This is a genomic window from Serratia sp. CY40230 (genome assembly GCF_052168835.1).
GTDB lineage: Bacteria > Pseudomonadota > Gammaproteobacteria > Enterobacterales > Enterobacteriaceae > Serratia > Serratia nematodiphila.
On record NZ_JBJNLX010000001.1, the window covers coordinates 679,853 to 735,477 of the forward strand.

Genomic DNA, 55,625 nt, shown 5'->3' on the forward strand with positions numbered 1-55,625 from the left:
CGGCGGCGCGCATTCCAGCCCAAAGTAAGCGGCGATTTTCGGCCACATCTCGCTCCAGCGAAACAGATCGCCGTTGTTGATATTAAACGCCTGATTGGCCGCCGCAGGTTCGGTCGCCGCCCACAACGTGGCGCGCGCCAACAGCCCGGCGTCAGTCATTTCCAGCAGGCTGTGATAAGCGCCCGGTTTACCCGGGAAGCGCAACGGCAGCCCGAGCGCTTTGCTGATCGACGCGTAAACCGCGATGCTTAACGCCAGATTCATCGGGTTGCCGAGGGAGAAGCCTCCCACCACGCTTGGACGGATGGCGCTCCAACGCCAGCGTTTGCCGGCCTGCCGCTGCGCCAGATACTGCTGCTGCGCCACGTTAAACTCCGGCGGCATATGCCCGGCATCGCTTTCGCGCGCCGGCGTTTTAAACGGCCCCAAATGCGCGCCATACACCTTATAACCCTGCATCAAACTGATGTGCTCCAACGCCGGCGCGATCGGCTCCAGCCCTTCGACAACGTGTTGCAACATCTGCAGGTTCGGCGCCACCAGCCCCGCCCAGTCCGGCGCATCCTGATAGGCGGCATAGAAAACGTGACTAATCGCGCTCAGCGGCCGCAGCGCGTCGCGCGTCGCCGCCGCATCCAGCAGATCAACCTGAAGGTGGCGCACCCCCGGCGCCGATTGTCCCCCCCGGCGCGAGACGCCCACCACTTGCCAGCCCTGACCGGTCAGCTCCTCAATCAATCGGCGCCCAATCACGCCATTGGCGCCGATCACCAATGCCTGTCGCTTTGTATCCATCTTGCCACTCCTCAGGTTGTCGATACCCTGAGTGTCATTGATTAGTAATACTTGCGGTAGAAGAGACCTTCCACTAATACTTATAAGAAAAATCTATAGGCAAGATCGACATGGATAAGCTGAACGCAATGAAAACCTTTATGCGGGTGGCGGAGCTGGGCAGCCTGTCGGCCGCCGCTCGCGATCTGCGTTTGACGCAGCCGGCGGTCAGTCAGCAAATCGCCGGTCTGGAGCAGCAACTGGGGGCACAACTGCTGTTTCGCAGCACCCGGGCGGTCACCCTGACCGATGCCGGCAGCAGTTATTATCAGCGCCTCAAACCGATTCTGGCGGCGGTCGATGAAGCGGAAGAAGCGCTGCACGGCCAGCACCACCAGTTACAGGGCAATCTGCGCATTCATGCCCCGACCGGGTTCGGGCAGTTGCACGTCACGCCGCTGGCCATCGCTTTCCAGCAGCGTCATCCGAACCTCGCCATCGAGCTGCTGCTGGACGATCGTCGCGCCGACGTGATCGGCGAAGGCATCGACGTGGCGCTGCGTTTCGGTGAACTGCATGCGCCCGGCATGGTGGCTAAACGTTTGGGCGAGCTGCAACGCCTGCTGGTGGCGTCACCGGCCTACCTGGCCAAGTATGGCGCTCCACGTTCGCCGGCGGAGCTGGCTAAACATGCGCACATTCGTTACAGCGGTTTGAACGACGGCGATACGCTTACTCTGTTCGGGCCGCACGGCCCCGAGATGGTCGCTCTGCGGCCCACGTTCCGCGCCAACAATACGCTATCGCTGCTGGCCGCCATTGAGGCTGGAGCCGGTATCGGCGGCGCCCAACGGCCTTTAATCGCCCAGCAGCTGGCGACGGGGGCGCTGGTGCCCGTTTTGCCGGAATACCGCTACCCGCCCATGGCGCTGCACGCGGTCTATCCCGCTTTACGTTTTATTCCGGAGAAAGTGCGCGCCTGGGTGGCGCATCTGCAGCAGGCGTTGACGGCGATCGAGGGAATTAGCGGAGTGAATGCTCCCGGCCAGACGCCGGGAGCCTAATCATTATTTGAACAGTTTACCGACCATATCGCCCAGCTCGTTGCTGTCTTGCTGCACTTCACCGTTTGGTGAGGCGGCATCCGCGACCGTTGGCAAGAACTGTGCAATGGTGCTGGACGCCTGTGCAGGATCGATGCCCAGTTTTTCAGCCAGTTGGTTGATGGCGTCGCTACCCAACGCCTGCTGCACATGGTCGCCGGTAATCGGCTGATTTTCGCCATTGCCGAGCCAGGAACCGACGATATCGCCGAACTGCCCCTGACGGAACTTGTCCAAAATGGCCTGCAGGCCGCCTTGTTGCTCAACCCACTGCATAATGGCGATGTAGTCGATACCTTTACCACCGTTGGCGCCGCCGCCCAGAATGTTACCCAATACGCTATCGAACAGACCCATGATATTCCCCTTTCAGCGGGTACGGCCCGCGCCGCACCGCCGGATTGATTTCACGAAAAAGGGCCGCCGCGGCGACCCTGTTGAGCAACGGCTGCTTAGCCTTTGATCTTCCTGTAGACAAAAAGCACCACCAGGGCACCGATGACCGCCACCACAAAGCTGCCCAGGTTAAAACCGTCAACGCGGCCCATACCGAAGAAGGTGCTGATATAGCCGCCGACGACGGCGCCCACGATCCCCAATATAACGGTCACAATAAAGCCGCCGCCGTCTTTGCCCGGCATAATCCACTTGGCCAGGATACCGGCGATTAAACCAAAAATGATCCAGGAAATGATGCCCATCTTTACTCTCCCTATTACCTTTTGCCTAACAGAAATCCTATTACCAGGCCCACGACGGCGCCGGCGCCTATCCCCGCCCAAGGGTTATCCTTGAGGCAGGCACATGATTGCTCGAGCGCTGCTTTTACACCGCTGCTCACTTCGCAGGCGGTGGTTTTCACGTAGTCGCTCGGTTGCTCAACACCGTTTAGATCGTCATTTTCATATGACATGTCAAATCCTTACAGACCAACCCTCTGAGAATTTCGTCACATGTTTCGCGCCAGGCGCCATCCGCTCCGCGATCTTGCTCTGGGCAATCTGCCCGCTGCCGCTCAATGCGGAGGCTTCCGGCGGCAAACGCACAACTTCACACTATGACTATAGTAAAAAATCAGCGGTTTACCCATTTCCGTCCGTCTGAATTTCACCATACAAAAACGATCTGATTTCATCCCGCTGTCATCTTGCAAGGCTAAACTTTAAACATATCCTCCGGGAGGAAACGCCGATGTTCAATGCACCTTTTGTCCTGATCCTCGCGCTACTGTACGCACTGGCCGCCGCTTGGGACGGTTCCGCAGCGTTACTGTTTCATTAAGGTTACATAGTCGTTGTCACTTTTGCGATGCGCTTAATTGTGTCTTTATTTTTCAATTTCGCCAGCCGATTGAAATAGCGGAAAACATCCCCTCCTCCCTCGGTAAAAATCCTATTTCGCTTCGTTTTTCGCCTGCGTTTAAATAAAGCGTAAAAAAAGCATTAATGGAAAATCCTGTTTAGCACAAAATATTCTATCATCTTCCTCATGACAATTTGGGTTAAGGTCCCATTGGCAAAGAAAAGGAATAACAGGAAAAATGCTTTCTAACCAACGCTTTGAGCGCGAATTCTTGCGCCCTCGTTATTGGTTGTTGTGGATAGGACTGGGAATACTCTATCTCTTGGTATTACTGCCCTACCCGCTCATTTATCGGCTCGGACACGGCCTTGGCAGAATAGCCATGCGCCTAATGAAACGCCGGGTAAAAATAGCGCGCCGCAATTTAGAACTCTGCTTCCCCGCAATGCCCGCCGCCGAGCGCGAGGCGCTGATCGTCAAAAATTTTGAGTCCGTCGGCATGGGCCTGTTCGAAGTCGGCATGGCCTGGTTCTGGCCCGACTGGCGCATTGCCCGCTGGTTCAAGGTGAGCGGCATGGAAAACATGCGGCTGGCGCGTCAGGACGGCAAAGGCGTTCTGCTGATCGGTCTGCATTTCCTGACGCTGGAACTGGGCGCACGCATTTTCGGCATGCAAAACCCCGGCATCGGTGTGCATCGCCCGCACAACAACAAGCTGATGGAATGGGTACAGACCCGCGGCCGGCTGCGCTCGAATAAATTCATGATCGATCGTAAAGATATCAAAGGTATGATCCGCAACCTGAAACAGGGCGAAATCCTGTGGTACGCGCCGGATCACGATTATGGGCCGCAAAGTAGCGTATTCACACCGTTCTTCGCCGTGGAAAATGCCGCCACGACCACCGGCACCTTTATCCTGGCGCGCATGGGGCGGCCGTCGATCGTGCCTTTCGTGCCGCGCCGCCTGCCAAATGCTCAGGGCTATGAGCTGATCGTGCAGCCGCCGTTGACGGACTTCCCGCTGGATGATGAAACGCGCGCGGCGGCCAAGATGAACCGCGTGGTGGAAGAACAGGTGCTGCTGGCCCCCGACCAATACATGTGGCTGCACCGCCGCTTTAAAACCCGCCCACCCGGCGAAGCGTCGCTGTATTGACCCCTTCGCGCCTTTGCCCGTCACACCGCCGGCGAAGGCGCGCTCACCTTGCACAAGCATTCTGCGCCAGGGGAACTACACTAGTAAGTCACCGACGGCAATTATTGCCGCCAGCAATCATTTCGTCCGCCCGAGAGCCGGTCGTTGCCTGTCGGGCCATAATCGAGGTCAATGTCATGCTGGTACAACCCTATCTGTTTTTCAGCGGTAACTGTGAGCAAGCGATTAACTTCTACGTACAGCAGTTGAATGCCAAAGTTGAAATGGTCATGCGCTTTAAAGACATGCCCGAAGAAGCCCGGCAAGGCGGACCGCAGGACGTCAATCCGGAAGCGATCATGCATGCGCGCCTGCTGATCGGCGACGGCGTGCTGATGGCCTCCGACGGCTGTCCGCAGGATGACAGCGGCGGTGCTTCTCACAAAGGTTTCTCGCTGTCGCTGAACCCCAGCGATGCGGAACAAGGACGCAAACTGTTCGACAATCTGGCGCAGGGCGGCCAGGTGACGATGCCTTACCAAGCCACCTTCTGGGCCAAAGGTTTTGGCATGCTGACCGACAAATTCGGCGTCAACTGGATGATCAACGTCGAATAATCCCGCATGGCGCCGCTAGCCATAGCGGTGCCAGTCATACGCCGCCTTGGCGAACAGCACGAACAGCAGCGCCAACAGCGCCAATCCCAACCGCCAATAGGGCGACCGGCGGCGGCGCCAGGCGAAGTACATCATCACCGCCAGCGTTCCCAGCGTAAGGGGGTAATACACCGCCAGCGTCAGTAAAGCGATAATGATGTAATCAGACATGGCTCTTTCACTCCGAGGTGTTCACACCGCCGCTGATGCGGGCTGCGATCGACCTTTCGCCTTATCGCCTCGTTAAAGGCTAGAGGTCTGGCGCATTTATGCATAAAATATAAGATTGCTCTTAACTCAAACTGAATAGTAATCAAACAACAAGGGTGACATGACTCAGCAGCAACCCATACAGGATGCCGTGCCGGCGCGCAGCGTTAAAAGCTCCCCATTATTATTTCAGGCCGGCGTGTTTGTCATCATCGTTGCCGCCACGCTGATCCTCTTTAACAGCTGGCAAATCTGGAACGCACACCAGCGCGATCTGCGCAGCGCCGAGCATGAATCCGCCAACCTCGCCCGCTCGCTGGCACAGCATGCCGACGATACTTTCATGCAGGTGGACGGCAATCTGCTCGATCTGACCGAACGTCTCCAGAACGACGGACTGGGGCCATCGCAATTGACCCGGCTGCAGCGGGTGATGCAAACGCAGGTCGGCAACCTGCCGCAGCTGCATGGGCTGTTTCTCTACGATGCGCGCGGCCGCTGGCTGGCGACCTCCTCGGGCAAATTCATCAAGAACGCCAACAACGCCGATCGCGAGTACTTCATATACCATCAAAACCGCGACGACGGCGGCCTGTACATCGGCAAGGTGATCCGCAGCCGCACCACCGGCGATCTGATCATTCCCGTTTCGCGGCGTTTCAACAACCCGGACGGCAGCTTTGGCGGCGTGGTGCTGGCGACGCTGTACATCGATTATTTCCGCCAGTTTTACGATAGCTTCGCCCTCAACACCGACGCCTCACTGAACCTGCTGCTGGCGGACGGCACCATCCTTTACCGCCGCCCTTACTCGGCGGCGTCGATCGGTAAAAACATCGCCAAGGGTGTGCTGTTCAGCGAAATTTTGCCGCATTCGGAATTCGGTAACGCCACCATCACCTCGCTGTACGACAAAGTAGAGCGCATCTACGGCTATTCGCGGGTCAACCGCTTTCCGCTGGTGATCGCCGCCGGGCTGTCGAAACGCGACGCGTTGGCGGACTGGCGCACCGACGCCGGCCTGTTCGCCGTCGGCGGCCTCTCGCTACTGATGATCCTGTTGGCGATGGGCATGGTGCTGCTGCGGCAAATCAAGCACAGCATGCAAACCGAAGCCGAGCTGATGCGCACCCGCGATCAGCTGACCAGCATCAACCAGATGCTCGAAGAGCTGGCGCTGCTGGACGGCCTGACCGGGCTGGCCAACCGCCGCCAGTTTGATATCGCGCTGAAGAACGAGCTGGCACGGGCTTCGCGCAACTACCGCAGCGTGGCGCTGCTGATGCTGGATATCGACTATTTCAAACAGTACAACGACAGCTATGGCCACGTCGCCGGTGACCAATGCCTGCAGCAGATCGGCCAAACGCTCAAAGGGTTGGCGTGCCGCAGCAACGACGTTCTGGCGCGTTACGGCGGCGAAGAGATGGGGATTATCCTGCCGGATACCGACGTCCAGGGCGCACTGATTTTCGCCGAACGCGTCATCAACGCGGTGCGCGATCTGAAAATTCCGCATCAGGGTAATCCGCACGGCATCGTCACCATCAGCATCGGTATCTGCGCCAAAGTACCGCATATGTATAACGATACGCCGATCAGCTTTATCAATGAGGCGGACAGTGCGTTGTATCAGGCCAAGAAAAAAGGCAAAAACTGCATTTACGGCGCTTAATCATTAATCGGGCCACCAAATTTTGGCGGCCCGATTTATTACCAACCAAAATGAAATAATTCCTCTCCGCAACATTATTTTCCCGGTTTACCCTGCGCTCTGAATAAAATAACGCCAATAATAAGCGCAATATTTATTTCCATTAAAATTCAACAAGATAAAAAAATCGCCATTCCACAGACAATTCGTGCCATTTTTGATTATTCGTGCCTACGCGCAGCCCCGTTTAACCCTCGTTTACTTTTCATTGGTATTGCCGGTGATATCCTTATCAGGACTATTCTCTATATCAGGAAGCCATCGCACGCTTCGGCGCACTGCGCCCTGCTGATACATCCATAATAGAACCCACAAATTTCACGTTGCAATTGAGCGGCCTGTTGACGCCGCTCCAGCCAGCCACTGCGCAAGCCAGTGCAGCCAATCACGCGGCAACCTGAAAGACGGGAATAAAGCGATATAGATTTGCGAGGAGATCTCATGCCTACTGGCGATATTATGCGTGAACAGGCCGTCCTGACGCTGCCGTTGCGACAATGGGCGGCAGCGGAAGCATCCAGCGCGGTCAGCGAACTGGAACAGGGCAAGGTACTGTTTCTGCCCGAACTGGCCTTCACCCTGTCTGAACAGGAAATGCCGCTGCTGGATCCGACGTTGGTCGATCCGAAGCGCAAAAACATCAGCTATCAGCCGCTGTCCGGCAAACTGAGCGGCGTCGCCGTCGCGGATCGCCGGCAACAGGTTCAGCAACTGCTGGAGCGCTATTATCAATCTTGCCGCCAGCTGATCGCCGGACTGTTGCCCGAGTATCAGGAGGCGCTGCACCACCCGACCGGCAGCCTGCGTTTGCACCCGGTTTCCGCCTGGCGGGCGACCAGTTCCTGGCGCAAAGACGACAGCCGCCTGCACGTTGACGCTTTCCCGTCGCGCCCGAACTACGGCGAACGCATTCTGCGCATCTTCACCAACATCAATCCGCACGGCGAGCATCGCCAATGGCGCGTCGGCGAGCCGTTCCCTGAGCTGGCGGCACGCTTTATGCCGCGTCTCGCACGCTACTCCGCCCTCAGCAGCTGGCTGCAGCATCAGGTGCGCATCACCAAGACCCGCCGCAGCCATTATGACCACCTGATGCTGCAGTTGCATGACGCCATGAAGGCCGACGGAGATTATCAGCAACGGGGTCCGCAGCTGGCGCTGGAATTCCCGCCGGGCAGCAGCTGGATTTGCTTCTCGGATCAAACGCCGCACGCCGCAATGGGCGGCCAGTTTATGCTGGAACAGACCTTCCTGTTGCCGGTGAACAAGATGCAGGATCCGCAGCGTTCGCCGCTGAAAGTGCTGGAACAGCTGCGCGGGCAGCCGCTGATCTGAATGGCTCGCCGCCGCCGGCATCCCGGCGGCGGCGAAACGCGCATTATGCCTCGAAGTCCCCTTGCTGGCGCGCCACCAGCGTCAGGATGCTGTACAGCGCCACCGGCTGCTGTTCCTGATTCAGCACCTGCACATCCCACACCACCACGCCGTGCGGCCGATCTTCGGCGGTTTTCTGCGGCTTGCGGATCTTCTTCTTGCAGGTTAACCGCACCTGAATGGTGTCGCCGATCTTCACTGGTTCGATAAAACGCAGATTTTCCATGCCGTAGTTGGCGATCACCGGCCCGACGGCGGCGTCGACAAACAGCCCGGCAGCGGCGGACACCACAAAGTAACCGTGCGCCACCCGCTCGCCGAACAGCGAATCGGCGGCGCCGATCTTGTCCATGTGCGCGTAAAAGTGGTCGCCGCTCAGGCAGGCGAAGTTGACGATATCCGCTTCGGTCACGGTGCGGCGCGCGGTCAACAGGCTGTCGCCCAGCTGCAGCTGCTCGAAGTATTTCCGGAACGGGTGCACCGGATGTTCGGCGACCGGCGCGCCGCGCACCCATTCGCCGCCGATGGCCGCCAGCATCGCCGGGCTGCCCTGGATCGCCGTGCGCTGCATATAGTGCTTCACCGCGCGCAGTCCACCCAGCTCTTCACCGCCGCCGGCGCGCCCCGGGCCGCCGTGCACCAGCATCGGCAGCGGCGAACCGTGGCCGGTGGATTCCGCCGCCGCCTGCTCATCCAAAATCAACATGCGGCCATGGGCGCACGCCGCCGCGCGGATAAAGCGCTTGGCCAGCGCCGGGTCGGCGGTCACCAGCGATCCCGCCAGGCTGCCCTGCCCCAGCAACGCCAACGCGATCGCCTGCTCGGTATCCGCATACGGCATCAGCGTCGCCACCGGGCCAAAGGCCTCAGTGCCGTGCACCGCCTGATGGGTGAACGGATCGGCGCAATACAGCAGGGTCGGCGGATAAAACGCCCCGCCGCGCGCGCCGTCGCCCATCACTTCCAGCTTATCCAACGACGCGCCGCACAGCGGTTCGCAGCCGTTGCGCAGCAGGAACTCCACCTTGCTTTGCACATCATCACGCTGCTCGTGGCTGACCAGCGCCCCCATGCGCACCTGCTCCAACTGCGGGTCGCCCACCGTCACCCCCGCCAGACGCTGCAACAAGGCCTGACGCACCGCCGCCACCTGCGCCGCCGGCACGATGATGCGGCGGATCGCGGTGCACTTCTGCCCCGCCTTGGCGGTCATTTCACGGCACACTTCTTTGATAAACAGCGCAAATTCCGGCATCTCCGGCGTCACGTCCTCCGCCAGCACGCAGCAGTTGAGCGAATCCGCCTCCATGGTGAACGCGATCGATTTTTCCAACAGGCGCGGATGCGCCCGCAGCCGCTGGCCGGTCTGCGCCGAACCGGTGAACGTTACCGCATCCTGATAATCCAGGTGCGCAAACATGTCGCCGACGCCGCCGCATACCAACTGCAGCGCGCCTTCCGGCACCAGCCCGCTGTCGACGATCAGCCTGACCATCGCCTGCGTCAGCTGCGCGGTGGCGGTGGCCGGCTTGATGATGGCCGGCATGCCCGCCAGCCAGGTCGGCGCCAGTTTTTCCAGCATGCCCCAGCAAGGGAAGTTGAAGGCGTTGATATGCAGCGCCACGCCGGGGCGCGAGGTCAATACGTGGCGGGCGGCGAACTGCGCCTGCTTCGACAGCGGGATCAGCTCATCTTCCGGCCACAGCGTATCGTCCGGCAGATCGCGGCCGGCCATGCCGGCATAGGCGAACAGCGTGGCGATGCCGCCTTCGATATCGACCCAGCCGTCGCTGCGCGTCGCCCCGGTTTGATAGGAAATCTGATACAGCGCCTCTTTATGCGCCAGCAGGTGTTTCGCCACCGCTTTCAGCATCTGGGCGCGCTGCTGGAACGTCATGTGCGCCAGCGCCGGGCCGCCGTGGCTGCGGGCATAGCTCAGGCTGGCCGCTAACGGCAGGCCGTCGGAGCAGACCTGGAACAGCGCCTCGCCGGTTACGGCGTGACGGATCTCGCGCGCCTCTCCCTGCCCGTACACCCAGGCGCCAGAAAGATAACTGTGTAACTGCTGCATGTGCCCTCCGGAATTCATAAATTTTCACCATACAGCTTAATTACGTATCACATAAATGCCAGTCGATGCCAAACTCAATTTTAACAAAAAGAGAACAAGAAGCGCTTTCAAGCCGTTTCCCCTGGCATTAATACGGAGTCACTGCTTATTTTTATCAAATAAAATCAAATGATTAACAAAAACACTTGTGAGTGCGCTCGCAAAACCACATAAATCTCGTTTGATCTTTTTGTTATCAGTTTGTAGCCTTATGGTTAGTTAAAGTGATTCACATTTTTATATTTAATGTGAAAAATACGAATCACCAAGAGGCAAGCATGACAACTGACGCACAGTATCAGCAGCATTTCGACGACAAGATCGCGGCGGATATCGCCATTGAGGCTAAAGACTGGATGCCGGACGCCTATCGTCAGAACCTGATTCGGCAGATCGGCCAACACGCCCACTCGGAAGTCATCGGCATGCTGCCGGAAGCCAACTGGCTGACGCGTGCCCCCACGCTGCGCCGCAAGGCGGTGCTGCTGGCCAAAGTGCAGGATGAGGCCGGCCACGGTCTGTACCTCTACAGCGCCGCCGAAACCCTCGGCTGTTCGCGCCAGGACATCTACCAAAAGATGCTCGACGGCAAGATGAAATACTCCTCTATCTTCAATTACCCCACGCTCAACTGGGCGGATATCGGCGTGATCGGCTGGCTGGTCGACGGCGCCGCCATCGTCAACCAGGTGGCGCTGTGCCGCGCGTCCTACGGCCCCTATGCGCGGGCGATGGTGAAGATCTGCAAAGAGGAGAGCTTCCACCAGCGCCAGGGCTACGAGGCGGTAATGGCGATGGCCAACGGCAGCGACACGCAGCGCGCCATGCTGCAGGACGCCATCGATCGCTTCTGGTGGCCGGTGCTGATGATGTTCGGCCCGAGCGACGCCGACTCCCCCCACAGCGCCCAGAGCATGGCATGGAAAATCAAACGTCACAGCAACGATGAGCTGCGGCAGAAGTTCGTCGACAACACCGTACCGCAGCTGGAAGCGCTGGGCATGACGGCGCCGGATCCGGATCTGCACTGGGATGCCGCTGCCGGCCACTATCGCTTCGGCGAGATCGACTGGAGCGAGCTGCATGAGGTGATCAAAGGGCGTGGCCAATGCAACCACGAACGCCTGCAGGCCAAACGCCGCGCCTGGGAAGACGGCGCCTGGGTGCGTGACGGCGCCATGGCCCACGCCGCGAAAAACGCCGCTTCCGCCGCATAGCCAACATAAGGAACCGAGATCATGAGCCACGTTGAATGGCCGCTGTATGAAGTGTTTATCCGCAGCAAACAAGGGCTGGCGCATCGCCACGTTGGCAGCCTGCACGCCGCCGACGACCAAATGGCGCTGGAAAACGCCCGCGACGCCTACACGCGCCGTAATGAAGGCTGCTCGATTTGGGTGGTGCAATCCCGCCATCTGATCGCCTCGCAGCCGGAAGATCGCGGCGCCTTCTTCGATCCTTCCGAAGACAAGATCTACCGTCATCCGACGTTTTACACCATTCCCGACGGCATCAAGAACATGTAGAGGCGACCATGACGGTTAACGATCCGCGCATCAGCTATTTGCTTCGCCAGGGCGACACGCCTCTGATCCTCGCCCAGCGCCTGTGTGCCTGGTGCGGCCACGCGCCCGAGCTGGAGATCGATCTGGCGTTGGCCAACATCGGGCTCGACCTGCTCGGCCAGGCGCGCAACTTCCTGGGCTACGCCGCCGAACTGGCCGGGCCGCCCTGCAGCGAAGACAGCCTGGCCTTCGGGCGCGACGAACGCCAGTTTCATAACCTGCTGCTGGCGGAACAGCCGAACGGCGGTTTCAACGACACGTTGGTGCGCCAGTTCCTGCTCGACGTCTACCACGTGCAGCTGCACCAGGCGTTGAGCCGCAGCAGCGATGCGCAGATCGCCGCCATCGCTGCCAAGTCGTTGAAGGAGGCCGATTACCACCTGCGCTTCAGCCGCGGCTGGATGATCCGCCTCGGCGACGGCAACGACGTCAGCCACCGCAAGATCCAGCAGTCGCTGGATAACCTGTGGCGCTTCACCGCCGAGCTGTTCCACGCCGACGCGCTGGAGCTTGAGCTGGCGGAACAGGGCATCGCCGTCGATCCGCGCGAGCTGCAGGCTCCCTGGCAAGCGCAGGTGGAAGAGACACTGCGCCAGGCGACATTGACGCTGCCCGCCGAGCAGGCGTTCCGTCACGGCGGCAAACAAGGCCGACACAGTGAACACCTCGGCCCGCTGCTGGCGGAGATGCAGTTCCTGCAACGCGCCTATCCAAACGGCCAATGGTAGGAGGCCGCGATGAACGTCACTCGTTTGCAACCCGCTGAAATCCCGCAGATTTGGCACTGTCTGCAACAGATCAGCGATCCCGAGCTGCCGGTGCTGTCGATCACCGATTTGGGCATGGTGCGCGACGTGGCGCGCGACGGCAACGGCTGGCGCGTGACCTTCACCCCCACCTACTCCGGCTGCCCGGCCACCGAATTTCTGCTCAACGCCATCGAGCAGCGGCTGACGGCCGCCGGCTTCAGCCCGGTGCAGGTGGACATTCGCCTCAGCCCGGCCTGGACCACCGATTGGATGAACGCCGACGCCCGCGAACGGCTGCGGCAATACGGCATAGCGCCGCCGCAGGGCCACACCTGCGATCGGCCGCATGCCCACGGCCCGGTAGCCTGCCCGCGCTGCGGCAGCACCCACAGCGAGAAGATCAGCGAGTTCGGCTCCACCGCCTGTAAAGCGCTGTACCGCTGCTGCGACTGCCGGGAACCGTTCGATTATTTCAAATGCATATAGGAGCGCTGACACCATGACGGTCTTTCATCGCCTGAACGTCGCCGCCATCGAGCGCGAAACGCCGGACGCCGTAGCCATCACCCTGCGGGTGCCCGAAGAGCTGCAAAACCAATACCGCTACACCCCCGGCCAGCACCTGACGCTCAAGGCGCTAGTCAACGGCGAAGAGCTGCGGCGTTGCTATTCCATCTGCAGTTCGCCGCAGGAAGGCCTGCTGCAGATCGGCGTAAAAGCGATTGATCAGGGCCGTTTCTCCAGCTTCGTCAACCGCATGCTGAAAGTCGGCGATGCGCTGGAAGTGATGGTGCCGCAGGGGCGCTTCGGCTATCAGCCGCAGGCGGAGCGCCGCGGCAACTATCTGGCGATCGCCGCCGGCTCCGGCATCACGCCGATGCTGTCGATCATCAAGGCGACGCTGCAGCTCGAACCGGGCAGCAGCTTCACCCTGATCTACGGCAACCGCAACAGCCGTTCAATGATGTTCAAAGAGGCGCTGTCGGATCTGAAAAACCGCTATCCGCAGCGTTTTCAGCCGCTGTACCTGTTCAGCCAGGAGAGCCTCGACAGCCCGCTGCTCAGCGGCCGCATCGACCGTGAACGCCTGGCGGCGATCGGCGGCGCGCTGCTGGATTTCCGCGACTATGACCACGCCTTCATCTGCGGGCCGGAATCGATGATGGACGACGCGCAGATCGTGCTGGAACAGGCCGGCGTACCGGCCAATCACATCCACAGCGAACGTTTCAACACCAGCGGCCTGGTCGCCCGCCCGCGCCACAGCGGCGATCGCAATGCCACCCGGGTGGCGATCCTGCTCGACGGCCGCCGGTTGGATATCGAGGTCGGCGAACAGGACGACAGCATTCTCGATGCCGCGCTGCGCCAAGGCGCCGATCTGCCCTACGCCTGCAAAGGCGGCGTGTGCGCCACCTGCAAATGCCGTCTGAAGGCCGGCCAGGTGGAGATGGGCGTCAACTACAGCCTTGAGCCGGATCAGCTGGCGGCGGGCTACGTATTGAGCTGCCAGTCGTGGCCGAAAGGCGACGGCGTGGTGTTGGACTTCGACGTCTAGGAGCCGCGATGGATACCCCGTTTATTTTGCATCAGCAGCAACACCGCGTGGTCACGCTGACGCTGCATCGCCCGGAGGCGCGTAACGCCCTGAGCACGCCGTGCCTGGAACAGCTGGTTGTCCGGCTGGAGCAGGCCGACGCCGACAGCGGCGTGGGCGCCGTGGTGATCGCCGGCGCGGCGCGCTTCTTCGCCGCCGGCGCCGATCTGCGCGAACTGCAACAACAGGATCTGCCGGCCGCGCTGGCGGATCGCCGTCCGCAGCTGTGGCAGCGTCTGGCGCAGTTCAGCAAGCCGCTGCTGGCGGCGGTGAACGGCTATGCCCTGGGCGCCGGCTGCGAGCTGGCGTTGGCCTGCGACATCGTTATCGGCGGCGAAAGCGCCCGCTTCGGCCTGCCGGAGATCACCCTCGGCCTGATGCCGGGCGCCGGCGGCACCCAGCGCCTGATCCGCTGCGTCGGCAAGGCGCGCGCCAGCCAGATGGTACTGACCGGCGAAGCCATCGACGCCCGCACCGCGCTGCAGGCCGGCCTTATCAGTGAAGTATGCGTCGATGCTCTGACGCTGGAGCGCACGCAGCAGATTGCCGATCGCATCAGCCGTCAGGCGCCGCTGGCGCTGCGCGCCGCCAAACAGGCGCTGAAACAGGCCGAGGAAATCGGCCTTAGCCAGGGGCTGGCGATGGAGCGTCAGCAATTTGTCACCCTGGCCGCCACCGACGATCGCCGCGAAGGCATCGCCGCCTTTTTCGAAAAACGTACGCCAAACTATCAGGGGCGCTGATTTATGGATAACGCATTGATTCTCAGCCATCTCGACGCCGGCGTGTTGACGCTGACCCTCAACCGGCCGGATCGGCTCAACAGCTTTAATGACGAGATGCATCGCCAGTTGAGTGAAGCGCTGACGCAGGCCGAGCGCGACGACAGCGTGCGCTGCCTGCTGATCGCCGGCGCCGGGCGCGGTTTCTGCGCCGGGCAGGATCTCAACGATCGCAACGTCAGCGCCGATCAACAGGCGCCGGATCTCGGCCTGTCGGTCGAACGTTTCTACAACCCCCTGATCCGCCGCCTGACCGCCCTGCCGAAACCGGTGGTATGCGCGGTCAACGGCGTGGCGGCCGGCGCCGGCGCCGCGCTGGCTCTGGCGTGCGATATCGTCATCGCCGCCGACAACGCCAGCTTTATTCAGTCGTTCTGCCGTCTGGGATTAGTCCCTGATTCCGGTGGCAGCTGGTTCCTGCCGCGGCTGGCCGGCCACGCCCGCGCCATGGGCATGGCCATGCTGGGCGACAAAATCAGCGCCCAACAGGCGCTGGAGTGGGGCATGATCTGGCAGGTGGTGCCGGCGGATGAATTGGCCGACCGCACGCAAACGCTGGCGCGCCATCTGGCCACCCAGCCGACTTACGGTCTGGGTCTTATCAAAAAAGCCATCTACAGCTCGGCCACCAACAGCCTCGATCAGCAGCTCGATCTGGAGCGCGATCTGCAGCGATTGGGCGGCCGCAGCGACGACTACCGCGAAGGCGTCAGCGCGTTCTTCGCCAAACGCACGCCAAACTTCAGTGGGAAATAGCCATGAACGCGCCCCTTCTTAACGGCCAGGTGGCAGTGATCGGCGCCGGCACCATGGGCATCGGCATCGCCCAGGTGGCCGCCGCCGCCGGCCACCCGGTACGGCTGTTCGACATCGCGCCCGCCGCTGCCCAGCGCGCGATAGACGAACTCGCTCGCCGCCTGCGGCAGCGGGTCGACGGCGGCAAGGCCGACGCCAACGCCACCGAGGCGCTGCTGGCGCGTCTCGAACGCGCCGACTCGCTCGAGCAACTGGCCGACTGCACGCTGGTGATTGAAGCGGTGGCGGAAAATCTGGCGATTAAGCAGAGCCTGTTCCGCGATCTGGAAGCGGTCTGCTCGCCCACGGCGCTGTTCGCCAGCAATACCTCCTCGCTGTCGATCACCGCCATCGCCGGCGCCTTGCAACACCCGGCGCGCATGGCCGGGCTGCACTTCTTCAACCCGGCGCCGCTGATGAAGCTGGTTGAGATCGTCAGCGGTCTGGAGACCGGGGCCGAGACCCTCGCGGCGCTGCAGGCCCTGGCGCAGCGCTGGGATAAGCAAAGCGTCGTGTGCCGTTCAACGCCGGGATTCATCGTCAACCGCGTGGCGCGGCCGTTCTACGCCGAAACCCTGCGCGCGCTGGAAGAACGGGTGGCCGACGCCGCCACCCTGGATGCAGTCATGCGCGACGCCGGCGGCTTCGCCATGGGCCCGCTGCAGTTGACCGATCTGATCGGCCAGGACGTCAATTACGCCGTGACCGACTCGGTGTATCAGGCCTTCTACCAGGATCCGCGCTTCACCCCCTCTCTGGTGCAGCAGGAGTTGGTGGCCGCCAGACATCTCGGCCGCAAATCCGGCCGCGGCTTCTACCGCTACGACGCGCAACGCCCCGCCGCAGAGATGATCGCCTTTGCGCCGCCGGCGCAGGCCGCGCCGCCGCAACGCGTCACGCTGCACGGCGACTGGTCTTCGCTGGCCGATTTAGCGGAACTGTTGATCGAAAATGCGGGGGCGATCAAACAACCTGGCCAGACCAGCCCGTACCTCACGATCGACGACGTTACACTGATGTTAACCAATGGTAAAACCGCCGGCCAACTGGCCGACGAACGTGGAACGCCTGTGGTGCTGTTCGATCTCTGTGCCGACTATGCGCATGCCTCCGCCATCGCCATCAGCTGCGCGGCGCAAAACGGCGCGCAACATAATGCCAACGCGATTCGCCTGCTGCAGTCCCTCGGCAAGCAGGTCATTCAACTGCCGGATTATCCCGGCCTGCTGACGATGCGCACCCTGGCCATGCTGGCCAACGAAGCGCTCGACGTGGTGAACAAAGGCGTCGCCAGCGCCGAAGATACCGATCTGGCGATGCTGCGCGGCGTCAACTATCCGCGCGGCCCGCTGGCCTGGGGCGCCGCACTCGGCTGGCGTCACATTCTGACGACGCTGGAAAACCTGCAACGCTATTACGGCGAAGCGCGCTATCGCCCGATGCCGCTGCTGCGCCGCTACGCTTCCCCCGCCTCTTTCCCAGGAGCCGAACGATGAGCGCCAATACGCCGCGCGCGCTGGCTCAGCGCTGCGCCGAACAGATGTTCCAGCAAGATACCTGCGCTCAGGCGATGGGGATGCACATCGACGCCGTCGACGCCGGATACGCGCAGGTCAGCATGACCGTCGGCCCGCAGATGCTCAACGGCCACCAAACCTGCCACGGCGGCCAACTGTTCAGCCTGGCGGACACCGCCTTCGCCTACGCCTGCAATAGCCAGGGGTTGGCGGCGGTGGCCTCCGGCTGCAGCATCGACTTCGTCCGCCCGGCGCTGGCCGGCGATCGCCTCACCGCCAGCGCCCAGATGCGCCATCAGGGCAAAGCCACCGGGCTGTATGACGTCGAAATCGTCAATCAACAGGGCAAAACCGTCGCCTGGTTTCGCGGCCGCGCGCACCGCCTTGGCCACAGCATTTTAGGAGATCAGGCATGAATCAGGCATTTATCTGCGACGGCGTGCGCACCCCGATCGGCCGCTACGGCGGCGCGCTGGCGCAGGTGCGCGCTGACGACCTCGCCGCCCTGCCGCTGCGCGTGCTGCTGGAGCGCCATCCGCAGGTGGATTGGGCACAGCTGGACGACGTGATCCTCGGCTGCGCCAACCAGGCCGGGGAAGACAACCGCAATCTGGCGCGCATGGCGCTGCTGCTGGCCGGATTACCGGTCGGCGTTTCCGGCACCACGGTGAACCGCCTGTGCGGTTCGGGCCTGGATGCGTTGGCGATGGCGGCGCGCAGCATTAAAGCCGGCGACGCCGGGCTGCTGCTGGCCGGCGGCGCGGAGTCGATGACCCGCGCGCCGCTGGTGATGGGCAAGGCCGACAGCGCCTTCAGCCGCCAAGCGCAGCTGTACGACACCACCCTCGGCTGGCGCTTCGTCAACCCGCGCATGCAGGCCGAGTTCGGCACCGATTCGATGCCGGAGACCGCCGAAAACGTCGCGGCGCAGTTCAATATCAGCCGCGCCGATCAGGACGCCTTTGCGCTGCGCAGCCAGCAGCGCGCCGCCCGGGCGCAGGCGCTGGGCCACCTGGCGCAGGAGATAGCCCCGGTCAGCCTCACCGGTAAAAAAGGCGCGGTCACCCTGTTCAGCCAGGATGAACACCCACGCGCCGACACCACCTTCGAGCAGCTGCAGGCGCTGAAAACCCCGTTCCGTCAGCCCGGCAGCGTCACCGCCGGCAACGCCTCGGGCCTGAACGACGGCGCGGCGGCGCTGATCGTCGCCTCCGAAGCAATGGCGGTACGCCAGGGGCTGACGCCGCGCGCGCGCATCGTTGCCACCGCCACCTGCGGCGTGGAGCCGCGGCTGATGGGCATCGGCCCGCTGCCGGCCACCCGCAAGGTGCTGGAGATCGCCGGGCTGAGCCTGGCGCAGATGGACGTCATCGAACTGAACGAAGCGTTCGCCGCCCAGGCGTTGGCGGTGATGCGCCAGCTTGGCCTGCCGGACGATGCCCCGCAGGTTAACCCCAACGGCGGCGCGATCGCTCTGGGGCATCCGTTGGGCATGAGCGGCGCGCGCCTGGCGCTGGCCGCCCTGTTTGAACTGGAACGGCGAGCCGGCCGCTACGCGCTTTGCACCATGTGCATCGGCGTCGGCCAAGGCATCGCCATGATCATTGAGCGTGTCTGACCCCTGAGGCTAACCATGACAATAAATCCACAGCCCCTCGAAACGATCGAATTCGCCTCGCGCGATGAGATTGAAGCGTTGCAGTTGGCGCGTTTGAAGTGGACGCTGCACCACGCCTACGACAATGTGCCGATGTACAAGCGCAAGTTCGATCAGGCGGGCGTACACCCCGACGATCTTAAGCAGCTGAGCGATCTGGCGCGCTTCCCCTACACCACCAAGCAGGATCTGCGCGACAACTACCCGTTCGACACCTTCGCGGTGCCGATGGAGCAGGTGGTGCGCATCCACGCCTCCTCGGGCACCACCGGCCGCCCGACCGTGGTGGGCTACACCCAGCGCGACATCGATAACTGGGCCGATATCGTCGCCCGCTGTCTGCGCGCCGGCGGCGCCACCGCCAAAGACAAGGTGCACGTCGCCTACGGCTACGGCCTGTTTACCGGCGGCCTGGGGGCGCACTACGGCGCGGAGCGGCTCGGCGCCACGGTGATCCCGATGTCCGGCGGGCAGACGGAACGCCAGGCGCAGCTGATCCTCGACTTCAAACCCGACATCATCATGGTGACACCGTCCTATTGCCTGACGCTGATCGACGAACTGGAGCGCAAGATGGGCGGCGACGCGCGCGGCTGTTCGCTGCGGCTCGGCGTGTTCGGCGCCGAACCCTGGACCGAAGCCCTGCGCCACGAAATCGAATCCCGCATGGGCATCAAGGCGCTGGATATTTATGGCCTGTCGGAGGTGATGGGGCCGGGCGTGGCGATGGAGTGCCTGGAAAGCGGCGGCGGCCCCACCATCTGGGAAGACCACTTCCTGCCGGAGATCATCTGCCCGGAGACCGGCGTCGCCCTGCCGGACGGCGAGCACGGCGAACTGGTGTTTACCACCCTGACCAAAGAGGCGCTGCCGGTGATCCGCTACCGCACTCGCGATCTCACCCGGCTGCTGCCGGGCGACGCGCGCCAGATGCGCCGCATGGGCAAGATCACCGGCCGCTCCGACGACATGCTGATCATCCGCGGCGTCAACGTCTTCCCGTCGCAGGTGGAAGAACAGATCATGCAGTTCGAGCAGCTGTCGCCGCACTATCAGCTGCAGGTCAGCCGCAGCGGGCACCTGGACACGCTGGCGGTGCGCGTCGAGCTGAAAGAATCGGCGCTCAGCCTCAGCCATCAACAGCGTTGCGACATCTGCCACCAGCTGCGCCACCACATCAAATCGATCGTGGGCGTCAGCACCGACGTCAGCATCGCCAACTGCGGCGATATCCCGCGCTCGGAAGGCAAGGCGCAGCGCGTGGTCGATCTGCGGCCGCGCTGAGGCGCACGGCGTCACGGATGACGCCGCCCCAAATTATGTTAATGTTGTGGCTCATCGAAGGCTAACCCATGGAAAAATATGGAACATAAACTGGATGAGTTCATTCGCCACGCCGTCGACGCGCAGCCGATCAGCGGCACCTCGCTGATCATTTCGCTGTACGGCGACTCGCTCAGCCACCGCGGCGGCGAAGTGTGGCTCGGCAGCCTGAGCGCGCTGCTGGAGGCCTTCGGCTTCGGCGATCGTTTCGTGCGCACCTCGGTGTTCCGCCTGCAAAAAGAAGGTTGGCTGGCGGTGGAGAAAATCGGCCGCCGCAGCTTCTACCGCGTGACCGAGCAGGGAATGCGCCAGTTCCGCCACGCCGAATCGAAGATCTATCTGCGCGAGCAGCCCGCCTGGGACGGCAAGTGGGAGCTGCTGCTGCTGGAATGCGCCGAAAAAAACGCGCGCGCGCGGCTGAAAAAAGAGCTGGGCTGGCTCGGGTTCGGGCAGATCGCCAACAACCTGATGGCCGCCCCCACCCATGCGCAGACCGACGTGACGGCGCTGCTCGGCGAACTCAACGCCAGCGAACAGGTGATCTACTTTCGCGCCGATTACCCCTACAACCGCTCCGAGCAAACGCTGCAGAAACTGGTGGCCGAATGCTGGTCGCTCAGCGACGTGGCGGCCGGCTATCACGAGTTTATCGTCTCCTTCCGGCCACTGATGGCGCTGCTGCGCGAAGTCGACCCGGCGGCGCTGACGCCGCTGCGCTGTTTCCAGATTAAGCTATTATTGATTCACTTCTTCCGTCGCGTGGTGTTGAAAGATCCGCTGCTGCCGGACGCGCTGCTGCCCGCGCAGTGGGAGGGCCAAGTCGCCCGCAACCTGTGCATCAATCTCTACCAGCAGGTCGATCGCGCCGCGACGGAGTACGTCAGCTCGCTGGCGGAGACCACCATCGGCGCCCTGCCCGCGCCGGCCGCCGGTTACTATCGGCGCTTCGGCGGCCTGCCGCGCGACCCTACATATTAAGGAACTCACGCTATGCCTGTGTATCAGATTGACGGCCTGACGCCGGTCGTTGACCCCAGCAGTTACGTGCACCCGACGGCGGTGCTGATCGGTGACGTGATCGTCGGCAAACACGTGTATATCGGCCCGAACGCCAGCCTGCGCGGCGATTTTGGCCGCCTGGTGATCTGCGACGGCGCCAACATTCAGGACAACTGCGTAATGCACGGCTTCCCGCAGCAGGACACGGTGGTGGAAGAAGACGGCCATATCGGCCACGGCGCCATCCTGCACGGCTGCCGCATTCGCCGCAACGCGATGGTGGGCATGAACGCGGTGGTGATGGACGGCGCGGAGATCGGCGAGAACACCATCGTCGGCGCGATGGCGTTCGTCAAAGCCGCGGCGACGATCGAAGCCAACAAGCTGGTGGTAGGCAGCCCGGCGCGCGTGCTGCGCGATCTGACCGAACAGGAGCTGGCCTGGAAGATTGCCGGCACCCGCGAGTATCAGGATCTGGTGCAGCGCTGCAAATCCTCGCTGCACGAAGTGGCGCCGCTGACCGAAATCGAACCGGGCCGCCAGCGCCTGAGCTTCGGCGATCACCTGATCCCGAAAAGCCAGCTTTAATCCCCAGGGCTGAGGTGCGCCTCAGCCCCTCCCCCGCATTACTCCACTTCCGGCGCCTTGAGCGGCGACGGCGCAGCCGCGCGGCGGCTCTGGAAGTGATAAGCCACCACCAGCAGCAGGGTGAACGGAATACCGAACCACAGCGTCATGCGGAAAAATTCGGTAAACGCGGTCGAGATCATCAGCGCCGCCATCAGCCCGCCACCCAGTAAGGTGGTATAGGGGAATCCCCACATGCGGAACTTCAGATGGGTCTGCCGGTGCCGGCGGCGGAAGAACAGATGGGTGACGAAGATCATCAGCCAGGTAAAACAGGCGCCATACACCGAAATGGACATCATGGCGGCGAACGACGTTTCCGGCGCCACCAAGCTCAGGACGATGGACACCACGATGCCGATGCACGACATCGCCAGCGCATTGACCGGAATGCCGCGCCGGCTGACGCGCCCCAGCGCCGCCGGCGCTTGCCCGGCGCGCGACAGCGAGAACATCATGCGGGTGGTGATGTACAGCTGGCTGTTCATCGCCGACAGCGCCGCCACCAGCACGATAAAGTTGAAAATACCGGCGGCGGCGGGCAGATGGATCACGTTCATCGCCATCAGGAACGGGCTTTCGCCGGTGCCGGACTGGCGCCAGGGCACGATGGCCAGCATCAGGGCGATCGACAGCATGTAGAAGATGAACAGCCGCACGATGGTGCCCTTGAACGCCGCCTTCACCGCAATCACCGGATTTTTCGCCTCGCCGGCGGCCACCGCGATCATTTCAATGCTCAGGTAGCTGAAGATGGACACGATCACCGCGAACCACATGCCCTTGACGCCAAACGGCATGAAGCCGCCGGCGGTCAGGTTGCGCAGGCCGTAGGCCGGGTTGCCCGAGAACGCCAGAATGCCGATGCCGATCAGAATAAACGCCACGATCGCCGTTACTTTGACGGTGGACAGCGCGTATTCCACCTGGCCGAACGATTTCACGCCGATCACGTTAACGACGATCACCGCCGCCGAGAACAGCAGCACCCACGGCCAGGTCGGCGTCGCCGGGAACCAGAACTGCATGTACATGCCGATGGCGGTGACTTCGGTGCCCACCGCCAACACCACGCAGGACCAGTAAGAATAACGCACCAGAAAACCGAACAGCGGGCCGAGATAGAATTCGGCGTAGTCGCCGAACGAGCCGGGCGTCGGGTGTTCGGAGGTCATTTCCGCCAGGCTGCCCATCAGCAGCAGCGCAATGACGCCGCCGATCAGGTAGCTCAGCAATACCGACGGCCCCGCCATCTGAATGGCGTAGGCGCTGCCGAGAAACAGCCCGGTGCCGATGGCGCCGCCGATCGCCAGCATCGACATCTGTCCGGCGGTAAGATGCTTGTTCAACCCGCCCTGACGGCGGGCGATATGCTCAAAATCATTCATCTGTGGCATGGCTGTGCTCCCGGGCGGAGTTAGGCGGTACGGGTGACGTCGAGAATGGCGGCGGTCACGTAGTCAATGTTGCCGGGATTGAGCCCCGGTAGGCACATGCGGCCGGGCGAGACCAGATAGATGGCGTAGCGCAGCCGCAGGGTCTGCAGCTGCGCTTCGTTCAGGCCGGTATAGCTGAACATGCCGCGCTGCTCGCGAATGCGCCGGTGATCCAGCGAAGAGCCGCCCTGCGCCAGTCCCGCGGCCAGCTGTTCACGCATTTGCTTGATGCGCGAGCGCATTTCCGCCAGCTCATTGCGCCAAAGCTCGCCGAGTTCGGCGTCGCCGAGCAGGGTTTCCACAATCTGGCTGCCGTGCGTCGGCGGGCAGGAGTAGCTGCGGCGGATCAGCGTTTTTAACGCCCCTTTGACGTTGGCGGCATTTTCCGCATCAGCACAGCGCACCGACAGCGCGCCCAGACGCTGGCCGTACAGCGCGACGTTTTTGGAAAACGAGTTGCAGACCAAAAACGGCAGATCGGTTTTCAGCGCTTCGCGCAATGCAAAGCAGTCCTCCTCCAGCCCGTCGCCGAAGCCCTGATAGGCGATGTCGAACAGCGGCAGCAGGTTACGCCGCTGCAGCACGGCGAGCGTGGCGCGCCACTGCTCCGCCGTCAGATCGGTGCCGGTCGGGTTATGGCAGCAAGGATGCAGCAGGACTACGCTGCCGGGAGGCAGGCTGTCCAACGCATCGAGCATGGCGGCGAAACGCAGGCCGCCCGCCGCTTCATCAAAGTAGGGATAGGTATTCACCCGCAGCCCGGCGCCTTCGAAAATCGCCCAGTGATTGGCCCAGGTGGGATCGGACACCCAAATTTCACCGCGCGCCAGAAAGTGGCGCAAAAAATCCGCCGCCAGCTTCAACGCGCCGGAGCCGCCGACGGTCTGCACCGTGGCGATCTCGGCCGCCTGTTGTTCACCGAACAGCAGCGTCTGCACCTGGCGAGCGAACTGCGGCGAACCTTCGATCGGCGGATAACCGTGCGGGCGACGCAGCGCCAGCAACCGCTGCTCGGCGGCCTCAACCGCCTGCATCAGCGGAATATTCCCCTGCCGATCGTAATACAGCCCAATGCCTAAATTCACTTTTTTCGGATTGGGATCCTGCAAATAGGCTTCCATCAGCGACATAATAGGATCGGCGGCGGAAGGTGCAATCTGTTTAAACATGACGCATCCTTAACTCGTTATTGAATTAATATTAAGACTGACTTAAGAAGAAATTAAATCAGGCGATGGCGCTGACGGTAATTTCTATTTTCATTCCGGGCACCACCAATTTTTCGACAATGACCGTGGAGCGATTGGGATAAGGATAATTAAAGTATTTCCGGTAAATATCATCGAGACATTTAACGTCGTTGACGTCGGTGAGATACACGATCACCTGCAGCACCTTATCGCTGTGGCTGCCCGCCGCCTCCAGCGTCTGCGCCAGATTATCGAAGGTCAGCGTAATCTGTCGCTCCGGCGCGCCGGTGTCGATGCTGCCGTCCGCCCGCACCGGGCCGTGAGCGGTAAACAGCATGCCGCCGCCCCGGGTGGCCCAGGAAAAAGGCTGGCCGATCTCCGGCAGCCCGGTCTCTACGATCTCGCGCATGTCAGTGGTTCCCGTGGTGGTTAAGTTGGTGAAGCAGCGCGCCGTCGGCGGCGAACAACGCATCCAGAATGGTAAAATGATTGGCGCCGGGCACCGCGACCAGATCGGCCGGTAGCCCGCGTTGGCGCAGCGCCGCATGATAGTGTTGCGACTGACCTCTCAGTTCCGGCAGTTCCAATGCGCCGTAATACAGCGTAAGCGGTTTGCCGCGCGTCGGCAGGCGGCGTGCCGGGCTGAGCGTTTCAATTTGCCGCGCGCTCAGCTGCAGCGCCCGATTAACATAGCTTTGTTGCAACGGCGCCAGCTCGAACAGGCCGCTGATGGGAAAGACAGCATCCACCAATGCATGCTGCTGCCAGAACGCCGCCAGCTGCCCGCCGGCGGAATGGCCGCACAGATAAACCGGATGGGCATAGTGCGGCGGCAGGCGGCGCTGAATGGCATCCAGCGCCATCCCGACCTGTCGGCATATTTCGTCGAGATCCACCGCCGGCGCCAGCGCATATTCCACCAACACCACGTCAAAACCCAACGCCAGCGGCTCGGCGGCGATAAAGGCGAAATCCGCCTTATCGCAGAATTGCCAATAGCCGCCGTGAATAAAAATTAACGTCCCCTGATGCTGCTTGGCAGAATAGAGCCAATCAAATGTTTCGCGTTCGCCGTTGCCATAAGCAATATTATTTTCATGGCGCGTCTGTTTATAAACAGCCGCGCTGCGAGTTTGAAATGAAGTCAAAATAGCCGCTTCATTATCCACCGTGGCGCCGTTATCATAACTCCCCGCAAGTGGTTTCATATATTAAACTTCGTTTATTATTTAAAATGTAAATTAACTATTAGCACCGGCAACATTATTGTCAAGACGGGCGCATCAGCAATGCGCGCCCGGTAAAATAAAACCTGATGAATAATGAAAAAGTTTAACCCATGAAACTTTTTGCGCTTATTTCCCCCGCCCGTCCGGCTGAATTTGCGGCAAGGCGCTGAGCCGTTCAAATGCATAATCCCAAAAGGCGCGCACCTTCAGCGGCATGTGCTGCGCCTGCTGCGCCACCAGCTGTACCGGCATCGGCAACGGCTCATGATCCGTCAACAGCCGCACCAGCGTACCGGCGGCCAAATCGTCCGCCACCTGATACGAGAGCAACCGGGCGACGCCCTTGCCGGCGCGCACCGCCAGCAGTTGCGCTTCCACGTCGTTGAGCAACAGCCGGGGAGTCAATCGCACGCGCTCGCCGTTTTCCTGCGGGCCGAAGCGCCATTCGCGCAGCGATGGCCGCTGGGTGCCGACGATGGTGGCATGCTCCGCCAGCTGCGCCGGCGATCGCGGTTCACCGCAGCGCGCCAGGTAATCCGGGCTGGCGACCGTCACCCGGCTGACCTGCCCCAGCCGCCGCGCCACGCGGGAAGAGTCCTGCAGATGACCGATGCGCACCGCGATATCCAACCCTTCGTCAATCAGATCGAGATTGCGATCGTTCAATACCATTTCGATCTGCATCTGCGGGTAGTCATCGAGAAACGCCATCACCACCGGCGCCACGTAGCGGCGGCCGAACTGCACCGGCGAAGTAACGCGCAGCAAGCCGCTCAGCTGTGCTTCGGCGGTATCCTGCACCACCGCCTGATAATCCTGCAGCAGCTGTTGCGCGCGCTCCAACAGCCGCGCGCCCGCTTCGGTAGGCGCCAGCCGCCGGGTCGTGCGCTCCACCAATCGGGTGCCGAAACGCTGTTCCAATGCGGCGATCGCCCGGGTGATCGCCGGCGCCGAACGCCGCAGTTTGCGCCCGGCCGCCGCCAGGCTGCCCTGCTGCACCACCGCCACGAAGATGGCCAACTCGTCTAGCCGATCCATAGATTCTTCCGAAAAGTGAAATTATCAATTTCCACATTGCCGGATTTCGCTCGTTCAACGCAAGAGTATGCTGACAAAAAGCACTGAGGAGAAACGCCATGTCCACCATCACACTCTACGGCACCCCGCTTTCCGGCCACGTTCATCGCGTGGCGTTGCTGCTGCGCATGCTGGCGCTGCCCTATGCATGGGTCGAAGCCTCGGCGGAGGTGCGGCAGAGCGCAGCCTTCCGCCAGCTCAACCCGTTCGGCCAGATCCCGGTCTTGCAGGATGGCGATCTGACGCTGGCCGACAGCAACGCCATTCTGGTCTATCTGGTGAAGCGCTATGCGCCGGACAGCCACTGGCTGCCGGAACAGCCGGCGGCGGCGGCGCGAGTGCAGGCCTGGCTTTCCAAAGCCGCCGGTGAAGTCCGCTACGGCCCGGCGGCCTGCCGACTGATCGCCCAATTCGCCGTGCCGGAGGACTATCAGGCGGCGCGAGCAATCAGCGATCGTTTTCTGCCGCAGATGGAACAGCACCTGAGCGAGCGCGACTACCTGGCCACCGAACACCCGACCATCGCCGATCTGGCCTGCCACAGCTACGTGGCGGTCGCGGCCGAAGGCGGCATTTCGCTGTCGCCTTACCCGGCGATACGTCGCTGGGCGGCGCGCATCGCTGCACTGCCCGGCTTCTTTGCCATGCCGGCCCTGCCGGAACCGGCGGGGAGTTGACGCCATGATCCCGCAACTGTTCCATCCCGATGAGCTGCGCGCACAGACGCTGGCCGGGTTTGGCGGTGTAGGCGGTGGCATCTACCCTGCAATGCCGGATCAGCACCGCGCGTTTTTCGCCGCGTTGCCCTACCTGTTCGTCGCCACGCTGGATGAACAAGGCTGGCCCATCGCCACCCTGTTCACCGGCCCGCCCGGATTTTTACGCACGCCGGACGACACGCACCTGCGTATCAGCGCACCGCGTCGCAGCGACGATCCCGCCCAGGCGCTGTTGCTGCCCGGCAAACCGGTCGGCGCGCTCGGGCTGGATTTCAGCAACCGGCGGCGCAACCGCGCCAACGGCACCGTCGGCCGCACCGACAAAAACCGGGTGGAGATCGTCGTTCAGCAAAGCTTCGGTAACTGCCCGCAGTACATTCAGCGCCGCGAACTCTACCCGGTGGACAGCCGGCCGCAGCCGGTTGAGCATTTAGTCTCGCTGGATGCGGCGGCGCAGGCACTGATCCGCACCGCGGATACCAGCTTCGTTGCCAGCTGCGCGCACCTGGCACTGGCGCAGGGCGGCGTCGATATTTCCCATCGCGGCGGCCGCCCCGGCTTTATCCACCTGGAAGGTGACACGTTGTGGATGCCGGACTTTCGCGGTAACCGCTATATGAACACGCTGGGCAATCTGCTGGCCGAACCGCGGGCGGCGCTGCTGTTCATCGATTTTGAACGCGGTGACGTGCTGCATCTGCAGGGGGAAACGCAGATCCTCTGGCAAGCGGAGGGGCATCCCGGCGTTGAAGGCGCAGAACGCTATTGGCGGTTTGACGTTCGCCGCGCCTGGCGTTTTACGGCGGCGTTGTCGTGGCGGGGGCGTAATCTGGAGTATTCGCCGGCGACGCTGGCGACCGGGGTGTGGCAGCGCTGAAATGAAAAGCCCCGCTGCGGCGGGGCTGGTTCGGAAATTACAGGCTGTGTTCGGCCGCCGATGCGGCCTGATAAAGCTGACGAAAATAATTCAACCGCGCAAAGAACAGGCGGCTTTGCTGCTCCGACATATTGCCGGCCACCTGCCCGGCGTCAATCTGCCGCCCTTGCCATTCCATCAGAGCGATGCTCGACGCCAAAAAATCCATTTCGCTGCCGTAGGCCGCGAGATGTCTGTCCACTGATTTCATCATTCGCACACTCCTTTTAATTACATCGAAAAGGGTCATATGCCTGCTCTTTCAGTATCGGCCCGGCGAAGGATATTTTTTGTACAGAAGGTGCGCATAAAGAAAACCACCATCTTGTTGCCGCGTGGGCAAACGGCGGCGGCAAAATTTGCTAGGGTAAAGGGTAGCCGTATGGGATAGACCACTCTGTTGAACTCAGCAAAGGAAGAGACTCATGAGCACCAGTATCTGCGCTACCCTCAAGGATCCCACGCTGTTCCGCGAGGCCAACTACATCGACGGGCAATGGTTGCCGGCCCAGGAAGGCCGTTCGATCGCCATTCATAATCCCGCCAACGGCGAACGGATCGGCCACGTACCGGCCTTCGGCGCCGAAGAAACCGCACGCGCCATCGCCGCCGCCAAAAAAGCGCTGCCCGCCTGGCGCGCGTTAACCGCCAAAGAGCGCGCCGGCAAGCTGCGCCGGCTGTTTGAATTGATGATGGAAAATCAGGAAGATCTGGCGCGCATCATGACGGCGGAACAGGGCAAACCGCTGGCCGAAAGCCGCGGTGAAATCGCCTATGCCGCCTCCTTTATCGAATGGTTCGCCGAGGAAGGCAAGCGGGTGTATGGCGACACCATTCCACAGCCCCAGGCCGGTCGCCGCATCATCGTGCAAAAAGAGCCGATCGGCGTGTTCGCCGCCATCACCCCGTGGAACTTCCCGGCGGCGATGATCACCCGCAAAGCCGGCCCCGGCTGGGCCGCAGGCTGCACCGGGGTGATCCGCCCCGCCAGCCAGACCCCGTTCTCGGCGCTGGCGATCGCCGTGCTGGCGGAGCGTGCCGGGCTGCCCGCCGGGGTGTGCAACGTGATAACAGGCCCCAGCAAAGGCATCGGCGGCGAACTCACCGCCAACCCGGACGTGCGCAAACTCTCCTTCACCGGCAGCACCGAAGTCGGTGCGCAGCTGCTGGCCCAGTGTGCGCCCACCATCAAGAAAACCAGCATGGAGCTGGGCGGCAACGCGCCGTTTATCGTGTTTGACGACGCCGATCTGGACGCCGCCGTGGCCGGCGCGGTCGCTTCGAAATACCGCAACGCTGGCCAGACCTGCGTCTGCACCAACCGTTTTCTGGTGCAAGACGGCGTATACGATGCCTTCGCTGCCAAACTGAAAGCCGCCGTCGCCCAGCTGAAAGTCGGCAACGGCCTGGATGACGGCGTCACCATCGGCCCGTTGATTAACCCGGACGCGGTGGAGAAAGTGCGCGAGCATATCGCCGACGCCGTCGAGCACGGCGCCTCGGTGCTGCTGGGCGGCAAGCCTGACTCGCTGGGCGGCAATTTCTTCAGCCCGACTATCCTGACCGACGTGCCGCGCACGGCGAAAATCTTCCGCGAGGAGACGTTCGGCCCGGTGGCGCCCCTGATCCGCTTCAGCCAGGAGGCCGACGCCGTCGAACTGGCCAACGACACGCCGTTCGGCCTGGCCGCTTACTTCTACAGCCGCGATATCGGCCGAGTGATGCGCGTGGCCGAAGCGCTGGAGTACGGCATTGTCGGCATCAACGAAGGGTTGATTTCCACCGAGGTGGCGCCGTTCGGCGGCATGAAACACTCCGGTTTGGGCCGCGAAGGATCGAAGTACGGCATCGAGGACTATCTCGAAATCAAATACCTATGCCTTGGCGGCGTGGATGCCTGATATGGGGGGCCCCGGGCATAAGGCAGACATTCATCCACGTGAAATGACACTCTTCGCTGCATAAAGTTAAAAACGTTATCCAACACCCTCGACGTCAATAGCCCCGTATTCTCTACGGGGCTATAAGCTTATTTCATCGTCAAACGTATTTTTGCAACGTTAAAAATCCGATGTCCAGACCATTGAGCGCAACATGCATACGAGTTCCATCCCAGGCCATCGCCAACTCAGCAGGAGCAGCCAGCTCCGTCCCTTCGCGCAACGAAAATCCGCCCTGAGCCACCGCATTGGCAGCCCTATCATAGCTACCGCCAACAGGTTTTCCGATATATAAGGCTGAAGAGTCGGGTGTATCGATATACCAAGGTAAACCGCTATACTGGCCAAGGGTCAATTGTATCCCGGCACCACGCAAAGCCGGCCGCACGCTATTCTTTCCTGTAATGCGCCAATGCTCCGCCACGCTTCGACCACTCCCTAATAGTTTCACTGGTGAATCAATGGCGTCTTCGCTTTGTTCAATGGTCAAATTGCGAGGAACATTGATCGTCGTCGCCGTCGTCGTTAAGCAAACAGCTTTAGTCCCTTTGACAATCAATTCGTCGATATCACAATCGGCAGCCAACAGCACAATGGGGAGCGTCCCTTCAGGCAATCCTCGATTAAAACTCAAGCGACGAATAACGCAATTGGCCAAGATACGGCACATGGCCGTGTTCGCAGCGTATGCAGCCGAAAATTCGCCTACATTGATCTCGTCAATCATCAGTTGCGGCATTTTGATAAAAAAGCTGTCTGCACTATCGACTTTTCCAATGTCGATGCGGCCAATGCGACAGCGGCTTTGCTGACCGGCGGCGGACAGCGCGAAACTGTGATAACAGGAACGCAGCGAAATATCATCGATTACCGTATCTTCAGAGCCATCGTGTAATTCAATCCCGCTTAAACACGCCCCAATAGAAACAGAGCGTATAGAATGCCTTGTCCCCGAAGAATAGACTGCACATGCGCGATTTTTGATTGCTGTACTGGTCGGATTGTTTAGAAAATAACAGTCACCAGCATTGATATTGACGCAGCTATTATTCTCTCCGGAGCAGATAACCACCCCACTGCCCCATCCACCACACTGCACGTTCGAAATAAAATTATTTTTCCCAAGGTCTCCATCTTGAGCAATACTTAAAACCGCACCAGCAAGGTAACCAGCCTCTGGTTTATCAGAGGGGACACCTGCGCCCAACATACGGATATTTGTTACATTATTATTATTACCTTTGATCAGCACCCCGTCACCAAGGCAATAACCACATGTAATATCCGATATCACGTTACCGTCATTGTAGGTGGCAAAAAAGTCATCACGGCACTCATCGATGATAATATCATGCGCCAGCGATCGCCCCTGCAGGCTGAATCCATCACAGAACCCACTTAATTGCATATGGTGAAAATAACTTCCTTCTCCACCGGAATAACCCACATGACTTTTCACCACGTCATAAACGCTATTGCGAGTAGCATTGCCAAGCAATTTACCGCCAAACATCTCTACGCCATGAAGATAATCGTAGGCTCCAGCCAGTGACGTTTCATTGGCAAACATCGGTTTTACGTGCCCCGCCTTGGCTCTGATCGTAGCACCGTTTAAATTGATAGTTTTGCGCGCCGTTCTACCGTCTTTCACATTTACCGTATTCGAAGTTAAATACACGGCGCCCGCTCGACAAATGACACTATAGGGAGAGACGAAGCAACGCGTTAACGACTCCGTATCATCCGTCACATTGTCGCCTCGTGCTCCATACATCGCGGGTGTAATAAGGCCAGACACTTCAAGCACTCTTACCCATGTCCAGTCTTCTGCCGATTTGATATAAATGCCTCCATCGTCATTAAATACGGCAGATTGCACAGCGGCAAATACGCCACCGCCTTCAGGAGTTCCGGTAGTCGTATACCAATCGGAATAATAAGAAGTAACCTCAATCAACTCGCCCGCTATAGCAGGCACAGTTTTTCGCAACGTAGCAATATCGGAACAAGTATTCATCATTCCACCCTTGAGTATTTTTAGGAGCCGTTATCGGCATACTCAATACTAATGGCTGTGAACTTGCTCTGCTCTTTCTATTCGTTGTGCCATCGTGGAATAAGCCAAGGCAGAGATTTCACTCTGCCGATAAATAAACCGAACTCACTCCAGGTACTCCGCTTCGCTGACCGGCTCCAGCCAGGTCACCGGACTGCCGTCCAGCGCTTCGGCGATGGCGATGTGAGTCATGGCGCAGTCCGGCGTCGCACCGTGCCAGTGTTTGACGCCAGCCGGGATCCAGACGATATCGCCGGGATGCATTTCCTGCGTGGCCTCGCCCCACATCTGGATCCAACCGCGCCCCTGAGTGACGATCAGCGTCTGGCCGAGCGGATGCGTATGCCAGGCCGTGCGGGCGCCGGGCTCAAAGGTGACGGTTGCGCCGCCCACTCTGGCCGGCGCTTCGCCGGCGAACGGCGCGTCGATGCGCACCTGCCCGGTAAAATAATCCGCCGAACCGCGCTGTGATGGGATAGAACCGCTGCGTTGTATTTTCATCTGTTTTATCCTCCGCGCCGGCTCTCACAACCGGCGCTGATAGTCATAAGTGAGTGATGCCAAGATAACGCCATGCTTTTCCGCCGACTAGCGGGTAAAATGCGCAAGGAGCTATGAGCTGAATTCATAAATCTACGCGCGGCCGCGCCCTAACCTTGCTCTTCGGTGCCGATATGTTGAAAGAAAACGTTAACGACCTGATCGCTTTCCTGATGGTGGCCAGAGAACGCAGCTTCACCAAAGCGGCGGCGCAGCTTGGCGTTTCCCAATCGGCGCTCAGCCACGCTATACGCGGGCTGGAAGAGCGCCTGGCGCTGCGCTTGCTCACGCGCACCACCCGCAGTGTCGCCCCTACCGAGGCCGGTGAGCGGCTGCTCAACAGCATCGGCCCGCGCTTTGCGGAGATAGAAAACGCGCTGAACGCGCTGGGTGAAATGCGCGATCGCCCGGCCGGCAACATCCGCCTCACCGCCGGCGAACACGCGGTGGATGCGGTGCTGTGGCCGGTGCTGCGCACTTTTCTCGTCGATTACCCGGACATCAACGTGGAAATCACCGTCGACAATAGTCTGGCCGACATCGTCGCCGGGCGTTTCGACGCCGGCATCCGGCTGGGGGAACAGGTGGCGAAGGATATGGTCGCGGTGCGCATCGGCCCGGACATGCGCATGGTGCCCGTCGCCTCCCCGGCCTATTTCGCCCGTTACGGCCGCCCCGCTACGCCGCAAGCGCTGCAAAACCATCGCTGCATCAACATGCGCCTGCCCACCCTCGGCGGGCTGTACGCCTGGGAATTTGCCCGCGATGGCCGTGAGATCAAAGTGCGGGTGGAGGGGCAACTGACCTTCAACAGCCTGCGCCAACGGATCGACGCTGCGCAGCTCGGCCTCGGTATCGCCTTTGTGCCGGAAGATACCGTCGCCGAGCCGTTGGCCGACGGGCGGTTGCAGATGGCGCTGGACGACTGGTGCCCGCCGTTTCCCGGTTATTACCTCTATTATCCAAGCCGCAGGCAACACACCACCGCCTTTGCGCTGCTGATTGAGGCGTTGCGGCGCGGGGCTTAACGCCCGACGTTTTTCTGCAGATGCGCCGGGTAACGATCGCCGATCACGTCGATAGCGGAGAGCGCACTTTCAATCTCGCCCAGTTCGTCCACCGCCAACACCACCGACGCCGCCGCGAGGTTCTCTTGCAGCCGATGACGCTTGGTGGTTCCCGGAATTGGCACGATCCACGGCTGTTGCGCCAGCAGCCAGGCCAAGGCGATCTGCGCCGACGTCACGCCCTTGCGCTGCGCTATCTGCCCCAGCACGCTCACCAGCGCCTGATTGGCCCGGCGCGCCTCGGCGCTGAAGCGCGGCACCACGTTGCGAAAATCGCCGCTGTCAAAGGCGGTGTCCTCGGTAATGGCGCCGGTGAGAAAGCCCTTGCCGAGCGGGCTGAACGGCACCAGACCGATGCCCAGTTCCACCAGCGTCGGCAAGATTTCACGCTCCGGCTCGCGCCACCACAGCGAATATTCGCTTTGCAGCGCCGTAACCGGCTGCACTGCGTGGGCACGCCGGATGGTTTGCGCGCCGGCTTCCGACAAGCCGAAGTACTTCACTTTCCCTTCGCGAATCAGTTGCTGCACCGTACCGGCCACCTCCTCGATAGGCACTTCGGGATCGACGCGATGTTGATACAGCAAATCGATAGTCTCTACCCGCAGGCGCTGCAGCGAACCTTCCACCGCCCGGCGAATATGCTCCGGACGGCTGTTCAACACCTGTTGCCCCGCCGGCTGCAGCAGATCGAAACCGAACTTGGTGGCGATGACGACCCGATCGCGCACCGGCGCCAGCGCTTCGCCCAACAATTCCTCGTTGGTGAACGGACCATAAATCTCCGCGGTATCGAAAAACATCACGCCCTCGTCAACCGCGGCACGGATCAGATCGATCGCCTGCCGTTTGTCGGTAGCCGGGCCGTAGCCAAAACTCAGCCCCATGCAGCCCAGACCCAACGCCGAGACTTCCAGCCCTTCGCGCCCTAACTTGCGTGTTTGCATCTTCACTCTCCCACTGAATGATACCGGCTCCGCCTGACGCGGCGCCGCTCCGGTGTGGTGACTGTAAAAGGCGGCTGCCGCCATGACTATGAGGCAAAATACGCTTGAGCTTATGAACCAGGCTCATGAATCCGTTAACCGTTGCTGGGACCAGCGTTTTTGCGGGAACGTTCCTGCCCGAGATACTCTATACTGATGTCAGGATGCCTTACCCTTTTCGTTTAGCGTCATGTAGATGGAGCGACAGATGGCTAACTCTGAATCGACCTGCGATTCCCTTTCAATACCAGTGGCAGATTTATTCCATGACCAATAAGAAAAGCGCCGTGCTTACCCCGGCTGCAATGCTATTGCTACAACCCATGTTTGCCAGCCAGGCGCTGGCGGCAGAAAATAATGAAGAAAAAAGCGACACCCTGGTGGTGATGGCGCAACCCACCGGATTGACCGAACTGGGATCGCCGGTGTCCGTCAGCGTGATCGACGGACAAGACCTGCGCAACGCCGCCCCGCAGATTAATCTGTCGGAAAACCTCGGCAGCGTGCCGGGCCTGCAGCTTCAAAACCGGCAAAACTATGCGCAGGATCTGCAGCTGTCAATACGCGGGTTCGGCAGCCGCTCGATGTTCGGCGTGCGCGGGGTGCGCATGTACGTCGACGGCATTCCCGCCACCATGCCCGACGGCCAGGGGCAAACCTCCAATATCGACATCAATTCCGTCGAACGCATCGAGGTGCTGCGCGGCCCCTATTCCGCGCTGTACGGCAACGCCTCGGGCGGGGTGATCAATGTTGATACGATTACCGGCACCCAGCCGCCGACGCTGGAGGCCGGCGGCTATTTCGGCAGCGACAACACCTGGCGCTACGGGGTGAAAGCGACCGGCGCCACCGGCGACGGCACCCAGGCCGGCGACGTCAACTACGCCATCTCGGGAACCCGCTTTACCACCCAAGGCTACCGCGATCACAGCGCCGCGCGCAAAAACCTCGGCAACGGCAAGCTCGGCGTGCGGCTTGACGACGTCAGCACTCTGACGCTGATGTTCAACAGCGTCTCGATTGACGCCGGCGATCCGGGCGGCCTGACCGAAGCGGAATGGAAGGAAAACCCGCGCCAGGCACCGCGCGCGGATCAATACAACACCCGCAAATCGCTCGATCAGACCCAGGCCGGCCTGCGCTATCAGCGCCAGATGAGCGAGCGCGACGAACTGACGCTGACCGCCTACCACGGCGAGCGCCACACCACGCAGTACCAATCTATTCCACGCGGGCCGCAGCTCAACCCCACCCACGCCGGCGGGGTGATCGTGCTGGAAAGAAAATATCAGGGCATTGACACTCGCTGGAAGCATGAGGATACTCTCGCCTCGTTACCGGTAACACTGATCGGCGGTCTGGATTATGAAACCATGACCGAACGCCGGCAGGGGTTCGAAAACTTTATTCTGCGAGACGGCACAGTGGACTACGGCGAGAAAGGCGACCAGCGGCGCAACGAGAAGAACCGCATCTGGAACCTGGATCCTTACCTGCAAACCTCCTGGCAACTGACGCCGCACTGGACGCTGGACGCCGGCCTGCGCTACAGCACGGTCAGCTTCGACTCGACCGACTATTACATCACGCCGCGCAACGGCGATGACAGCGGCAGCAAACGTTACCACCAGTGGCTGCCGATGGGCTCGCTCAACTATAAAATCAACCCGGTGTGGAACGTTTATCTCTCCGCCGGCCGCGGCTTTGAAACCCCGACCATCAACGAACTCTCCTACCGCCCCGACGGCCAGACGGGCCTTAATATTGGCCTGCAGCCATCCACCAGCGACACCGTCGAACTGGGCAGCAAACTGCGCCTCGGCAACGGCCTGGTGAGCGCCGCCCTGTTCCAGACCGATACCGACAACGAGCTGGTGGTGGCGGAAAGCAGCGGCGGACGCACCAGCTACGCCAACGCCGGCAAAACCCGGCGGCGCGGCCTGGAGCTGGCGCTGGATCAAGAGTTTGCGCTGGACTGGCGCCTGCATATGGCCTGGACGCTGCTGGACGCCACCTACCGCAGCGATATGTGCGGCAAAGCCGTTTGTACCCCCGCCGGCAATCGCCTGCCGGGCATCGCCCGCAACATGGGCTACGCCTCGCTGGCCTATGCCCCGCCGGAAGGCTGGCACGCCGGCGCGGAGCTGCGCTACATGAGCGACATTCAGGCCAATGACGCCAACAGCGCGCAGGCTCCCGCTTACACCGTGGCCGGCGTAAACGCCGGTTATCGCTTTACCTGGAACCGCTGGGCGCTGGACGTGTTCAGCCGGGTGGACAATGTTTTCGATCGCCGATACGTCGGTTCGGTGATCGTCAACGAAGGCAACGGCCGCTACTTCGAGCCGGCGCCGGGGCGCAACTGGGGTGGCGGCGCCACCTTGTCTTATCGCTTTGAATAAGGCAAAGCACCTTAAGGTTAAAAAACGGGATGGGTTTTACGTCACCCTAGCGGCTTCTCGCTGAAATAGTAGGGAGAAACCGCGTGTTTTTTCCGATTTGGCTTAATCTCTAAATCGGGGACTTTCATTTTTGGTAAGGGTATTGCTATGCAAAATAAAGCGTCACTATCGCCGCTTATCGTCATAACGGCGCTGTTTGCCGCGCTGAGCGGGCTTTATCTGCTCGGCGGCGGCATCTGGCTGGCCAAGTTGGGCGGTTCGCTGTATTACATCATCGCCGGGCTGGTGCTGCTGGCGACCTCCTGGCTGCTGTTCCGCCGCCGCGCCACCGCGCTGCTGCTGTACGCGGTATTCCTGTTGGGCACCACCATTTGGGCCCTGTGGGAAGTGGGCCCGGACTTCTGGGCGCTGACGCCGCGCCTGGACGTCACCTTCTTCTTCGGCCTGTGGCTGGTGCTGCCGTTTATCTACCGCAAGCTGGTGGCCAACGGCAAATTCGCCTACGGCGCGCTGAGCGCGGCGCTGGCGATCACCGTCATCGCGTTGGCCTATGCCGTGTTCAACGATCCGCAAGAGATCAACGGCACGCTCGACGCCGCGCAGGTACAGCCGAAAGACGCCACCGGCGCCGACTGGCCGGCCTATGGCCGCACCCAGGAAGGCACCCGTTACTCGCCGCTGAGCCAGATCAACGACAAAAACGTTGGCCAGCTGCAAGAAGCCTGGCGTTTCCAGACCGGCGATCTGAAGACCGCCAACGATCCGGGTGAGATCACCAACGAAGTCACGCCGATCAAAATCCGCGATACCCTTTACATGTGTACGCCGCACCAGAAGCTGTTTGCGCTGGATGCCGCCACCGGTAAAGAAAAGTGGAAGTTTGATCCGCAGCTGAAGTACAACCCAACCTTCCAGCACATCACCTGCCGCGGCGTGTCTTACCACGAAACCGCCGCAGCCGCAGGCGCCACAGGCGATGCCGCACCGGCGATGTGCGCACGCCGCATCATTCTGCCGGTCAACGACGGCCGTCTGTTCGCGCTGGACGCCGAAACCGGCAAACCCTGCCCGGACTTCGCCAACAACGGTGAGCTGAACCTGCAGAGCAATATGCCGTATGCGACGCCGGGCCACTACGAGCCGACCTCGCCGCCGGTGATCACCGATAAAGTGATCGTCATCGCCGGCGCCGTGACCGACAACTACTCCAACCGCGAGCCTTCCGGCGTGATCCGCGGCTTCGACATCAACAGCGGCAAGCTGCTGTGGGCCTTCGATCCAGGCGCGAAGGATCCGAACTCCATCCCGGCGGACGAGCACCACTTCGTGCCGAACTCGCCGAACTCCTGGGCGCCTGCCGCCTATGACGCCAAGCTGGATATCGTTTACCTGCCGATGGGCGTTTCCACTCCGGACATCTGGGGCGGCGATCGCACCCCGGAAATGGAACGCTACGCCAGCGGCCTGCTGGCGCTGAACGCCTCCACCGGCAAACTGGCCTGGTTCTATCAGACGGTCCACCATGACCTGTGGGATATGGACGTGCCGGCGCAGCCGACCCTGGCGGACATTACCGACAAGAGCGGTAAAAAAGTGCCGGTGATCTATGTGCCGACCAAAACCGGCAACATCTTCGTGCTGAACCGCACCAACGGCGAACTGGTGGTGCCGGCGCCGGAGAAACCGGTACCGCAGGGCCCGGCCAAAGGCGATCGCCTGTCGCCGACCCAGCCGTTCTCCGAGTTGACCTTCCGTCCTGAGAAGAAACTGACCGGCGCCGACATGTGGGGCGCGACCATCTATGATCAGCTGGTCTGCCGCGTGATGTTCCACAGCCTGCGTTATGAAGGCACCTTCACCCCGCCTTCCGAGCAGGGCACGCTGGTGTTCCCGGGTAACCTGGGCATGTTCGAATGGGGCGGCCTGGCCGTCGATACCGATCGCGAAATCGCCATCGCCAACCCGATCGCGCTGCCGTTCGTCTCCAAACTGATCCCGCGCGGCCCAGGCAACCCGATTGAGCCGCCGGAAGGCGACAAAGGCGGCAGCGGCACCGAGTCCGGCGTACAGCCACAGTATGGCGTGCCGTTCGGCGTTACCCTGAACCCGTTCCTGTCGCCGTTCGGCCTGCCGTGCAAACAGCCGGCCTGGGGTTACATTTCCGCCGTGGATCTGAAAACCAACGACATCGTGTGGAAAAAACGCATCGGCACCGTGCGCGACAGCTCACCGCTGCCGCTGCCGTTCAAAATGGGCATGCCAATGCTGGGCGGCCCGGTGACCACCGCCGGTAACGTGTTCTTCATCGGCGCCACCGCAGACAACTACCTGCGCGCCTTCAGCGTGACCAACGGTGAAAAACTGTGGGAAGCGCGCTTGCCGGCTGGCGGCCAGGCGACGCCGATGACCTATGAGGTCAACGGCAAGCAGTACGTACTGATCTACGCCGGCGGCCACGGTTCCTTCGGCACCAAGCTGGGCGACTACGTGGTCGCTTACGCTCTGCCCGATCAGAAGTAACCACCGCCGTTAGTACCCCGCAAAGCACGCCGCAAGGCGTGCTTTTTCTTTTTCCGCCCCGCCGGCTGTCCCCTCGCAATACCCTTAATTTTTTCACTCTCATTATTGATAATGGTTATCATTCGCAATATTATACCTCTGCGGCCCCGGCAGCGGCTGCGATCCTCTCCAGCTTAATGGGCAATACAACGATCGGCCGCCTTCGGGCGGCCCTATTCGGAGGCGCATGGTCGACCATACTCGGAAGCATCGAAAGAAAATTCTGCAAGCGGCGGTGAAAACGCGACGCGCCGGCCTGACGTTCGCGCCGGCGTCGCCAGCCACGTCGCCCTTTATCGGCCAGCACCGCCAGACGCAAGCCGTACTGATACACCTGATCGGCCATGATGAAGCACAGGAGGAACATGAATGAATCTGCAGCCCTTTACCGCCATGTTGATGTTCGCCTATGTGCTGCTGATGGTGCCGCTGCTCTACGTCATCGACAGCCGCCTGAGCGCCAGCAAGCTGGTGCGCAAAGCCACGCAAAACGTCATCATCATCGCGTTGACGCTGCTGTTCTTCAGCGCGATGACGCTTTTATACTGAGGCCATCTCGCCGGTGCCCCGCGGCCGACGTTACCCGGCCTCCCGGCGTTTGGCCCGTGGATATTTCCACAGCCAGCGCCCGCTGACCATGCGCCAGTAGAACAAGGCGCCGCGCACCGCCCAATCAAGGAACATCCCCAACCAGACACCCACCACGCCCATGCCCAGTTCGATACCCAGCGCGTAGCCCGCCACCACGCGGCAGCCCCACATGCCAAGCATCGTCACCCACATGGCGAAGCGGGCGTCGCGCGCGCCTTTCAGCCCGGCGGGCAACACCCAGGAAGCGGCCCAGATCGGCATAAAGGCGGCGTTGAGCCAAATCAGGGTTTTCACCACCGTTTTCACGTCATCCTGCGAGGTATAAAACGCGGCGAATACCCCGGCCAACGGCGCCGTACCCCAGGCGATAGCGGTCAACCCGAGGGTAGACAGCCAGAAAATATGGCGCAGCTGCCGTTCCGCCTGACCGATCTCGCCTTTGCCGAGCCGCCGGCCGACGATGATGGTCGAAGCCGAGCCCAGCGCGTTGCCCGGCAAATTGATCAACGAAGCGATGGAGAAGGCGATAAAGTTACCGGCGATCACGTTGGTGCCCATGCCGGCGACGAACATCTGCGTCAACAGTTTGCCGCCGTTGAACAGCACCGACTCGACGCTGGCGGGAATGCCGATCCCCAGTACTTCCCACAGGATGCTCATCTTCAGCGGCGTGAAATAGCTTTTCAGCGTGATGTGCAGCGCCGGATTAAAACCGATCGCCAGCACATAGAGGATGGCGATGGCGCCGATATAGCGGGAAATCGTCAGCCCCAGCCCTGCGCCGACGAACCCCAGCCCGTGCCAGCCCAGCATGCCGTAAATCAGGATGCTGCTGATGATGATATTGAGGATATTCATGCCGCCATTGATAAGCAGCGGGATCTTGGTGTTGCCTGCGCCGCGCAGGGCGCCGCTGCCGATCAGCGCAATCGCCGCCGCCGGGTAGCTCCACACCGTGGTTTGCAGGTAAGAGAGCGCCAGCGCTTTCACCTCCGGCGAGGCCGCGCCGGCGATCACATCAATGATCGGTTCGCCCGCCAGGTGAATGCCCGCCGCCAACAGCAGCGCCACGCCGGTCATCAGCACCAGCGACTGACGCGCCGCCGCCCGCGCCCGCCGGCGATCGCGCTTGCCGAGGCTGAAGGCCACCACCACGGTGGTGCCGAGATCCACCGCGGCAAAAAAGGCGATGATCACCATGTTGAAGCTGTCCGCCAGCCCCACCCCGGCCATCGCCTCTTTGCCGAGCCAACTCACCAGAAAGGTGCTCAGCACCCCCATCAACAGAACGCAGGCGTTCTCCAGAAAAATCGGCACCGCCAGCGGCGTGATTTCGCGCCAGAACAGCACGCGGTAGCTTTTCCGTTTGGCGTACCAGGGCGTATTTTCCACGCGCTGACGCAGTGCGGCATACAGGTTCAAGGTGGGCTCGATGGATAAAAGTGAAACATCATTTCAAATGATGAGCGATAAATCGTTATCCTGCAAAGAATTTTTGGGCGCCCGTGGCGAGCGCCCGACAGGCACACCGTAGCGCTACTCCATGTAGTCTTCCTGATCGGCCTGCGCCGCCGCGATAAAGCGCGCGGTGCTGCGGCTGAGCGTGGCGCATTTGTCCGTCAGCAGCTGATTGTCCTGTTGCAGAGTCAGGTAACGCGCCTGGGTGAGCGCCGGCAACTGCCGATACCCTGCCGCCTGCGTATCCCAGCCGCGGTGCTGCGCTGCACGCATCGCGGTGCGTTGCAATTTCACGTCGTCCGGCACGTCGCTGCGCCCACAGTCCACGCGCAGGAAATGCCCACCGGCCAACATCAAAGCGATGTGATCCAATTGCGCCTGCAGCGGCGGCGCCGGTTGATGCGCCGTCTGCTGACAACCGACGAGCAGCAACAACGCCGCTACGCCGCAAAGAGACGTGCGAAACAGAGTAGACATGGACGCTCCCGGAAACCTGTGGGTGATGAGATGATCTTAGGTGAGCGGATGCCGGGCGGCAAGGCGGGCAGCACGCTTAGCGCCGGCCGCTGCTGACCTTGGTGGCGCGGGCGGGGTTGCCGGCGACGAATTCCAGCGTGGGGGAATAGTAAAACGGCAACCAGGCGTTATAGCCGCTCTCCCACTCCCATTTAACCGGGCAAGGCCACAGCATGTCTTCATGCAGGATGTAATAGATCCACCGCCCGGGCGGGCGGCGCGGTTTGCGCGTTTTCATAGCGGGTTCGACGGCCTGATGGAATGCGATAGGGTCAACTGCTGCATTTTACCGCGATTTGGGTCGCGGGGACAGCCTGCGTTGCCGGCTTCGCCCCCGGCGCCGGCAAGCGCCCTTTATTCACCGCCGCCTGCCGGCGCGCCGCTCTCGGCCCCCAGCACCACCACCCTGTCGGCCGAGTCGATGGTCGACTTTCTGTGGGCGACGATCACGCGCGTAATATTCAGCGAAGATATCGCCCGGTTGATCGCCGACTCATTCTCAACGTCCAGATGGCTGGTCGCTTCATCCATAAACAGCACGCTCGGGCGGCGATAGAGGGCGCGCGCGATAAACAAACGTTGCTTTTGCCCGCCGGAGATGCCGTTGCCCAACTCGCCGATCAGGGTTTCGTAGCCCATCGGCATCTGCATGATTTCATCGTGGATATTGCTGTGTATCGCGCAGGCCATGATCAGCTCTTTATTGGCATTGACCTCAAACCCGCTGATGTTTTCCGCAATGGATCCGGAGAACAGCCGGTCGTCCTGCAGCACGCAGGCGATCGCGTTACGGTAGTTATTCACCCCGACTTTATGGATATCCATCGCGTCGGCCAAAACCTGGCCGGAAGTGGGGCTGAGCAAACCGCACATCACCTTCAGCAAGGTGGTCTTGCCCGCGCCGGAGGCGCCCACGACGGCCACGCTTTCGCCGGCCGCAATGCGCATGTTCAAGTCTTTGAAGATCGGCCGCGACAGCGCGTCATATTGATACGTAAGATTTTTTACCTCAATGGCAATCCCCGTGCCCGAGGGGAAAACCTGTCGCGGCGCGGACTCCGTCTCCGCATCGGTAAAGACGATGTCGGATATCCTCTCATTGTGCAGCGACAGCATGCGCAAGCCGATCGCCAGGTCGATCAGGCTCGAGGCCCGCTGAGAGAACTGGCCGCGATAGGCATTGAACGCCATGAACATGCCGAGCGTCATGGAATTGTCGATGACCATCATGGCGCCAAGCCACAGGATCGCCACCTGATCGAGCGTCGTGATAAAGGTATTGATCCCGCCGAACATCATATTGAATCGAGTGATTTTGATATTGGTATTGGCGGCGTCGACGTTCAGATTGAGCCAATAGCTGGAGCGCGTTTCCTTGATGCCCAGCGCCTTGACGGTCGAGATGCCGTACAGCGTCTCCATGAAATGCGAGTTGGCCTTGGCCGCCTTGACGATCTGCTCCTCCGAGAATTGACGGTAGGTTCTGTAAGTCATCATCCTGATGAGGATGTAGATCAGAGTGAAGCCCGCCACGACCCAGACCAGCCAGCCGCCGTAGACCATCATCATCGCGAACAGCCCGACCGTCATGATGCCGTCGATGATCCCGCTGACGATATTATTGGTAAAGGTGGTTCTGATCGCATCCAGCGAGGAAAAGCGCGATTGAATGTCCCCCAGGTGCCGTTTTTCGAAAAAATCCAGCGGCAGCTTCATCAGGTGTTCAAACAGCGTCGTCTTCCACTGAATGTCGGTCAGCGTCCCGAGCACGATGGAGATCCAGGCCCTGGCGATGCTGACCACCGCGCGGAACAAGGTGAAGAAGATCAGCCCCAAACAGATGACCGTCAGCAGGCTGTAGTCATGCGCCTGAATGACATGGTCGGTCACCAGTTGGGTTCCCACCGGCAGCAGCAGGTTGACCGACTCGATGACTATCGATAACGCAAAGATCTTGAGCAGCGTCCCCGGCAGGCCCTCGATGTTTTTCATCAAATCCAGCAGGCGCAAACGGGTCTTGAGGGTCTCTTTTTGAAAGGCCCTGTCGGGCCACAGCTCCAACGCGATGCCGGTAAAATGATTCGACATCTCCTGCAGCCCGATCACTCGGCGCCCGAAGGCCGGATCGTGAATGACAAAACCGGCGCGCTGCACCTTAACCAACACCACGAAGTGATTCATATTCCAGTGCAATATGCAGGGCGTTTTCAGCTGATTGATTTCGTCGATGTCCAAGGACAAGGCGCGCGTCTTCAGCTGGATTTGCGACGCGATTTGAGAGATCGTCCCCAGGGTCGCGCCCTGGGTGGAAATGCCGAATCGCTGCCGCAGGCTCAGCATATCCACATTAAACCCGTAATAGGAGGCGATCATGGCGAGGCACGCCAGGCCGCATTCCGATGATTCCGACTGCAAGATGCTCGGCACCCGCTTGCGCAGTGAGAAGGTTAACTTCTCGTTGATCCGTTCAAAGAGATTATTGTCCTTCATCGACTCGCCCCACGACGCTGTTTTTTATGTCATACAAAGGCGCGATCGCCCACTGATAAAGCGGTTTCTTATCCAGGAAGACGATGACCCTGGCCTGCAGCCCGCTGCTGATTTCGAGATATTTGCCTTTATCGCTGAATTGCGTGTCGCTGATGGACGCCAGCACTTTGTAGTAGGCGTTCCTTTCCCTTTTATTTCCGCTGCTGTATTCCGACATTTCCTGCGGGGAGGCGGGGACCGACGAGATGGACTCTATTTTTCCCGGAAACTGACCGAATTTATCCGACGGGAAGGCTTCATAGCGAATGTTGATGCCATCGCCGATTTTCACGTAGGGCAAACTGTTATTCGGCAGCCATAAAACCAGATAATATTTGATGTTATCAATCGGTTTGATTTGCGCCAGACTGCTGCCGCTCTCGACCACCTGCCCGGCGGTCACGCTCAGCGACTCGATTTTCCCCTTGAGCGGCGCTTTGATAATGACCTGGCCGCCGGCATTGGACTCCGCCAGCTGGCGTTGTAAATCACTGCGTTGCGATTCGCTTTGCGATATCTGATTGTCATAATCGGCGGCGCGAATCAGCAAATCGCTGCGCAACTGCGACAGTTGAATATTTTGCTGGATCTTTTGGCTGTAGAGCGCCTGATACGAGCTTTGCTGTTGTTGAAAAAGCGAACGCTGATAATTTAACTGATCTTTGGTGATCAGGCCTTTCGTCAAATAGTGTTCGTAATTTTTCAGGCTATCCCGCATTTTATCCATCCCCTCTTTGGCACTGAGGTTCAGTTTCTCGGTTTCTTTATAGGCGTTTTCATAGCTATTGATCTGTTTGCGCAAATTATCCAGCATGGCGGTTTTATTTTTATTCAGCTTGCTGATTATCGAATCCAGATTGCTAATCTGTTTGCTTATTTCGCTGGCCGCGATATGGCTGACATTGCCGGACGTGGTGCTTCTCGAGACATCAATCACATACAGCGGCTCGTCCTTTTCCACGACGTCACCGGCTTTATGGAATGCCTGGCTCACGTAGCCGTATTGGGAGGAAAACACATTGGTGGAATGCGGGATGCTGATCACCTCGCCTTCAACATCGACCCGGCGCGTGTACTCGCAAAAATAGAGTGCGCCCGCCAGGATCAGAATAAAAGTGAAACAGGAGGCGGCAATCACATGGCTCGACGCGCCGGAAATTAACAGCGCCCTGCCGGTCCATCTTTGACGTTGATAATTGACCGCCTCCTGGCGGAAAATATTCCTGCTCTTATTATCACTCATAGGAAGAACCTGCGCTTGCCTGACCGGGAGACAGCCGCAGCGAGAACGCTGCGGCTTTGGACCGCGTATGGATTTAGCTGATGGTGCCGTTAATCAGCCCATCGAGGCCTTTTTTGGAGTATTCCAGCGTGGTGTCCCAGCCAATAACGGCTGCGGCCACGCCGCTGGCTACGCCGCCCAGGATGCCGCCGGCGACCATACCGACGCCCTGGCCAATCGAGCCGACGCCCAGCAGGCCGCCGCCGTCGCCGCCGTGCTTACCGCCGATGACGGCGCCCGCCATGCTGCCCACGGAGGCGCCCAGAGCGATGGATGAAACGGCTTCCGCGGCATTGGAAACGGCGCTGCCAATCAGCCCCGACAGTCCATTGCTCATATCCCAGGAATAAGCGCCTGACACTTCATTCATTTCGATAACAGACAGTTCTTTCATTGGTTAATCTCCATATTTAAACGGACAAACACGGCCATACATGCGTGTTGTCATTGCATTGGCATCGGCCTGCAGCGCCTGATGCCACCAATAATGTCGCGCGAACAGACGACATTATATTTTTAATGGGGGTCTCTTTAATTCTGCGTAATGGTGAATGTCATCACCGCGTCGGCCTGCCCGGGGCTAATGGCTCCCGTTTGCTTATAGCGCGCCATCAAGGGGATCCTGATCTCTTTTTCAGCCGCGGTGTGGTAATTGATCGGTCTGGAAAACGTTAATGGATTACGGTTCTCATCCAACACTTCCACGGCGACGCCCTTCGCCGCATCGGCGCCGTCGGCGATATCAATCATTCCCACGCCTGGCGAATTTCCGGCCGCCTCGAACGTGACCTGAACCGGAATATTGTCCTCCTGACATTGCAGAACCACGGAAAAATTGCGTTCGGAAGACGCCGCCGTGCTGCCGACGCCATTAAACTCGCTGCGTTTAGGGCTGCCCAGATTCACCGTTTGATTTTTATAGTTCAAATCAACCAGGCAACTTTTCTGAATGACCTTCATGCCGGAAATACTGATATCCAAAATGGAGGTCGAATCCAGATAATATCTGGCGATAATTTTCCCGCCCATATCGCCGCCGGTTTTGATCGGGCCGGTTTTAATAAACGTCAGCCGAACATCGTTTCGATTGATCCACGGCGTCAGCAAGTTGGGCGAAATCGCCGTGTTGACGGGCACGTTCTTATTGCTCTGCCATAAGTCTGAAATCGTCACCCCCACGCCCTCGATGCCCGTTTCAAATACGCCGGGCAGCGCGCTCGGCGTCAGCGGCGACATGGAGCGATAGGCGACCGAGCCGGAACAAAGAAAAGAAAACGTCGTGCCGTTCATGCTGTTCTCGGTTCGAACAGCCAGCTGCTCGCCGACTTCGATGCGCGGATCCACGGCCAGCGTCAGCAACCCCATGCGGGCGGTTTTCGCGTTGGTGGTACAGGTGCCGGCATAAACCGCCGTCGTGAGCGTCGCCAGCCACACCAGGGCGCCGTAACCGAATATCCTGAGAAAAACGTTCATTTTCACTCTCACTTAAAAGTCATGATGGAGATAGAGCGAGATCTATTGGCAAACGCCGTTTAGGGTTTGGAGACCCGCTGACGGCGGCTCCGCCGGCAACTGGTAACGGATGCGGCATTGGTTCTCGCCATTCCTGCCCCACTGCGCGATGAGCAGGCCCTTTTCCGCCATGCCGGTCAGATAGACCACGCCGTCGCCGCCGACCAGGAACGGCTGAGTCGCCCCCTCGGCAAGACGCAGGCTGGCGCCCAGCGGCAGGGGGGCCCCCTGCGAGTCCGTCACCTTCATCAAAATCCGTCTGCCGACGTTGGCTTTGAAATTCGCCCGGCTCACCGCGCCGCGAGTCGGCGTGACCGACTGGTTCGTCAACTCGAGATCGACATCATCCGGCAAGCTGTCGACATCGAGGCGAATCGAATTGTTGCGATAAGGCGTGGCGTAAGGAACGATCGCGTAGCCGCGCCAGTCGGTTTTCACCCCGACCTGATTGCCGACCGCCACATCGCTCGCGCCGGCTGCCTGCACCAGGGCGACGGTTTCGCCGAACGGTTGACCGAAGGTCACGCCGTCTTCATGGGCGATCACCCCGCCCTTCACCCCGTAGTTGACGCGCTGTTGACTGCGATCGTAGGCGTAGCCCGCCGTGAGTTCGCCGTACGTCGCGCGCCAGTCGGCGTTGGCGTTGCCGCTGTTGCCCTGGCCCTGGCTGCCATACCCTTCCTGTACGCTCCAACTGAGGTTGCCGCCGGCCAGCGCCGTGCCGTTGAGGCCCGCCGTATGGCTGGTATTGCCTTTTTTGCTGGTGTTGAGGTTGTAGGTGGCGTAGGTGTTGCTCAGCCATTTCTCTAATGGCACGCTGATGTTGAAAGCGAAGATCTGATCGCGATCGTAAATGCGCCCGCGGTTCGAATCGCCGTAAATAGCCTGTGAATTCCGGCTGTAGCTGTAGTTAACACCGTAGCTGATGCCATTCCAGCTATTGTTGTAACCCGCGCTCAGCGACTGCATATTGCGCTCGGAGCCCCAATAGTCTTCGGAGACCGCGCTGAGTGAAAGCGACCCCGCCCCTTCCCATAAATTCTGGTTCAGCGTGATTTCGCCGCGATTTTTGCGGCGGTCTATCGGGGCGTAACGGTTGCCGCTGCGATAGGTGTCCAGCACTTCCTGCAGCCCATAGTAGCCGCTGGTCGAATAGCGGTAGCCGGCGATGGCGAAGTTCGTCCCCGTCTCGACGATATTTTTGCTGTAGCGCACGCGCCACGACTGACCATCGCTTTTCGGCTGATGCTCCTGCTTTGCCCACGCCTGGGTGACGTCGGCCGACAGGGCGCCGAACTCGCCCAGGTTCTTGCCCAGACCCAATGCCAGCGATTGATACGGCCCGGCGAATTGGCCGCCGCCATACAGGGTGAAACCGGCGGGCAAGCCATAAATCAGGCTGGCCTGCGAGAAGATCTTTTTATCCACGCTGTGATCGTAAGTGCGGTATTGCCCCGAGGTCAGCGCATATTTCAGCCGCCCTTCGCGTTGCAGCACCGGCAGGCTGGCGAAGGGAACGGTCAGGTGCTGTTCGCTGCCGTCCGCCTCCTTGATAGTCACCTCCAAATCGCCGCTGCCGCCGGTCGGGTACATGTCCGAAATTTCAAACGCGCCCGGCGCAACGTAACTCTGGTAGATGACATAGCCGTTTTGGCGAATGACCACTTGCGCATTGCTGCGCGCGATGCCGCGCACCACCGGCGCATAACCACGCAGGCTTTCCGGCAACATGTCGTCATCGGAAGCCAGCTGCGCGCCGCGAAACGACACGCTGTCAAACACATCGGACGGGCTGCTGCTTTCGCCGAGCGTCAGTAAGCTTTTCAGGCGGATGATATTGCGCTGGGCGTAGGTATAGACGGAGTCCCAACGATCCTCCGACACTCGCCCGCCGCCGGCGCTGTTGTAGCTCCAGGTGGTGTAGTTCCGCACTCGCCAGGCGCCCAGGTTGAAACCCGGCCGCAGGTTGAGGTAATAACTGCTTGCGCTCTGGGTGAATCGATCGCGTCCCTTGCTGTTGCTGCCGGTGAAGCCGTAGTTCAGCAGCATCGCCGGCAGGCCTTCATCCCATTGTTCCGGCGGAACGTATCCGCGCACCTTATTTTCCAACGCCGCCTGGGGGATACTCAGCATCAGGCGTTGGCGGTTAAATTGAAATTGCGCCGAGGCCTGTGGGATCGCGGCCAAATTCGCGCAGCGATCGGCGCCGGCCAAACCGGGAAACAGCTCAACTTTCACCCCAAGCCGTTTCAGATCTTCCCGCGTCAGACAAGGCTGCAGATCGGCCTTCTCGTCGCTGCCGGCCCGCAGAACGAACGACACCTCGCGCGTTTCCAGCAGCATGTCGTTCACCCAAATATCGACCCGATACGTGCCGGGAACCTGCTGGCCATTTTCAAAAATCGACAGATCGACGTGCTGCTGGCCTGAGCGCCCGGTTTCCAGCAACGCCGGATTAAAATAGTCACGAGAGAAGGCGGGTTTAGCCATATTGCCGCATACCGCCGTTGTTACCGTGAATAAGGCTATGCGTTTCAGCCAAGCATCCCGCTTCGCTAATATACGCTTTTGAGTTATCATTCATTAGCTCCATTATTGAAATGTTTTATCCCTTTTTCTGCCTTCCCTTACAGATTAAATACCTGACTGATGTTCTTTACCTGTGCCGCCATAATCATTAATTAATTTCCAGCTTACCGACGTTGCGCCCGCCACGGGCAATGCAAACATTTCGCTGCTCATCGGCGCGATATACGCCACCTCTTTCATTTCCCGCCCCCCGATACGGACATAATGGAAGTTCATATAATAAGGCGTTGGGTTGGTGAGTTTTAATTCTGAACCGACACGCTGCCATTTCAGCTGCTGCGTCACCTCTTCGGGTACCTGGCGGAGCAGCGGCGCCGGCCGATAAATCAATTTAATGCGGGTCTTGACCGCTATTTGCAGCGTATTCGATTTACCCGTCTGGGTTGTTGAAGGAATGGATTTAATATTCATCCAATACAAGCTTTCTTTATCTTTCGGTAAGTCATCGCCCACTTTCACGATGCGCAGCATATTTTCCTGGTTGCCGTCCAGCCGAAATAAAGGCGGCGTAACGATAAACGCGATTTTATCCACCCCGCTTTGTTGATTCTCCAGCCAGGACTGAATCAAATACGGTTCTTTATCCGGATTCTCCACGCTGATTGACGCTTCTTTTTTTTCGCCGTTGAATATCACCCGCGTCCCGCCAATCACCACGCCGGCGTGAACCGTAGACGCAAACAATAAAATAATGAAAGCCGCTAAGGCGCCGTAGCGATTAAAACGCATAATATTATCTCCGAGGCAATACAGCCCGCTGTGAACCAGCGGGCAAGAAAATATTATCAGTTATAATTCAGCGTAAAGGTGGCGACGCTATTGGCTTTACCGGCGGTCACATCTGCCTGCGTGGAAATATAGCGGGCGGTAAAATCGAGGTTATTTTTCACGCCGCTGCCGGAAGCCAACGGATAAGCCGTCGACGCCGTGTAAAGCGGCAGAACACTGTTAGAAATATCAGACAGTTGGATACCGACGCCGGTAGCGACATCCGTTTCCTGAGTCAGCTGTAATACGTTGCTGTCGCCGTTATCGGCCGCGCCGTCAAACTTAACGGTGGCGCTTTTTACCGTATCCGGACAATCGGTGACTTCCAGCGTGAATTTTGTCGCGCTGGACGTTGATCCCTTGCCACCCGCAAATGCCGTTCGGGCCACATCACCCAAAACAACATTTAATGGATTACTCAAGTCATTCGTGACCTTGCACGCAGCATCGACAATATTCCCGGTAAAATTAACCTGACCATCTGCTGCCAGAGCAGGTAAAGCGCTTGAACACGCTGCCGCGACAAATGCCAACATAATCACTTTTTTTTCCATCATGGGTACTTCTCCTTTTGATTAGACAGACTTCAAAATATCCCCGCCACGGAGAACCCGGACAGGGAGAATAGGAGCCCCGCTCCTTTCACAGTTAATTATGCTTAGCTTTCCCCCTTTAGCAATACATAAAATCAATGTAAAGATGAGAAAAGATAATTACCCCAAATAGAATTAGCATCATTCTTAATTTTATTTTGAAAAAACCGCCAAATCGGCGTTTCTTGATTCATTCATCTGGCCGCAAGGGAATTTATTATCGCGCTATTCGAAGGCGCTTTCGCCAGATCCTCCTCATTTCCCCCTCAGCCGGAAAATCGGGCGGCATCGCCGTAAAATGAAAGCCGGGCGAAAAAAATCGCACTGAAATAAATGACATTTATATTACGAAAGACATCACGACGCGGCGGCAGCGAGAGGGGCGGCAGAATAGCAAAAGCATGGCGATAACGGTTTATCAAACAGGAGGGAAAATAAGGCGTTCGCCGTTCGTGAAACCGGCGCGGTCATGTGACAACGAGAAAATGGCGTTACGCAGAAATATTCTGTCTGGCACCGTTCACTATTTCGAAAATAAGGCGGCAATGCGCTCTGTCGCGCAGAATAACGCATTGCCGCCTTAATGTTTTTCGGCGCCGCTAATTAATCGTCATGGCGATAATCTTCACCCAACCCTCTGCCGGGTAGGGTTTCACACGCCAGGCCATCGCCCGCGGGAACGGCGGACGGATAGTTATCGTCCGGCGTGATAAAGACCGGTGTGGTCGCGATAAACCCATCGTTGAACACCGCCTCGATAAAGGTGGCCTCCCAGCCTTGCGCCGGGGCGGCCAGACGAAACTCGCCGCGATCGGCCTCCGCTGCGGCCAACGGCTCCGGGGTGAAGCGTACGCCGCACGAATAACGAAAATCTCGCGCCGTGCGGTTGTGCGCGCTCCAGCGCCGCACGGTGGCCGGCGGTTCGGAAAAACGCAGCGTGCGCACCGCAGCATCCGCGGCGCTGCCTTGCACCTCGATCGTCGGCAACGCGATATCGCGCTGGCGGCGCTTGATCATCGCCAGTATGGCGCGTTCGGCGGCCGGCCGACTTGCCGCGCGATCCCCGTCGGCAATCGCGCGCAGCGAAGCCTCTCCCGGTGAGGCGCTGAAATAGAATCGCGTGCTGTCCGGCGGATAACGTTCGTCGCCGCTGGCGATGATGACATATTTCGGTACCGCTGGCCGCGCTCCCGCCGTCGGCGGCGGATAAGCGGTGGGATCCGCTATTTGCATCAGTTTGTCGAACGCCGGCGTCTCTATGCGCCGATCGATGCCGAGTTGGTAATAAGGATGAAACGCCAACGGCCAACGGCCGCCATACGTACGATAGGTATGCTTCAAGACCTGCCGCGCCGCGACCCCATCCGGGAACATGGCGACGACGGCATCGATGCGCTCATCCGACAATGACGCCAGCCACGCCGCGGTTGCGCCGCTCGCCGCGCCCGCCACGACGAATTTATCTATCCCCCACCGGCTCAATTCGCGCTGCGCCAGCGTCATGGTTTGCGACAAGGCCGCCGTCATGGGGATCGCCAGCGGCATCATCAAGTATTCATCCGCATCGTCCAGGAACAATCGCCAGCCTCTGGCCTGGCTGTCCTCCCCCGCACGACGCCGCCCCTCATTTTGATATTCCAGGTACGGATAAGGCAGCCGGTTGACGACAATCACGACGGTGTGACTTTCCGCCGCCAAGGCCGCCGGCGTAGCGACGGAAAACGCCGCATTTTGCTTGCCTGCCCCGCTCGCCCCTGCGGCGGCGCAAGCGCAGTCATCGCTCATCAGCACCAACGCTTTACGGGCAAGCGCCCCGTTGGGGATATAAATATCCACATCGTGCCACCATTGCGTCGGCCGGATGGCGTCTTGCGGCGACCAGGATTGCGACATCAACCGATAATGACGTATCGACACGTCATGGCCGTTATCCACGCCCTTTAACGAATATGACAGAGGCAATATCGCCAACTGATTGTTATAACAAGGAATAACGGTGTGCAAGGCGGAATGTTCGTCCGCAAAGCAGCGATCTTCCTCTGCCGCCATAGCCTGCCGGCCGCCGATTAAGGCCAAGCAAATCAGCGCGGTGTATCCGATGCGTTTTAGCATTTTTCCTCCCCCCCTTTGTCCGTGGCAAATCCCTTTTACGCCGCCTGGCGGCAGGAAACCCTCCGCGCGCCTAGAGCACCTGATGAAAGCGTATCGGATAGCCAAAGCTGTCCTTTTCGAACGCCACGTCCCTGTCGTTCTCGCCCAGCAATAGGCTGTAAACGCCGTTTTCCTCATAACGGCTCATGGCGATATACAGCACGACCTCCCGATGGTCAGCGATCGTAAACTGTTTGCGCCTGGCGTTGATTTCCAACGTAAACGCCACCACAGGATTGTTGTTCAGAAATACCGAGGTCTGCTGCATGGAGACGATCCTGCCCTGCGCTTTCTCGGTCACCTGAAAGGGCGTGGCGTCATTGGGGGCGCGTATATCCACCTTCTTTTGGATATAGATAAAGTTAAACACCGCCAACGCCACCGCCACGAACAGATTGATGGCCATGATCAAGATGATTTTATTCGCCATGAACTCTCCCTTTGCCGTTCTTGCGGCTCCCGACATGTGCGAGGTAAAAGTGCCCTTGCGGGCACTTTTCATTAAGGGCCGGGCTTATGACGATTTACGGCCAAACAGCTGCGAGAAGGCGCTAATACCGGCATCGATGACGGCGCCAATGCCCTCACCGAGTTTGGCGCCGGCGCCCGCCGCATCCGCGTGGATCCCGAATAGACCGGTACCGGCATCTACGATGGCGCCAATGCCATTGCCCAGGATTTTGCCGGCATCGGAAGCGATGCCTGCGCCGGAAACCGCCATGACTTCTGCTTCAGTCAGTTCTTTCATACTGTCTCCTTTGTATTTATCGACATGTTTAGTAATGAAAAAATGAAACCCTCACTGTTTGTTCACCTCCTTGTTATCTGCCCACGAAAGACCCTGTTGCCAATGCGTTCACCCGCGCGGCGGTGACAATGTCAGAACAGGCCGAACTCACGGCAGAGATAATCGGCAACGCCATTGCGGCTGTTGGGCAACGCAATCGGGTTAAACGGCAGCGCGCGCTTCAATTCGCCCATCGCATTGCCCATCACCACCCCCGTTCCGGCCCAGCGCAGCATGTCCAAATCGTTCATCGCATCGCCGAAAGAGAGACAATCGCGCATCGCTATCTGTTTGGCGCTCAGATAGTCGGCCACGCTTCTGGCCTTGGAAATATGCTTATCCATGATGTCTATCGTTTCCGCAGAGGACTTACAGATGGACAGCGTTTTTCCGAAAGCCTGACTGACCTCGTCGTAAAACCGCTCGATCAGCGCCGCTTCCCCCTGCAGCAGCACTTTCAGGATCGGTTGCCGTTTCATCGCCTCCGGTTCGACATAGCGGCAAGCGACGCCCGAGGTTTTGATATAGTCGGCAAAATGCGGATTCTCTTCGGCCATCATCCATCCTTCCTGGGTGAACAACGTCACGTGGAGCGGACAGGCGAAGAGGTAATCCATCAACATCATTTGGCTGTCGCGAGGCAGGAAATAGCTTTTATCCGCCACCGGCCGCCCCTCGATATTGACCATCGCGCCATTGCAGGAGACGATCGCCGGCGAGAACCCCAGGCCATCCAC

55 protein-coding genes (2 of these 55 running past the window's edge) are annotated in these 55,625 nt (G+C 60.1%); 26 read left to right on the forward strand and 29 right to left on the reverse strand.

Going from position 1 to position 55,625, the window contains the following annotated elements; all coding sequences use genetic code 11:
• Positions 1-795: the 5' portion of an SDR family oxidoreductase gene (locus ACJ8IJ_RS03245; protein WP_442518253.1), read on the reverse strand. It extends 258 nt beyond the left edge of the window; 795 of the gene's 1,053 nt are visible here — the first part of the coding sequence; its start codon is at positions 793-795; its stop codon lies beyond the left edge, outside the window.
• Between the two features lie 110 nt (positions 796-905).
• Here ACJ8IJ_RS03245 and ACJ8IJ_RS03250 point away from each other — a divergent pair, with 110 nt between their 5' ends.
• Positions 906-1,838, forward strand: coding sequence for a LysR family transcriptional regulator (locus ACJ8IJ_RS03250; RefSeq protein WP_164122534.1), 933 nt, complete (start codon positions 906-908; stop codon positions 1,836-1,838).
• 3 nt (positions 1,839-1,841) lie between these two features.
• Here the strand turns inward: ACJ8IJ_RS03250 and ACJ8IJ_RS03255 are convergent, their stop codons facing one another.
• The 3 genes from ACJ8IJ_RS03255 to ACJ8IJ_RS03265 all read right to left on the reverse strand — a co-directional run bounded on the left by ACJ8IJ_RS03255 (position 1,842) and on the right by ACJ8IJ_RS03265 (position 2,790).
• Complete coding sequence (locus ACJ8IJ_RS03255) at positions 1,842-2,234, reverse strand: YidB family protein (RefSeq protein WP_004935144.1); 393 nt, start codon at positions 2,232-2,234, stop codon at positions 1,842-1,844.
• Positions 2,235-2,329: 95 nt separating this feature from the next.
• Positions 2,330-2,578, reverse strand: a complete 249-nt coding sequence (locus ACJ8IJ_RS03260) for a GlsB/YeaQ/YmgE family stress response membrane protein (RefSeq protein ID WP_004935146.1) — start codon at positions 2,576-2,578, stop codon at positions 2,330-2,332.
• Between the two features lie 14 nt (positions 2,579-2,592).
• Positions 2,593-2,790, reverse strand: coding sequence for a glycine zipper domain-containing protein (locus tag ACJ8IJ_RS03265; protein WP_004935148.1), 198 nt, complete (start codon positions 2,788-2,790; stop codon positions 2,593-2,595).
• 627 nt (positions 2,791-3,417) lie between these two features.
• Between ACJ8IJ_RS03265 and ACJ8IJ_RS03270 the strand changes: the two genes are divergently transcribed.
• Together ACJ8IJ_RS03270 and yjdN are read left to right on the forward strand one after the other, a co-directional pair.
• Complete coding sequence (locus tag ACJ8IJ_RS03270) at positions 3,418-4,338, forward strand: Kdo(2)-lipid IV(A) acyltransferase (RefSeq protein WP_004935151.1); 921 nt, start codon at positions 3,418-3,420, stop codon at positions 4,336-4,338.
• Positions 4,339-4,514: 176 nt separating this feature from the next.
• Positions 4,515-4,934, forward strand: coding sequence for a VOC family metalloprotein YjdN (gene yjdN, locus ACJ8IJ_RS03275; RefSeq protein ID WP_004935154.1), 420 nt, complete (start codon positions 4,515-4,517; stop codon positions 4,932-4,934).
• 15 nt (positions 4,935-4,949) lie between these two features.
• Here yjdN and ACJ8IJ_RS03280 read toward each other — a convergent pair whose 3' ends face one another.
• On the reverse strand, positions 4,950-5,144 hold the full coding sequence (locus ACJ8IJ_RS03280) for a hypothetical protein (protein WP_004935157.1): 195 nt from the start codon (positions 5,142-5,144) through the stop codon (positions 4,950-4,952).
• 160 nt (positions 5,145-5,304) lie between these two features.
• On the opposite strand from ACJ8IJ_RS03280, the gene ACJ8IJ_RS03285 reads away from it, so the two are divergent.
• Both ACJ8IJ_RS03285 and ACJ8IJ_RS03290 read left to right on the forward strand, forming a co-directional pair.
• Positions 5,305-6,858: a sensor domain-containing diguanylate cyclase gene (locus ACJ8IJ_RS03285; protein ID WP_015378345.1), complete on the forward strand. Its 1,554-nt coding sequence runs from the start codon at positions 5,305-5,307 to the stop codon at positions 6,856-6,858.
• Between the two features lie 480 nt (positions 6,859-7,338).
• Positions 7,339-8,232 carry a Kdo hydroxylase family protein gene (locus ACJ8IJ_RS03290; RefSeq protein WP_004935163.1) on the forward strand — a complete coding sequence of 298 codons (894 nt, stop codon included), beginning with the start codon at positions 7,339-7,341 and terminating at the stop codon, positions 8,230-8,232.
• 43 nt (positions 8,233-8,275) lie between these two features.
• Here ACJ8IJ_RS03290 and paaZ read toward each other — a convergent pair whose 3' ends face one another.
• A complete protein-coding gene (gene paaZ, locus ACJ8IJ_RS03295; protein WP_442518254.1) occupies positions 8,276-10,342 on the reverse strand; it encodes a phenylacetic acid degradation bifunctional protein PaaZ in 2,067 nt (688 codons plus the stop codon).
• 317 nt (positions 10,343-10,659) lie between these two features.
• Here paaZ and paaA point away from each other — a divergent pair, with 317 nt between their 5' ends.
• From paaA to paaY, 13 genes are all read left to right on the forward strand, one after another.
• Positions 10,660-11,598 (forward strand): 1,2-phenylacetyl-CoA epoxidase subunit PaaA, encoded by a 939-nt coding sequence (gene paaA / locus ACJ8IJ_RS03300; RefSeq protein ID WP_015378348.1) that lies wholly within the window; start codon positions 10,660-10,662, stop codon positions 11,596-11,598.
• 21 nt (positions 11,599-11,619) lie between these two features.
• Positions 11,620-11,907 carry a 1,2-phenylacetyl-CoA epoxidase subunit PaaB gene (paaB, locus tag ACJ8IJ_RS03305; protein ID WP_004935173.1) on the forward strand — a complete coding sequence of 96 codons (288 nt, stop codon included), beginning with the start codon at positions 11,620-11,622 and terminating at the stop codon, positions 11,905-11,907.
• Between the two features lie 8 nt (positions 11,908-11,915).
• Complete coding sequence (paaC, locus tag ACJ8IJ_RS03310; protein ID WP_442518255.1) at positions 11,916-12,674, forward strand: 1,2-phenylacetyl-CoA epoxidase subunit PaaC; 759 nt, start codon at positions 11,916-11,918, stop codon at positions 12,672-12,674.
• Between the two features lie 9 nt (positions 12,675-12,683).
• Positions 12,684-13,181 carry a 1,2-phenylacetyl-CoA epoxidase subunit PaaD gene (paaD, locus tag ACJ8IJ_RS03315; RefSeq protein WP_280631462.1) on the forward strand — a complete coding sequence of 166 codons (498 nt, stop codon included), beginning with the start codon at positions 12,684-12,686 and terminating at the stop codon, positions 13,179-13,181.
• A 13-nt stretch (positions 13,182-13,194) separates the two neighbouring features.
• The gene (paaE, locus tag ACJ8IJ_RS03320; protein ID WP_004935182.1) at positions 13,195-14,253 is read left to right on the forward strand and encodes a 1,2-phenylacetyl-CoA epoxidase subunit PaaE; all 1,059 of its coding nucleotides are present in this window, start codon (positions 13,195-13,197) and stop codon (positions 14,251-14,253) included.
• A gap of 8 nt (positions 14,254-14,261) precedes the next feature.
• On the forward strand, positions 14,262-15,035 hold the full coding sequence (gene paaF, locus ACJ8IJ_RS03325) for a 2,3-dehydroadipyl-CoA hydratase PaaF (protein ID WP_004935186.1): 774 nt from the start codon (positions 14,262-14,264) through the stop codon (positions 15,033-15,035).
• A 3-nt stretch (positions 15,036-15,038) separates the two neighbouring features.
• Positions 15,039-15,830 (forward strand): 2-(1,2-epoxy-1,2-dihydrophenyl)acetyl-CoA isomerase PaaG, encoded by a 792-nt coding sequence (gene paaG, locus ACJ8IJ_RS03330; RefSeq protein ID WP_004935188.1) that lies wholly within the window; start codon positions 15,039-15,041, stop codon positions 15,828-15,830.
• A 2-nt stretch (positions 15,831-15,832) separates the two neighbouring features.
• Positions 15,833-17,365, forward strand: coding sequence for a 3-hydroxyacyl-CoA dehydrogenase (locus ACJ8IJ_RS03335; protein WP_004935191.1), 1,533 nt, complete (start codon positions 15,833-15,835; stop codon positions 17,363-17,365).
• Entirely contained in the window at positions 17,362-17,802 is a 441-nt protein-coding gene (gene paaI / locus ACJ8IJ_RS03340) for a hydroxyphenylacetyl-CoA thioesterase PaaI (RefSeq protein ID WP_004935193.1), read from the forward strand. Before ACJ8IJ_RS03335 ends, paaI begins: the two co-directional genes overlap by 4 nt.
• Complete coding sequence (gene pcaF / locus ACJ8IJ_RS03345; RefSeq protein ID WP_004935196.1) at positions 17,799-19,004, forward strand: 3-oxoadipyl-CoA thiolase; 1,206 nt, start codon at positions 17,799-17,801, stop codon at positions 19,002-19,004. Before paaI ends, pcaF begins: the two co-directional genes overlap by 4 nt.
• A 15-nt stretch (positions 19,005-19,019) precedes the next feature.
• Entirely contained in the window at positions 19,020-20,327 is a 1,308-nt protein-coding gene (paaK, locus tag ACJ8IJ_RS03350) for a phenylacetate--CoA ligase PaaK (RefSeq protein ID WP_004935199.1), read from the forward strand.
• Positions 20,328-20,405: 78 nt separating this feature from the next.
• A complete protein-coding gene (paaX, locus tag ACJ8IJ_RS03355) occupies positions 20,406-21,344 on the forward strand; it encodes a phenylacetic acid degradation operon negative regulatory protein PaaX (RefSeq protein WP_442518256.1) in 939 nt (312 codons plus the stop codon).
• A gap of 12 nt (positions 21,345-21,356) precedes the next feature.
• Entirely contained in the window at positions 21,357-21,953 is a 597-nt protein-coding gene (gene paaY, locus ACJ8IJ_RS03360; RefSeq protein WP_004935205.1) for a phenylacetic acid degradation protein PaaY, read from the forward strand.
• Positions 21,954-21,991: 38 nt separating this feature from the next.
• Here paaY and ACJ8IJ_RS03365 read toward each other — a convergent pair whose 3' ends face one another.
• From ACJ8IJ_RS03365 to ACJ8IJ_RS03385, 5 genes are all read right to left on the reverse strand, one after another.
• On the reverse strand, positions 21,992-23,389 hold the full coding sequence (locus ACJ8IJ_RS03365; protein ID WP_004935209.1) for an amino acid permease: 1,398 nt from the start codon (positions 23,387-23,389) through the stop codon (positions 21,992-21,994).
• A 20-nt stretch (positions 23,390-23,409) separates the two neighbouring features.
• Positions 23,410-24,597, reverse strand: coding sequence for an amino acid aminotransferase (locus ACJ8IJ_RS03370; RefSeq protein ID WP_442518257.1), 1,188 nt, complete (start codon positions 24,595-24,597; stop codon positions 23,410-23,412).
• Positions 24,598-24,655: 58 nt separating this feature from the next.
• Complete coding sequence (locus ACJ8IJ_RS03375) at positions 24,656-25,027, reverse strand: RidA family protein (RefSeq protein ID WP_015378360.1); 372 nt, start codon at positions 25,025-25,027, stop codon at positions 24,656-24,658.
• A 1-nt stretch (position 25,028) separates the two neighbouring features.
• A complete protein-coding gene (locus ACJ8IJ_RS03380) occupies positions 25,029-25,826 on the reverse strand; it encodes an alpha/beta hydrolase (RefSeq protein ID WP_154871116.1) in 798 nt (265 codons plus the stop codon).
• A gap of 147 nt (positions 25,827-25,973) precedes the next feature.
• The gene (locus tag ACJ8IJ_RS03385; protein WP_004935224.1) at positions 25,974-26,885 is read right to left on the reverse strand and encodes a LysR family transcriptional regulator; all 912 of its coding nucleotides are present in this window, start codon (positions 26,883-26,885) and stop codon (positions 25,974-25,976) included.
• 98 nt (positions 26,886-26,983) lie between these two features.
• Here ACJ8IJ_RS03385 and ACJ8IJ_RS03390 point away from each other — a divergent pair, with 98 nt between their 5' ends.
• Positions 26,984-27,601: a glutathione S-transferase family protein gene (locus tag ACJ8IJ_RS03390; protein ID WP_004935227.1), complete on the forward strand. Its 618-nt coding sequence runs from the start codon at positions 26,984-26,986 to the stop codon at positions 27,599-27,601.
• 4 nt (positions 27,602-27,605) lie between these two features.
• Positions 27,606-28,520, forward strand: coding sequence for a pyridoxamine 5'-phosphate oxidase family protein (locus ACJ8IJ_RS03395; protein WP_407576648.1), 915 nt, complete (start codon positions 27,606-27,608; stop codon positions 28,518-28,520).
• Positions 28,521-28,557: 37 nt separating this feature from the next.
• Here the strand turns inward: ACJ8IJ_RS03395 and ACJ8IJ_RS03400 are convergent, their stop codons facing one another.
• Positions 28,558-28,773 (reverse strand): glycogen synthase, encoded by a 216-nt coding sequence (locus ACJ8IJ_RS03400; protein ID WP_004935234.1) that lies wholly within the window; start codon positions 28,771-28,773, stop codon positions 28,558-28,560.
• A 211-nt stretch (positions 28,774-28,984) separates the two neighbouring features.
• Here ACJ8IJ_RS03400 and gabD point away from each other — a divergent pair, with 211 nt between their 5' ends.
• Positions 28,985-30,460, forward strand: coding sequence for an NADP-dependent succinate-semialdehyde dehydrogenase (gabD, locus tag ACJ8IJ_RS03405; RefSeq protein WP_286093412.1), 1,476 nt, complete (start codon positions 28,985-28,987; stop codon positions 30,458-30,460).
• Positions 30,461-30,599: 139 nt separating this feature from the next.
• On the opposite strand, the gene ACJ8IJ_RS03410 is transcribed toward gabD, so the two are convergent.
• Together ACJ8IJ_RS03410 and ACJ8IJ_RS03415 are read right to left on the reverse strand one after the other, a co-directional pair.
• Positions 30,600-32,516 (reverse strand): hypothetical protein, encoded by a 1,917-nt coding sequence (locus ACJ8IJ_RS03410; RefSeq protein ID WP_033645739.1) that lies wholly within the window; start codon positions 32,514-32,516, stop codon positions 30,600-30,602.
• Positions 32,517-32,660: 144 nt separating this feature from the next.
• Positions 32,661-33,056 (reverse strand): (R)-mandelonitrile lyase, encoded by a 396-nt coding sequence (locus ACJ8IJ_RS03415; protein WP_004935243.1) that lies wholly within the window; start codon positions 33,054-33,056, stop codon positions 32,661-32,663.
• A gap of 173 nt (positions 33,057-33,229) precedes the next feature.
• On the opposite strand from ACJ8IJ_RS03415, the gene ACJ8IJ_RS03420 reads away from it, so the two are divergent.
• Positions 33,230-34,123, forward strand: a complete 894-nt coding sequence (locus tag ACJ8IJ_RS03420) for a LysR family transcriptional regulator (protein ID WP_342577294.1) — start codon at positions 33,230-33,232, stop codon at positions 34,121-34,123.
• Here ACJ8IJ_RS03420 and ACJ8IJ_RS03425 read toward each other — a convergent pair.
• The gene (locus ACJ8IJ_RS03425) at positions 34,120-35,109 is read right to left on the reverse strand and encodes an aldo/keto reductase (protein ID WP_442518258.1); all 990 of its coding nucleotides are present in this window, start codon (positions 35,107-35,109) and stop codon (positions 34,120-34,122) included. The two genes, ACJ8IJ_RS03420 and ACJ8IJ_RS03425, sit on opposite strands and share 4 nt — an antisense overlap.
• A gap of 305 nt (positions 35,110-35,414) precedes the next feature.
• On the opposite strand from ACJ8IJ_RS03425, the gene pqqU reads away from it, so the two are divergent.
• From pqqU to ACJ8IJ_RS03445, 4 genes are all read left to right on the forward strand, one after another.
• Complete coding sequence (gene pqqU, locus ACJ8IJ_RS03430) at positions 35,415-37,553, forward strand: TonB-dependent receptor PqqU (RefSeq protein WP_197753298.1); 2,139 nt, start codon at positions 35,415-35,417, stop codon at positions 37,551-37,553.
• A 147-nt stretch (positions 37,554-37,700) separates the two neighbouring features.
• The gene (locus ACJ8IJ_RS03435) at positions 37,701-40,073 is read left to right on the forward strand and encodes a glucose/quinate/shikimate family membrane-bound PQQ-dependent dehydrogenase (protein ID WP_442518259.1); all 2,373 of its coding nucleotides are present in this window, start codon (positions 37,701-37,703) and stop codon (positions 40,071-40,073) included.
• A gap of 226 nt (positions 40,074-40,299) precedes the next feature.
• Entirely contained in the window at positions 40,300-40,485 is a 186-nt protein-coding gene (locus tag ACJ8IJ_RS03440; RefSeq protein ID WP_442518260.1) for a hypothetical protein, read from the forward strand.
• On the forward strand, positions 40,482-40,661 hold the full coding sequence (locus ACJ8IJ_RS03445; RefSeq protein ID WP_004935260.1) for a hypothetical protein: 180 nt from the start codon (positions 40,482-40,484) through the stop codon (positions 40,659-40,661). Before ACJ8IJ_RS03440 ends, ACJ8IJ_RS03445 begins: the two co-directional genes overlap by 4 nt.
• A 30-nt stretch (positions 40,662-40,691) precedes the next feature.
• Here ACJ8IJ_RS03445 and ACJ8IJ_RS03450 read toward each other — a convergent pair whose 3' ends face one another.
• The 14 genes from ACJ8IJ_RS03450 to ACJ8IJ_RS03515 all read right to left on the reverse strand — a co-directional run.
• Positions 40,692-42,125, reverse strand: coding sequence for an EmmdR/YeeO family multidrug/toxin efflux MATE transporter (locus ACJ8IJ_RS03450; protein ID WP_004935263.1), 1,434 nt, complete (start codon positions 42,123-42,125; stop codon positions 40,692-40,694).
• A 114-nt stretch (positions 42,126-42,239) separates the two neighbouring features.
• On the reverse strand, positions 42,240-42,638 hold the full coding sequence (gene gspS, locus ACJ8IJ_RS03455) for a type II secretion system pilot lipoprotein GspS (protein WP_031300665.1): 399 nt from the start codon (positions 42,636-42,638) through the stop codon (positions 42,240-42,242).
• 76 nt (positions 42,639-42,714) lie between these two features.
• Positions 42,715-42,915 carry a hypothetical protein gene (locus ACJ8IJ_RS03460; protein ID WP_015378375.1) on the reverse strand — a complete coding sequence of 67 codons (201 nt, stop codon included), beginning with the start codon at positions 42,913-42,915 and terminating at the stop codon, positions 42,715-42,717.
• 116 nt (positions 42,916-43,031) lie between these two features.
• Entirely contained in the window at positions 43,032-45,167 is a 2,136-nt protein-coding gene (locus ACJ8IJ_RS03465) for a peptidase domain-containing ABC transporter (RefSeq protein WP_004935271.1), read from the reverse strand.
• Positions 45,154-46,449 carry an HlyD family secretion protein gene (locus ACJ8IJ_RS03470; RefSeq protein WP_275094938.1) on the reverse strand — a complete coding sequence of 432 codons (1,296 nt, stop codon included), beginning with the start codon at positions 46,447-46,449 and terminating at the stop codon, positions 45,154-45,156. The genes ACJ8IJ_RS03465 and ACJ8IJ_RS03470 overlap by 14 nt, the downstream gene beginning before the upstream one ends.
• A 73-nt stretch (positions 46,450-46,522) precedes the next feature.
• Positions 46,523-46,882, reverse strand: a complete 360-nt coding sequence (locus ACJ8IJ_RS03475) for a hypothetical protein (protein ID WP_004935280.1) — start codon at positions 46,880-46,882, stop codon at positions 46,523-46,525.
• A gap of 137 nt (positions 46,883-47,019) precedes the next feature.
• A complete protein-coding gene (locus tag ACJ8IJ_RS03480) occupies positions 47,020-47,961 on the reverse strand; it encodes a fimbrial protein (protein ID WP_046896514.1) in 942 nt (313 codons plus the stop codon).
• A gap of 42 nt (positions 47,962-48,003) precedes the next feature.
• On the reverse strand, positions 48,004-50,580 hold the full coding sequence (locus ACJ8IJ_RS03485) for a fimbria/pilus outer membrane usher protein (protein ID WP_442518261.1): 2,577 nt from the start codon (positions 50,578-50,580) through the stop codon (positions 48,004-48,006).
• Positions 50,581-50,634: 54 nt separating this feature from the next.
• Positions 50,635-51,318 (reverse strand): fimbrial biogenesis chaperone, encoded by a 684-nt coding sequence (locus ACJ8IJ_RS03490; protein ID WP_004935289.1) that lies wholly within the window; start codon positions 51,316-51,318, stop codon positions 50,635-50,637.
• A gap of 56 nt (positions 51,319-51,374) precedes the next feature.
• A complete protein-coding gene (locus tag ACJ8IJ_RS03495; RefSeq protein ID WP_004935293.1) occupies positions 51,375-51,914 on the reverse strand; it encodes a fimbrial protein in 540 nt (179 codons plus the stop codon).
• Between the two features lie 639 nt (positions 51,915-52,553).
• On the reverse strand, positions 52,554-54,062 hold the full coding sequence (locus ACJ8IJ_RS03500) for a PhoPQ-activated protein PqaA family protein (protein ID WP_442518262.1): 1,509 nt from the start codon (positions 54,060-54,062) through the stop codon (positions 52,554-52,556).
• A 70-nt stretch (positions 54,063-54,132) separates the two neighbouring features.
• Positions 54,133-54,531, reverse strand: a complete 399-nt coding sequence (locus tag ACJ8IJ_RS03505; protein WP_004935300.1) for a hypothetical protein — start codon at positions 54,529-54,531, stop codon at positions 54,133-54,135.
• 84 nt (positions 54,532-54,615) lie between these two features.
• On the reverse strand, positions 54,616-54,849 hold the full coding sequence (locus ACJ8IJ_RS03510) for a hypothetical protein (RefSeq protein WP_004935304.1): 234 nt from the start codon (positions 54,847-54,849) through the stop codon (positions 54,616-54,618).
• 131 nt (positions 54,850-54,980) lie between these two features.
• A protein-coding gene (locus ACJ8IJ_RS03515) for a Cof-type HAD-IIB family hydrolase (protein WP_004935307.1) crosses the window boundary here: on the reverse strand, positions 54,981-55,625 show its 3' portion. The gene runs 183 nt beyond the window's last position; the window shows 645 of its 828 coding nt (coding positions 184-828); its start codon lies off the right edge, out of view — the gene reads right to left on this strand; it ends in the stop codon at positions 54,981-54,983.

Excerpts from the sequence above, each read along its gene's own strand:
- paaK (WP_004935199.1), top strand. The coding sequence starts at position 19,020 with ATGACAATAAATCCACAGCCCCTCGAAACGATCGAATTCGCCTCGCGC.
- ACJ8IJ_RS03280 (WP_004935157.1), bottom strand. The coding sequence starts at position 5,144 with ATGTCTGATTACATCATTATCGCTTTACTGACGCTGGCGGTGTATTAC.
- ACJ8IJ_RS03335 (WP_004935191.1), top strand. The coding sequence starts at position 15,833 with ATGAACGCGCCCCTTCTTAACGGCCAGGTGGCAGTGATCGGCGCCGGC.
- gspS (WP_031300665.1), bottom strand. The coding sequence starts at position 42,638 with ATGTCTACTCTGTTTCGCACGTCTCTTTGCGGCGTAGCGGCGTTGTTG.
- ACJ8IJ_RS03380 (WP_154871116.1), bottom strand. The coding sequence starts at position 25,826 with ATGAAACCACTTGCGGGGAGTTATGATAACGGCGCCACGGTGGATAAT.
- paaA (WP_015378348.1), top strand. The coding sequence starts at position 10,660 with ATGACAACTGACGCACAGTATCAGCAGCATTTCGACGACAAGATCGCG.
- ACJ8IJ_RS03370 (WP_442518257.1), bottom strand. The coding sequence starts at position 24,597 with ATGTTTAAACAGATTGCACCTTCCGCCGCCGATCCTATTATGTCGCTG.
- ACJ8IJ_RS03395 (WP_407576648.1), top strand. The coding sequence starts at position 27,606 with ATGATCCCGCAACTGTTCCATCCCGATGAGCTGCGCGCACAGACGCTG.
- paaX (WP_442518256.1), top strand. The coding sequence starts at position 20,406 with ATGGAACATAAACTGGATGAGTTCATTCGCCACGCCGTCGACGCGCAG.
- ACJ8IJ_RS03290 (WP_004935163.1), top strand. The coding sequence starts at position 7,339 with ATGCCTACTGGCGATATTATGCGTGAACAGGCCGTCCTGACGCTGCCG.
- yjdN (WP_004935154.1), top strand. The coding sequence starts at position 4,515 with ATGCTGGTACAACCCTATCTGTTTTTCAGCGGTAACTGTGAGCAAGCG.
- ACJ8IJ_RS03460 (WP_015378375.1), bottom strand. The coding sequence starts at position 42,915 with ATGAAAACGCGCAAACCGCGCCGCCCGCCCGGGCGGTGGATCTATTAC.
- paaE (WP_004935182.1), top strand. The coding sequence starts at position 13,195 with ATGACGGTCTTTCATCGCCTGAACGTCGCCGCCATCGAGCGCGAAACG.
- ACJ8IJ_RS03285 (WP_015378345.1), top strand. The coding sequence starts at position 5,305 with ATGACTCAGCAGCAACCCATACAGGATGCCGTGCCGGCGCGCAGCGTT.
- pqqU (WP_197753298.1), top strand. The coding sequence starts at position 35,415 with ATGACCAATAAGAAAAGCGCCGTGCTTACCCCGGCTGCAATGCTATTG.
- paaY (WP_004935205.1), top strand. The coding sequence starts at position 21,357 with ATGCCTGTGTATCAGATTGACGGCCTGACGCCGGTCGTTGACCCCAGC.
- ACJ8IJ_RS03475 (WP_004935280.1), bottom strand. The coding sequence starts at position 46,882 with ATGAAAGAACTGTCTGTTATCGAAATGAATGAAGTGTCAGGCGCTTAT.
- ACJ8IJ_RS03425 (WP_442518258.1), bottom strand. The coding sequence starts at position 35,109 with ATGCAAACACGCAAGTTAGGGCGCGAAGGGCTGGAAGTCTCGGCGTTG.
- ACJ8IJ_RS03385 (WP_004935224.1), bottom strand. The coding sequence starts at position 26,885 with ATGGATCGGCTAGACGAGTTGGCCATCTTCGTGGCGGTGGTGCAGCAG.
- ACJ8IJ_RS03255 (WP_004935144.1), bottom strand. The coding sequence starts at position 2,234 with ATGGGTCTGTTCGATAGCGTATTGGGTAACATTCTGGGCGGCGGCGCC.
- ACJ8IJ_RS03445 (WP_004935260.1), top strand. The coding sequence starts at position 40,482 with ATGAATCTGCAGCCCTTTACCGCCATGTTGATGTTCGCCTATGTGCTG.
- ACJ8IJ_RS03260 (WP_004935146.1), bottom strand. The coding sequence starts at position 2,578 with ATGGGCATCATTTCCTGGATCATTTTTGGTTTAATCGCCGGTATCCTG.
- ACJ8IJ_RS03410 (WP_033645739.1), bottom strand. The coding sequence starts at position 32,516 with ATGAATACTTGTTCCGATATTGCTACGTTGCGAAAAACTGTGCCTGCT.
- pcaF (WP_004935196.1), top strand. The coding sequence starts at position 17,799 with ATGAATCAGGCATTTATCTGCGACGGCGTGCGCACCCCGATCGGCCGC.
- ACJ8IJ_RS03400 (WP_004935234.1), bottom strand. The coding sequence starts at position 28,773 with ATGATGAAATCAGTGGACAGACATCTCGCGGCCTACGGCAGCGAAATG.
- ACJ8IJ_RS03390 (WP_004935227.1), top strand. The coding sequence starts at position 26,984 with ATGTCCACCATCACACTCTACGGCACCCCGCTTTCCGGCCACGTTCAT.
- ACJ8IJ_RS03495 (WP_004935293.1), bottom strand. The coding sequence starts at position 51,914 with ATGATGGAAAAAAAAGTGATTATGTTGGCATTTGTCGCGGCAGCGTGT.
- ACJ8IJ_RS03420 (WP_342577294.1), top strand. The coding sequence starts at position 33,230 with ATGTTGAAAGAAAACGTTAACGACCTGATCGCTTTCCTGATGGTGGCC.
- ACJ8IJ_RS03365 (WP_004935209.1), bottom strand. The coding sequence starts at position 23,389 with ATGCCACAGATGAATGATTTTGAGCATATCGCCCGCCGTCAGGGCGGG.
- ACJ8IJ_RS03470 (WP_275094938.1), bottom strand. The coding sequence starts at position 46,449 with ATGAGTGATAATAAGAGCAGGAATATTTTCCGCCAGGAGGCGGTCAAT.
- ACJ8IJ_RS03415 (WP_004935243.1), bottom strand. The coding sequence starts at position 33,056 with ATGAAAATACAACGCAGCGGTTCTATCCCATCACAGCGCGGTTCGGCG.
- ACJ8IJ_RS03505 (WP_004935300.1), bottom strand. The coding sequence starts at position 54,531 with ATGGCGAATAAAATCATCTTGATCATGGCCATCAATCTGTTCGTGGCG.
- ACJ8IJ_RS03265 (WP_004935148.1), bottom strand. The coding sequence starts at position 2,790 with ATGTCATATGAAAATGACGATCTAAACGGTGTTGAGCAACCGAGCGAC.
- paaD (WP_280631462.1), top strand. The coding sequence starts at position 12,684 with ATGAACGTCACTCGTTTGCAACCCGCTGAAATCCCGCAGATTTGGCAC.
- ACJ8IJ_RS03250 (WP_164122534.1), top strand. The coding sequence starts at position 906 with ATGGATAAGCTGAACGCAATGAAAACCTTTATGCGGGTGGCGGAGCTG.
- ACJ8IJ_RS03485 (WP_442518261.1), bottom strand. The coding sequence starts at position 50,580 with ATGATAACTCAAAAGCGTATATTAGCGAAGCGGGATGCTTGGCTGAAA.
- ACJ8IJ_RS03435 (WP_442518259.1), top strand. The coding sequence starts at position 37,701 with ATGCAAAATAAAGCGTCACTATCGCCGCTTATCGTCATAACGGCGCTG.
- ACJ8IJ_RS03480 (WP_046896514.1), bottom strand. The coding sequence starts at position 47,961 with ATGAACGTTTTTCTCAGGATATTCGGTTACGGCGCCCTGGTGTGGCTG.
- ACJ8IJ_RS03510 (WP_004935304.1), bottom strand. The coding sequence starts at position 54,849 with ATGAAAGAACTGACTGAAGCAGAAGTCATGGCGGTTTCCGGCGCAGGC.
- ACJ8IJ_RS03375 (WP_015378360.1), bottom strand. The coding sequence starts at position 25,027 with ATGCGCGAGATCGTAGAGACCGGGCTGCCGGAGATCGGCCAGCCTTTT.
- gabD (WP_286093412.1), top strand. The coding sequence starts at position 28,985 with ATGAGCACCAGTATCTGCGCTACCCTCAAGGATCCCACGCTGTTCCGC.
- paaZ (WP_442518254.1), bottom strand. The coding sequence starts at position 10,342 with ATGCAGCAGTTACACAGTTATCTTTCTGGCGCCTGGGTGTACGGGCAG.
- ACJ8IJ_RS03500 (WP_442518262.1), bottom strand. The coding sequence starts at position 54,062 with ATGCTAAAACGCATCGGATACACCGCGCTGATTTGCTTGGCCTTAATC.
- ACJ8IJ_RS03270 (WP_004935151.1), top strand. The coding sequence starts at position 3,418 with ATGCTTTCTAACCAACGCTTTGAGCGCGAATTCTTGCGCCCTCGTTAT.
- ACJ8IJ_RS03465 (WP_004935271.1), bottom strand. The coding sequence starts at position 45,167 with ATGAAGGACAATAATCTCTTTGAACGGATCAACGAGAAGTTAACCTTC.
- ACJ8IJ_RS03490 (WP_004935289.1), bottom strand. The coding sequence starts at position 51,318 with ATGCGTTTTAATCGCTACGGCGCCTTAGCGGCTTTCATTATTTTATTG.
- paaB (WP_004935173.1), top strand. The coding sequence starts at position 11,620 with ATGAGCCACGTTGAATGGCCGCTGTATGAAGTGTTTATCCGCAGCAAA.
- paaC (WP_442518255.1), top strand. The coding sequence starts at position 11,916 with ATGACGGTTAACGATCCGCGCATCAGCTATTTGCTTCGCCAGGGCGAC.
- paaF (WP_004935186.1), top strand. The coding sequence starts at position 14,262 with ATGGATACCCCGTTTATTTTGCATCAGCAGCAACACCGCGTGGTCACG.
- paaI (WP_004935193.1), top strand. The coding sequence starts at position 17,362 with ATGAGCGCCAATACGCCGCGCGCGCTGGCTCAGCGCTGCGCCGAACAG.
- paaG (WP_004935188.1), top strand. The coding sequence starts at position 15,039 with ATGGATAACGCATTGATTCTCAGCCATCTCGACGCCGGCGTGTTGACG.
- ACJ8IJ_RS03440 (WP_442518260.1), top strand. The coding sequence starts at position 40,300 with ATGGTCGACCATACTCGGAAGCATCGAAAGAAAATTCTGCAAGCGGCG.